At 64.5% G+C, this 56,862-nt stretch carries 54 protein-coding genes, 2 tRNA genes and 1 pseudogene (2 of these 57 running past the window's edge); 38 read left to right on the top strand and 19 right to left on the bottom strand.

The annotated features are described in order from the left end of the window. From serS to IH615_RS15390, 3 genes are all read left to right on the top strand, one after another. On the top strand, positions 1-807 hold the 3' portion of the coding sequence (gene serS, locus IH615_RS15400) for a serine--tRNA ligase (protein ID WP_291363073.1). The gene continues 525 nt to the left of window position 1, outside the view; the window shows 807 of its 1,332 coding nt (coding positions 526-1,332); its start codon lies beyond the left edge, outside the window; its stop codon occupies positions 805-807. After that, the gene (surE, locus tag IH615_RS15395) at positions 807-1,574 is read left to right on the top strand and encodes a 5'/3'-nucleotidase SurE (protein ID WP_291363071.1); all 768 of its coding nucleotides are present in this window, start codon (positions 807-809) and stop codon (positions 1,572-1,574) included. Before serS ends, surE begins: the two co-directional genes overlap by 1 nt. A 146-nt stretch (positions 1,575-1,720) precedes the next feature. After that, on the top strand, positions 1,721-2,998 hold the full coding sequence (locus tag IH615_RS15390; protein WP_291363069.1) for a M23 family metallopeptidase: 1,278 nt from the start codon (positions 1,721-1,723) through the stop codon (positions 2,996-2,998). A 54-nt stretch (positions 2,999-3,052) separates the two neighbouring features. Here IH615_RS15390 and IH615_RS15385 read toward each other — a convergent pair whose 3' ends face one another. Continuing rightward, positions 3,053-3,931, bottom strand: a complete 879-nt coding sequence (locus IH615_RS15385) for an ATP-binding protein (protein ID WP_291363067.1) — start codon at positions 3,929-3,931, stop codon at positions 3,053-3,055. 207 nt (positions 3,932-4,138) lie between these two features. On the opposite strand from IH615_RS15385, the gene yajC reads away from it, so the two are divergent. From yajC to IH615_RS15365, 4 genes are all read left to right on the top strand, one after another. Continuing rightward, positions 4,139-4,489, top strand: a complete 351-nt coding sequence (yajC, locus tag IH615_RS15380) for a preprotein translocase subunit YajC (RefSeq protein ID WP_291363065.1) — start codon at positions 4,139-4,141, stop codon at positions 4,487-4,489. A 63-nt stretch (positions 4,490-4,552) separates the two neighbouring features. Continuing rightward, positions 4,553-7,099: a protein translocase subunit SecD gene (gene secD, locus IH615_RS15375; RefSeq protein WP_291363064.1), complete on the top strand. Its 2,547-nt coding sequence runs from the start codon at positions 4,553-4,555 to the stop codon at positions 7,097-7,099. Positions 7,100-7,113: 14 nt separating this feature from the next. Next, positions 7,114-7,497 carry an MTH938/NDUFAF3 family protein gene (locus IH615_RS15370; RefSeq protein WP_291363062.1) on the top strand — a complete coding sequence of 128 codons (384 nt, stop codon included), beginning with the start codon at positions 7,114-7,116 and terminating at the stop codon, positions 7,495-7,497. Further along, positions 7,498-8,343, top strand: a complete 846-nt coding sequence (locus tag IH615_RS15365) for a phytoene/squalene synthase family protein (protein ID WP_291363060.1) — start codon at positions 7,498-7,500, stop codon at positions 8,341-8,343. Here the strand turns inward: IH615_RS15365 and IH615_RS15360 are convergent. Together IH615_RS15360 and trmFO are read right to left on the bottom strand one after the other, a co-directional pair. Further along, on the bottom strand, positions 8,340-8,792 hold the full coding sequence (locus IH615_RS15360) for a YiiD C-terminal domain-containing protein (protein WP_291363058.1): 453 nt from the start codon (positions 8,790-8,792) through the stop codon (positions 8,340-8,342). The two genes, IH615_RS15365 and IH615_RS15360, sit on opposite strands and share 4 nt — an antisense overlap. Then, positions 8,789-10,183: a methylenetetrahydrofolate--tRNA-(uracil(54)-C(5))-methyltransferase (FADH(2)-oxidizing) TrmFO gene (trmFO, locus tag IH615_RS15355; protein WP_291363095.1), complete on the bottom strand. Its 1,395-nt coding sequence runs from the start codon at positions 10,181-10,183 to the stop codon at positions 8,789-8,791. Before trmFO ends, IH615_RS15360 begins: the two co-directional genes overlap by 4 nt. Before the next feature lie 85 nt (positions 10,184-10,268). On the opposite strand from trmFO, the gene IH615_RS15350 reads away from it, so the two are divergent. Continuing rightward, positions 10,269-10,922: a glutathione S-transferase family protein gene (locus IH615_RS15350; protein ID WP_291363056.1), complete on the top strand. Its 654-nt coding sequence runs from the start codon at positions 10,269-10,271 to the stop codon at positions 10,920-10,922. Between the two features lie 88 nt (positions 10,923-11,010). Here the strand turns inward: IH615_RS15350 and IH615_RS15345 are convergent, their stop codons facing one another. The 4 genes from IH615_RS15345 to IH615_RS15330 form a co-directional block, all read right to left on the bottom strand. Then, positions 11,011-11,160, bottom strand: coding sequence for a DUF1127 domain-containing protein (locus IH615_RS15345; RefSeq protein ID WP_074797262.1), 150 nt, complete (start codon positions 11,158-11,160; stop codon positions 11,011-11,013). 198 nt (positions 11,161-11,358) lie between these two features. Beyond that, positions 11,359-11,511: a hypothetical protein gene (locus tag IH615_RS15340; RefSeq protein ID WP_291363051.1), complete on the bottom strand. Its 153-nt coding sequence runs from the start codon at positions 11,509-11,511 to the stop codon at positions 11,359-11,361. Between the two features lie 557 nt (positions 11,512-12,068). Continuing rightward, a complete protein-coding gene (uvrA, locus tag IH615_RS15335) occupies positions 12,069-14,966 on the bottom strand; it encodes an excinuclease ABC subunit UvrA (protein WP_291363049.1) in 2,898 nt (965 codons plus the stop codon). Positions 14,967-15,182: 216 nt separating this feature from the next. After that, positions 15,183-15,827 carry a LysE family translocator gene (locus IH615_RS15330; protein ID WP_291363047.1) on the bottom strand — a complete coding sequence of 215 codons (645 nt, stop codon included), beginning with the start codon at positions 15,825-15,827 and terminating at the stop codon, positions 15,183-15,185. A gap of 244 nt (positions 15,828-16,071) precedes the next feature. Between IH615_RS15330 and ssb the strand changes: the two genes are divergently transcribed. Next, complete coding sequence (ssb, locus tag IH615_RS15325) at positions 16,072-16,590, top strand: single-stranded DNA-binding protein (protein WP_291363045.1); 519 nt, start codon at positions 16,072-16,074, stop codon at positions 16,588-16,590. A 93-nt stretch (positions 16,591-16,683) separates the two neighbouring features. Here ssb and IH615_RS15320 read toward each other — a convergent pair whose 3' ends face one another. The 5 genes from IH615_RS15320 to IH615_RS15300 all read right to left on the bottom strand — a co-directional run bounded on the left by IH615_RS15320 (position 16,684) and on the right by IH615_RS15300 (position 23,350). Continuing rightward, positions 16,684-18,009: a sensor domain-containing diguanylate cyclase gene (locus IH615_RS15320; RefSeq protein ID WP_291363043.1), complete on the bottom strand. Its 1,326-nt coding sequence runs from the start codon at positions 18,007-18,009 to the stop codon at positions 16,684-16,686. Positions 18,010-18,120: 111 nt separating this feature from the next. Beyond that, positions 18,121-18,642, bottom strand: a complete 522-nt coding sequence (locus tag IH615_RS15315) for a hypothetical protein (RefSeq protein ID WP_291363041.1) — start codon at positions 18,640-18,642, stop codon at positions 18,121-18,123. A 186-nt stretch (positions 18,643-18,828) separates the two neighbouring features. Further along, on the bottom strand, positions 18,829-21,213 hold the full coding sequence (locus tag IH615_RS15310) for an efflux RND transporter permease subunit (protein WP_291363039.1): 2,385 nt from the start codon (positions 21,211-21,213) through the stop codon (positions 18,829-18,831). 110 nt (positions 21,214-21,323) lie between these two features. Continuing rightward, positions 21,324-22,370: a S66 peptidase family protein gene (locus tag IH615_RS15305; RefSeq protein ID WP_291363037.1), complete on the bottom strand. Its 1,047-nt coding sequence runs from the start codon at positions 22,368-22,370 to the stop codon at positions 21,324-21,326. Positions 22,371-22,468: 98 nt separating this feature from the next. After that, complete coding sequence (locus IH615_RS15300; protein WP_291363035.1) at positions 22,469-23,350, bottom strand: NAD(P)H-binding protein; 882 nt, start codon at positions 23,348-23,350, stop codon at positions 22,469-22,471. A 145-nt stretch (positions 23,351-23,495) separates the two neighbouring features. On the opposite strand from IH615_RS15300, the gene IH615_RS15295 reads away from it, so the two are divergent. From IH615_RS15295 to map, 15 genes are all read left to right on the top strand, one after another. Beyond that, complete coding sequence (locus IH615_RS15295) at positions 23,496-23,903, top strand: helix-turn-helix domain-containing protein (RefSeq protein WP_291363033.1); 408 nt, start codon at positions 23,496-23,498, stop codon at positions 23,901-23,903. Between the two features lie 66 nt (positions 23,904-23,969). Beyond that, positions 23,970-24,575 carry a helix-turn-helix domain-containing protein gene (locus IH615_RS15290; protein WP_291363031.1) on the top strand — a complete coding sequence of 202 codons (606 nt, stop codon included), beginning with the start codon at positions 23,970-23,972 and terminating at the stop codon, positions 24,573-24,575. Next, the gene (locus tag IH615_RS15285) at positions 24,572-25,798 is read left to right on the top strand and encodes an MFS transporter (protein ID WP_291363029.1); all 1,227 of its coding nucleotides are present in this window, start codon (positions 24,572-24,574) and stop codon (positions 25,796-25,798) included. Before IH615_RS15290 ends, IH615_RS15285 begins: the two co-directional genes overlap by 4 nt. Before the next feature lie 87 nt (positions 25,799-25,885). Further along, a complete protein-coding gene (gene gyrA / locus IH615_RS15280; protein ID WP_291363027.1) occupies positions 25,886-28,627 on the top strand; it encodes a DNA gyrase subunit A in 2,742 nt (913 codons plus the stop codon). 98 nt (positions 28,628-28,725) lie between these two features. Then, on the top strand, positions 28,726-29,346 hold the full coding sequence (locus IH615_RS15275; protein WP_291363025.1) for a LysE family translocator: 621 nt from the start codon (positions 28,726-28,728) through the stop codon (positions 29,344-29,346). A gap of 69 nt (positions 29,347-29,415) precedes the next feature. After that, positions 29,416-29,910 carry a pantetheine-phosphate adenylyltransferase gene (gene coaD / locus IH615_RS15270; protein WP_291363023.1) on the top strand — a complete coding sequence of 165 codons (495 nt, stop codon included), beginning with the start codon at positions 29,416-29,418 and terminating at the stop codon, positions 29,908-29,910. A gap of 59 nt (positions 29,911-29,969) precedes the next feature. Next, positions 29,970-30,494, top strand: coding sequence for a peptidylprolyl isomerase (locus IH615_RS15265; RefSeq protein WP_291363094.1), 525 nt, complete (start codon positions 29,970-29,972; stop codon positions 30,492-30,494). A 218-nt stretch (positions 30,495-30,712) separates the two neighbouring features. Next, positions 30,713-31,192, top strand: coding sequence for a peptidylprolyl isomerase (locus IH615_RS15260; RefSeq protein ID WP_291363021.1), 480 nt, complete (start codon positions 30,713-30,715; stop codon positions 31,190-31,192). 158 nt (positions 31,193-31,350) lie between these two features. Then, entirely contained in the window at positions 31,351-31,743 is a 393-nt protein-coding gene (locus tag IH615_RS15255; RefSeq protein ID WP_291363019.1) for a hypothetical protein, read from the top strand. 2 nt (positions 31,744-31,745) lie between these two features. Then, positions 31,746-32,153 carry a hypothetical protein gene (locus tag IH615_RS15250; RefSeq protein WP_291363017.1) on the top strand — a complete coding sequence of 136 codons (408 nt, stop codon included), beginning with the start codon at positions 31,746-31,748 and terminating at the stop codon, positions 32,151-32,153. Positions 32,154-32,263: 110 nt separating this feature from the next. Then, positions 32,264-32,713, top strand: a complete 450-nt coding sequence (locus IH615_RS15245; RefSeq protein WP_291363093.1) for a DMT family transporter — start codon at positions 32,264-32,266, stop codon at positions 32,711-32,713. Between the two features lie 171 nt (positions 32,714-32,884). Then, a complete protein-coding gene (queA, locus tag IH615_RS15240) occupies positions 32,885-33,973 on the top strand; it encodes a tRNA preQ1(34) S-adenosylmethionine ribosyltransferase-isomerase QueA (protein WP_291363015.1) in 1,089 nt (362 codons plus the stop codon). A 47-nt stretch (positions 33,974-34,020) separates the two neighbouring features. Beyond that, complete coding sequence (gene tgt, locus IH615_RS15235) at positions 34,021-35,148, top strand: tRNA guanosine(34) transglycosylase Tgt (protein WP_291363012.1); 1,128 nt, start codon at positions 34,021-34,023, stop codon at positions 35,146-35,148. A 10-nt stretch (positions 35,149-35,158) separates the two neighbouring features. Further along, positions 35,159-36,790, top strand: a complete 1,632-nt coding sequence (gene pgi, locus IH615_RS15230) for a glucose-6-phosphate isomerase (RefSeq protein WP_291363010.1) — start codon at positions 35,159-35,161, stop codon at positions 36,788-36,790. 4 nt (positions 36,791-36,794) lie between these two features. Beyond that, the gene (gene map, locus IH615_RS15225; protein WP_291363008.1) at positions 36,795-37,550 is read left to right on the top strand and encodes a type I methionyl aminopeptidase; all 756 of its coding nucleotides are present in this window, start codon (positions 36,795-36,797) and stop codon (positions 37,548-37,550) included. A 41-nt stretch (positions 37,551-37,591) separates the two neighbouring features. On the opposite strand, the gene IH615_RS15220 is transcribed toward map, so the two are convergent. The 3 genes from IH615_RS15220 to IH615_RS15210 form a co-directional block, all read right to left on the bottom strand. After that, on the bottom strand, positions 37,592-38,119 hold the full coding sequence (locus tag IH615_RS15220; RefSeq protein WP_291363006.1) for a hypothetical protein: 528 nt from the start codon (positions 38,117-38,119) through the stop codon (positions 37,592-37,594). Between the two features lie 28 nt (positions 38,120-38,147). Beyond that, a tRNA-Lys gene (locus IH615_RS15215) sits at positions 38,148-38,222 on the bottom strand. A gap of 103 nt (positions 38,223-38,325) precedes the next feature. Continuing rightward, complete coding sequence (locus IH615_RS15210; protein ID WP_291363004.1) at positions 38,326-39,114, bottom strand: hypothetical protein; 789 nt, start codon at positions 39,112-39,114, stop codon at positions 38,326-38,328. 138 nt (positions 39,115-39,252) lie between these two features. On the opposite strand from IH615_RS15210, the gene glmU reads away from it, so the two are divergent. Further along, positions 39,253-40,605: a bifunctional UDP-N-acetylglucosamine diphosphorylase/glucosamine-1-phosphate N-acetyltransferase GlmU gene (glmU, locus tag IH615_RS15205; protein ID WP_291363003.1), complete on the top strand. Its 1,353-nt coding sequence runs from the start codon at positions 39,253-39,255 to the stop codon at positions 40,603-40,605. 1 nt (position 40,606) lies between these two features. Then, positions 40,607-42,433, top strand: a complete 1,827-nt coding sequence (gene glmS, locus IH615_RS15200; protein WP_291363001.1) for a glutamine--fructose-6-phosphate transaminase (isomerizing) — start codon at positions 40,607-40,609, stop codon at positions 42,431-42,433. Positions 42,434-42,562: 129 nt separating this feature from the next. Here glmS and recG read toward each other — a convergent pair whose 3' ends face one another. After that, entirely contained in the window at positions 42,563-44,671 is a 2,109-nt protein-coding gene (gene recG, locus IH615_RS15195) for an ATP-dependent DNA helicase RecG (RefSeq protein WP_291362999.1), read from the bottom strand. A gap of 143 nt (positions 44,672-44,814) precedes the next feature. Between recG and IH615_RS15190 the strand changes: the two genes are divergently transcribed. The 3 genes from IH615_RS15190 (at position 44,815) to IH615_RS15180 (ending at position 49,442) form a co-directional block, all read left to right on the top strand. Further along, complete coding sequence (locus IH615_RS15190) at positions 44,815-45,093, top strand: succinate dehydrogenase assembly factor 2 (protein WP_291362997.1); 279 nt, start codon at positions 44,815-44,817, stop codon at positions 45,091-45,093. After that, a complete protein-coding gene (gene mfd / locus IH615_RS15185; RefSeq protein ID WP_291362995.1) occupies positions 45,090-48,575 on the top strand; it encodes a transcription-repair coupling factor in 3,486 nt (1,161 codons plus the stop codon). Before IH615_RS15190 ends, mfd begins: the two co-directional genes overlap by 4 nt. Positions 48,576-48,719: 144 nt before the next feature. Continuing rightward, the gene (locus IH615_RS15180) at positions 48,720-49,442 is read left to right on the top strand and encodes an invasion associated locus B family protein (protein ID WP_291362993.1); all 723 of its coding nucleotides are present in this window, start codon (positions 48,720-48,722) and stop codon (positions 49,440-49,442) included. Positions 49,443-49,635: 193 nt separating this feature from the next. Here the strand turns inward: IH615_RS15180 and IH615_RS15175 are convergent, their stop codons facing one another. Genes IH615_RS15175 through IH615_RS15165 form a run of 3 tightly spaced genes read right to left on the bottom strand, consistent with a single transcriptional unit; the run spans position 49,636 to position 51,694 of the window. Next, the gene (locus IH615_RS15175; RefSeq protein WP_291362990.1) at positions 49,636-50,784 is read right to left on the bottom strand and encodes an FAD-dependent monooxygenase; all 1,149 of its coding nucleotides are present in this window, start codon (positions 50,782-50,784) and stop codon (positions 49,636-49,638) included. After that, positions 50,781-51,242, bottom strand: coding sequence for a DUF6691 family protein (locus IH615_RS15170; protein ID WP_291362988.1), 462 nt, complete (start codon positions 51,240-51,242; stop codon positions 50,781-50,783). The genes IH615_RS15175 and IH615_RS15170 overlap by 4 nt, the downstream gene beginning before the upstream one ends. After that, on the bottom strand, positions 51,242-51,694 hold the full coding sequence (locus IH615_RS15165) for a YeeE/YedE family protein (RefSeq protein WP_291362986.1): 453 nt from the start codon (positions 51,692-51,694) through the stop codon (positions 51,242-51,244). The genes IH615_RS15170 and IH615_RS15165 overlap by 1 nt, the downstream gene beginning before the upstream one ends. A gap of 184 nt (positions 51,695-51,878) precedes the next feature. Here IH615_RS15165 and IH615_RS15160 point away from each other — a divergent pair. The 9 genes and pseudogenes from IH615_RS15160 to IH615_RS15120 all read left to right on the top strand — a co-directional run. Beyond that, positions 51,879-52,586: pseudogene (locus IH615_RS15160) on the top strand (TerC family protein); the annotation flags it as partial. A gap of 176 nt (positions 52,587-52,762) precedes the next feature. Further along, entirely contained in the window at positions 52,763-53,734 is a 972-nt protein-coding gene (locus IH615_RS15155) for a quinone oxidoreductase (RefSeq protein ID WP_291362984.1), read from the top strand. A gap of 159 nt (positions 53,735-53,893) precedes the next feature. Beyond that, positions 53,894-53,983, top strand: a tRNA-Ser gene (locus IH615_RS15150). 98 nt (positions 53,984-54,081) lie between these two features. Further along, the gene (locus IH615_RS15145) at positions 54,082-54,345 is read left to right on the top strand and encodes a GIY-YIG nuclease family protein (RefSeq protein WP_291362982.1); all 264 of its coding nucleotides are present in this window, start codon (positions 54,082-54,084) and stop codon (positions 54,343-54,345) included. 13 nt (positions 54,346-54,358) lie between these two features. Then, positions 54,359-54,592 (top strand): hypothetical protein, encoded by a 234-nt coding sequence (locus IH615_RS15140; protein ID WP_291362980.1) that lies wholly within the window; start codon positions 54,359-54,361, stop codon positions 54,590-54,592. 119 nt (positions 54,593-54,711) lie between these two features. Further along, complete coding sequence (locus tag IH615_RS15135; protein ID WP_291362978.1) at positions 54,712-54,888, top strand: hypothetical protein; 177 nt, start codon at positions 54,712-54,714, stop codon at positions 54,886-54,888. A 168-nt stretch (positions 54,889-55,056) separates the two neighbouring features. Continuing rightward, a complete protein-coding gene (locus tag IH615_RS15130; RefSeq protein ID WP_291362976.1) occupies positions 55,057-55,725 on the top strand; it encodes an allophanate hydrolase subunit 1 in 669 nt (222 codons plus the stop codon). Beyond that, the gene (locus tag IH615_RS15125) at positions 55,722-56,627 is read left to right on the top strand and encodes a biotin-dependent carboxyltransferase family protein (protein WP_291362974.1); all 906 of its coding nucleotides are present in this window, start codon (positions 55,722-55,724) and stop codon (positions 56,625-56,627) included. Before IH615_RS15130 ends, IH615_RS15125 begins: the two co-directional genes overlap by 4 nt. Next, positions 56,624-56,862: the 5' portion of a 5-oxoprolinase subunit PxpA gene (locus tag IH615_RS15120; protein ID WP_291362972.1), read on the top strand. Its footprint extends 526 nt past the window's final position; the window shows 239 of its 765 coding nt (coding positions 1-239); the start codon lies at positions 56,624-56,626; its stop codon lies off the right edge, out of view. Before IH615_RS15125 ends, IH615_RS15120 begins: the two co-directional genes overlap by 4 nt.

Here is a 56,862-nt window from a genome sequence, read left to right as displayed (position 1 = left end):
CGCTTCGTTGTGCTCAAAGGGCAGGTGGCCCGCCTCGAACGTGCGCTGGGCCAGTTCATGCTGGACCTGCATACGAACGAGCATGGCTATCTCGAAGTTCAGCCGCCATTGCTGGTGCGCGACGACGCACTGTTCGGCACCAATCAACTGCCCAAGTTCGAAGAAGACCTGTTCTTCACCCCACATGGTGAAAGCCGGCTGGCGCTGATCCCGACCGCCGAGGTTCCGCTGACCAACTTCGTGCGCGAGTCCATCGTGGCCGAAGAAGAACTCCCCCTGCGGCTCACCGCGCTCACCCCCTGCTTCCGCTCCGAAGCCGGCTCGGCTGGTCGTGATACGCGCGGCATGCTGCGCCAGCATCAGTTCAACAAGGTGGAGATGGTCTCCATCACCACGCCCGAGACCTCGATCGACGAGCACGAGCGCATGCTGGCCTGCGCCGAGACTGTGCTGCAGCGCCTGGGCCTCCACTATCGCGTCATGAACCTCTGCACCGGCGACATCGGCTTTGGTGCCCAGAAGACCTATGATCTTGAAGTCTGGCTGCCCGGCCAGGACACCTATCGCGAGATTTCCTCGGTCTCGGTCTGCGGTGATTTCCAGGCCCGGCGCATGGAGGCCCGCTATCGGCCACAAGGCGAAAAGCAGGCCCCGCGCTTCGTCCACACACTCAATGGCTCCGGCACGGCCGTCGGCCGCTGCCTCATCGCCGTCCTGGAAAACTACCAGCAGGAGGACGGCTCCGTCCTCGTGCCCGAAGTGCTGCGGCCCTATATGGGTGGCCTCACCTCCATCGGCGGCCGCTGATGAGCCTGCGCATCCTCATCACCAATGACGATGGTGTGGATGCGCCCGGCATCGCCATCATGGCCGACATCGCCCATACGCTGAGCGATGACGTCTGGATTGTCGCGCCCGACGGCAACCAGTCGGGGGCAGGGCATCGCTTCACCCTGGGGCGCGAACTGCACTTCGACCGCCGCGACGCGCGCACCTTCGCCGTCATCGGAGGCTCGCCCGCCGACTGCGTCGTGGCGGGCATGACGCACCTGCTGGGCGACAGGCCGGCCGACGTGGTGCTGTCGGGCGTCAATGCCGGCCAGAATCTGGGCGATATCATCAACTGCTCGGGCACCGCCGCCGGCGCCAGGGAAGGGGCCCTGCAGGGTGCCATCGGCATCGCGATGAGCCAGGGCATCAATTACGAGCACGGCCGCGAGGTGGATTGGTCCAATTCCATCCGTCACGGCGCCGCCGTGGCGGGCGCGGTGATTGCCGGGGCTCAGGGGCCCGGGACCTATTTCAACGTCAACTTCCCCTTTTGCGACCCCGACACCACCAAGGGCATCGCCGTGGTGCCGCATCAGCGCTTCTCGCGCTCGCCGTTCCGCTATTACCCCAGCGACAATGACGGCAAGTTCTTCATCGCCATTCCCGAAACCCCGATGCCGCTCGATCGCGCCGCCGATTTCGAGGTGATGCGGCGCGATGGCTATGTCACGGTCACGCCCATGCTGCTGCAGCAGACGGATGTGAGCATGGTCGAGAAGCTCAAGGGAACGATGGCTCTTTAGGGGCTGGCGTCGACCCGGCTCTTAACCTTACCCAATCCAGAATCCCGCCGTCACGAATTCGCTCAAATCGCATCGGCCTTAAACTCGTCTTTACCTTACCGGCCTAGTCTCAAACTCGTGTTGAGTACCTGCGTACGAGTAAGCTGATGAGTATCCGCGTATCCCGTCGGGCGCCCAAAGGTGCCGTGGCTATGGTTGGTCTGGTGACCGCCGCCGTCGCACTATCGGGCTGTTCCAGTCTCGGTAGCCGGACCTTCGGCGACCCCACGACGACCAGTTCCCTGCCGCAGAGTTCCCCCGCAAGCTATAGCCAGCCCATGCCGGCGAGCCTTGGTGCTCCCCAGAACATGACGGCCGATACCCGCTTCCTGCCGCCCGCCAATGTCGGTGGCGGCTGGAACAACCCGACTCCCACTGCCGTCCAGCCCGCCTGGAACCAGCCGGCCCAGCCTATGGCAACGGCCAGCGCCATGCCTTCCGTCCAGTCCCAAGACCTTCCTGTACTGAGTAATTCGTCTTCTCAGGGATCCCTCCCCACCATGCAAGCACAGCCCGCTCTCGCATCGGCCGCCCCGATGCCGTCTCCTGCCGCCCTTGGCAGCCTGCCGACCAACAATTCGGTGCCCGCGCTTGCCGCGGCTGCCCCAGCCGTGCCGACCCTGCCGGGCGGGGCGACAACCAACGCCTTCACCCACACCATTGCCAGCGGCGAGTCGCTCTACACCATCGCCCGCCGCTACGAGGTGACCACCCAGGCCATCGTCCAGGCGAACAACCTCTCCTCGCCCGACAAGATCGTGGTTGGGCAGAAGGTGATCATTCCCGGTCGTGCTGACCTGCTGGCCACCAAGGCGCCCACCACCCAGGTGGCCAGCGCCACGCCGATGGCTGCGCCAGCTGCTGCCCAGCAGACCCTGCCGCAGGCAGCGCCCAATGCCCTCCAGGCGGCAGCTCCGGCAGCAACGCCGCTTCCCACGGCCACTCCGCAGGCTGCCCCGGCCCAGGCAGCGCCTGTCCAGGTCGCCAGCGTTCCGGCAGCCGAGCCAGCCATGTCGGGCAGCGACAAGTTCCGCTGGCCCGTCAGCGGTCGCGTGATGGTCGACTTCGCCTCGTCCAAGGGCACCGGCATCAATATCGAGGTTCCCGAAGGCTCCGCCGTCAAGGCGGCCGAGAACGGCACGGTGATCTATGTGGGCTCCGGCGTCGAAGGCTACGGCAACCTGATCCTGATCCGCCATCCCAATGGCTACGTTTCGGCCTATGCCCACCTGCAGTCGATGAGCGTCGCCAAGGGCGCGGTCGTTGGCCGCGGGGACACCATCGGCGCCTCCGGCATGACCGGCTCGGTGACCAAGCCGCAACTGCATTTCGAACTCCGCAAGGGCGCCACCCCGGTCGATCCGGTGCCGCTACTGGCGGGTTGATCCCAGGCAAACTAAGCAGAAGCCCCCGCGAAAGCGGGGGTTTTTGTTTGTGCCCTAGATCGCCTTGCCCAATTCGCCCGCCAGCGTGCGCACGAGCTGGATCGCGACGCGTCCGGACCGTGCGCCCCGCGTCGCTGACCACTCGATGGCCCGCGCCCTGAGGGTCTCGTCGTCGATATCGAGGCCATAGTGGTCGGCATAGGCGCGCACCATGGCGAGGAAGGTCGGCTGGTCGCAATTGTGAAAGCCCAGCCACAGCCCGAAACGGTCTGACAGCGATACCTTCTCCTCAACCGCTTCGCCCGGATTGATCGCCGTCGAGCGCTCGTTCTCGATCATGTCCCGCGGCATCAGGTGGCGGCGGTTGGAGGTGGCATAGAACAGCACATTCTCCGGACGCCCCTCGAGGCCGCCATCAAGGATGGTCTTGAGCGACTTATAGCTAGTCTCGCCAGTGTCGAAGCTCAGGTCGTCGCAGAAGATGATGAAGCGCGCATCCTCGTTGCCGATGCGGCGCATCAGGGCAGGGAGGGTGTCGAGATCCTCTCGGGCGATCTCGATCAGCACCAGTCGCTGGAAGCCCTCGGCGCGCCGCTCGACGATGTCGCCATGGATGGCCTTGACCAGCGAACTCTTGCCCATGCCGCGCGCGCCCCAGAGCAGCGCATTGTTGGCGCCATGCCCCCGGGCAAACTGCTCGGTATTGCGCAGCAGGATGTCCTGCACGGCGTCGATGCCCTTGAGCATGCCCAGTGGCACGCGGCTGACCCTCGGCACTGCGGTCAAAACCGCGGCATCGCCATCCCAATGGTAGGCGTCGGCTTCCCCCAGCACCGGAATCGATAACTCAGCCGACGGCGCCAAGGCCTTGAGCGAGATGGCAATTTCGCCGAGGGTCGCGGCGATCTGGGCGAGGTGGTCTTTGGTCTTCAAAGCGAGCGTTTCCCGGGCTTGGCGCGGCAATTTGCGACCCCCGGAATGGCTTTGCAATCGCTGGGGTGCAAATGTATAGTCCGCGCGATTTTGACCGGGGTGCAAGTGCAACGAGCCCCATATGCGTCCAGTAGCGTCGCAACGTTGATGCTGGTCCCTGGCGCCGCCCCTCCACAAGCCAAGAAGAAACGATAGGAGCCTCGCCTCATGTTTGTAACGCCCGCCTACGCCCAGGCAGCCGGTGCCGCGCCCGCTGGTGGTATCAACGATATCCTGATCCAGCTGATGCCGATCCTGCTGCTGGTGGTGATCTTCTGGTTCCTGATCTTCCGCCCGCAGCAGAAGCGCCTCAAGGCTCAGCAGGCCATGCTCTCGGCCATCAAGCGCGGTGACACCGTGGTGACCACCGGCGGCATCGTCGGCAAGGTGACCAAGGCCGTCGACGGCGAAGACCTCGAGGTCGAGATCGCGACCGGCGTCAAGGTGAAGCTGGTGCGCGGCATGGTTGCCGACGTCCGCTCCAAGGGCGAACCGGTCAACGACAACAAGCCAGCCTAAGGGCATAGCCCGACCGACACCGGAGCCCACGGGCTCCGGTTTTCTGCTTTCAGGACGACTTTCATGCAGTCTTCGCCGATCCGTACCGCCATCATCGCCTTCGTTGCCCTGCTGGGCATTCTGTTCACGATCCCCAGCTTCCTGCCGCAGGACGTGCGCGACGCCTGGCCGGGCTTCCTGCCCAGGCAGACGGTGGTTCTGGGTCTCGACCTGCAGGGCGGCTCGCACCTGCTGCTGCAGGTCAACGAGGACGGCATTGTCGCTGAGCGGCTGCAGTCGCTGCGCCGCGACGTGCGCAACACGCTGGCCAACGACAATGGCATCGGCAACCTGATCACCACGGACGAGGCGACCAAGTCGCTGACGGTGGAGCTGACCGACCCGACGCAGCTGGAAGCCGCGCGTGCCGCCATCGCAGCCCTGCAGAACACCATCAGCAATTCGCTGATCGCGGTGGGTGGCGTCAACGAGCTGGCCTTCGGCGAGACCACCGACGGCAAGCTGACGGTGACCTTGACCCCCGAAGGCGTCGAGCAGCGCATGTCGGCGCTGGTGGCGCAGTCCATCGAAGTCATCCGCAAGCGCGTCGACGAGCTGGGCACGACCGAGCCTTCGATCCAGCGTCAGGGCACCAGTCGCGTGCTGGTGCAGGTGCCGGGCTTTGGCGACAGCCAGCGGCTGAAAGACATCATTTCGCGCACCGCGCGCCTCACCTTCCACATGGTCTATCCCGGCATGACCGCTGCCCAGGCCGAGGCCCAGGGCCTGCCGGCCGGCACCATGATCCTGCCCAGCCAGGATGGCGGCGCTGAGTTGCTCTATGAAGACGTTGCGCTTGGCGGCGAGTCGCTGGTCGATGCGCAGCCCAGCTATGACCAGCAGCGTGCCATGCCTGTGGTCAGCTTCAAGTTCGACACGCGCGGCGCCATCACCTTTGGCCAGATTACCGGCGCCAATGTGGGCCAGCGCTTTGCCATCGTGCTCGACAACACCGTTATCACCGCGCCGGTCATCCAGCAGCCGATCACCGGCGGCTCGGGCCAGATCAGCGGCAGCTTCACCACGTCGACCGCCAATGACCTGGCGGTGCTGTTGCGCGCCGGCGCGCTGCCGGCTTCGCTGGACGTCGTCGAGGAGCGCACGGTGGACGCCAGTCTTGGCGCCGACTCGATCCGCAATGGCCTCACCGCCGGCATCATCGCCGCCGTGCTGGTCGTGGCCTTCATGGTCGCGGCCTATGGCCTGTGGGGCGTGTTCGCCAATATCTCGCTGGTGCTCAACATCATCCTGATCTTCGGCGCGCTCTCCATGCTTGGCGCAACGCTGACGCTGCCCGGCATCGCCGGCATCGTCCTCACCATCGGCATGGCCGTGGACGCCAACGTGCTGATCTATGAGCGCATGCGCGAAGAGCAGCGCGCCGGCAAGTCTCCGATCCAGGCCATCCAGGCCGGCTTCGAACGCGCCTGGGGCACCATCGTCGACTCGCACCTGACCCAGCTCATCGCCGCCATCGTGCTCTATTTCCTGGGCTCCGGCCCGGTGCAGGGCTTTGCGGTGACCCTGGCGCTCGGCATCCTGACCTCGCTCTTCACCTCCTACACCGTCACCTCCTACCAGGTTCATGCCTGGTTCCGCCGCGTCCGGCCCAAGACGCTCAAGATCCAGCATTTCCGCTTCATTCCGGATGGCACCCGCATCCCGTTCATGAAGATCAGCCGCTACGTCATCGCCTTCTCGATCGTGGCCAGCCTCCTCTCCATCGGTTCGGCCTATTTCAAGGGCTTCAACCTGGGCATCGACTTCGTCGGTGGCACGGCCATCGTCATCCAGCACGAGGGCGGCCCCGCCGATGTTGGCCAGGTCCGCGAACTGCTGGACGGGCTCGAGCTGGGCGAAGTGCAGGTGCAGGGCTTCGGCACGCCCGAGGATGTGCTGGTGCGCGTCCAGGCGCAGGAGGGCGGCCAGGACGCCGACCAGGTTGCCGTCACCAAGGTCCGCGACGCGCTCGCCACCGAGAACTACACTGTCCGCAGCACCGAAGCGGTGAGCGGCACGGTCTCGGGCGAACTCGCCTGGAAGGGCACGATCGCCGTCATCGTCGCACTCGTCGCCATCCTGATCTACATCTGGTTCCGCTTCGAATGGCAGTTCGCCCTCGCGGCGATCGTCACGACCTCGCATGATATCATCATGACCATCGGCCTGTTCTCGATAACCGGGCTGGAGTTCAACCTGACCTCCATCGCAGCGGTGCTGACGTTGGTGGGCCTCAGTTTGAACGAAACGGTGGTGGTGTCGGACCGCGTGCGCGAGAACCTGCGCAAGCATCGCAAGATGCCGCTGCCCGAGCTGATCGACCTGTCGATCAACCAGACCATCGTGCGCACCTCGCTGACCCAGTTCACCGTGTTCCTGGCGCTGATTCCGCTGGTGATATTCGGTGGCGAGGTCATCCGCAGCTTCACCATTGCCATGACCTTCGGCTCCCTCGTGGGCATGTATTCCTCGATCATCATCAACGGCCCCATCCTCATCAATTTCGGCCTCAAGGCGAAGACTGACGAGGATGCGGCAGCGCCCAAGGCGGCTGACGGGGCTTCCGTCTGAGATCGGAGATGGGCTTGATCGAGACGCCGCACTATCCGGCCCAGGTCGGCATCGATGCCTATGGCAATGGCGGCTTCCGCTTTGCCGGCATCTCCCATCGGGGCTCATTGCTGTGCCTGCCCAAGGGCATGTTCGCCTGGGACGTCGCGGCAGTGGCGGATATCACGGCGGAAACGCTGGCCCAGGTCTTTGCGGCGGCCGACGATATCGACGTGCTGCTGATCGGCCTGGGGCCGGACATCGCCGCCATTCCGCGGGATCTGCGGGATGCGCTGCGTGAGCGCAAGGTCATCGTCGAAGCGGTGAATACCGGCAGCGCCATCCGCACCTACAACGTGCTGCTGGCGGAGGAGCGCGCCGTGGCCGCGGCCCTCATTGCCGTCGACAGGGTGCGCTAGATGGCCGAGGCCAGTTTCGTCCATGCCGCCGAAGCCCTGCGCAAGGGCGACCGCGACCGGTACCTGTCGACCCTGGTGCTTGATGACGAGCATCGCAACGCGGTGACCGCTCTCTATGCCTTCAACGCCGACGTCGCCTCGATCCGCGAGCGCGTGTCCGATCCGGCGCCCGGCGAAATCCGCCTGCAATGGTGGAGCGAGGCCCTGGAAGGGCAGGGGCATGGCGCCATCAGGCAGAACCCGGTGGCCGATGCGCTGCTGGACACCATGACCCGCTACAGCATTCCGGCCGGCACCCTGCTGCGCCTGATCGGTGCACGCCGCTTTGATCTCTATGACGACCCCATGCCCGATCTCGAAACCTTCGAGGGCTATGCCGGCGAGACGGTTTCGACGCTGTACCAGCTGGCGGCGATGATCCTCAACGATGGCGAGACCATCGAAACCGGCGATGCGGCGGGACACCTTGGCGTGGCCCATGCCATGATCGGGCATATGCGGTCATTCGGCTATGTCTCCTCGCAGGGGCGCATCATGCTGCCCTGGTCGATCATGGCCGCCAATGGTGTGACCGAGGATGAGATTTTTTCAGGCACCGCCAGCGAGGGCGTCGTCGAGGCCTTGGGCCAGGTCGCCGAGCTGGCCGTGGAGCACCTGAACAAGGCGGAGGCCGCGATCCGGCAGCTGCCCGCCGGGCTGAGGCCAGCCTTTGCCCAGATCGCCATGCTCGATGCCCAGCTGACGCACTACCTCCGGCGGTCGGTCGGGCCATTCAGCGTGGCGCCCGATGAGCCCGACTGGCGCAAGATTGCCCGGCTGGCCTGGTGGAACTGGCGCAACCGCTAGAGCCGGTCCTTGCCGAAGGCGACGAACTCGCCCGAGAGTCGGCCGGCAATCTTGCCCTGATAGTCCAGCTCTGCGCCAACAGTGATGCGGGCAAGCCCCCTGCGGGTCAGCATCTTGAGGAAGCCGTCCCACCCGCCATCGGCGTCTAGGGTTGCCGTGGCGGTGAAATCGCCGGCTATTGGCGCCAGATATTCCATGTTGTTGCGCTGGATCACCAGGCGGCTGGGCTGGCCTGCCGCCAGCAGGCGCAGATGCAGCAGCGACCAGGCGGACAGGATGGCGAGAGCCGAAGCGCTGCCGCCGAACACGGTGTCGCGGTGATTGATATTGGGCCCGAGCGGAGCGCCGAGCACGACCTTGTCCGCGGCGATCGAGACCACCCGCACGGCCATGGCCCGCGATAGCGGGATGTGGTCATGCAGGTAGGTTTCGAGCTCGGCTTCGGTCATGCCCAGGCCTTGAGATCCTCGAGTGCACGGGACGTAATCGCCTTGCGCTTGGCAATGGTCTTGTCATTGCCCCGCCAACGACCGGCGCCCTCGGGCTTGACGATTTCGACCTCGGGAAAGAGCCCGAAATTGACGTTCATCGGCTGGAAGCTGCGCGCGCCGCTATAGCTTTCGGCTTCGATATGGCCGCCGGTGATATGGGCGACCAGGGCACCCAGCGCCGTGGTGATGGGCGGCGTCGCCATCGTCTCGCCCCGGGCGTCGGCGGCGGCCAGCCGGCCGGTAATGAGGCCGACGGCGGCGCTTTCGACATAGCCTTCGACGCCCGTCACCTGTCCGGCAAAGCGGATGCGCGGATCGTTCTTGAGCTTGAGATCGGCTCCCAGCACCTTGGGGGAGTTGATGAAGGTGTTGCGATGCAACCCGCCCAGACGGGCAAACTGCGCATTCTCAAGCCCCGGGATCATGCGGAAGACTTCGGCCTGGATGCCGTAGCGCATCTTGGTCTGGAATCCGACCATGTTCCATAGCGTGCCCAGCGCATTGTCCTGCCGCAGTTGGACGATGGCGTACGGCTTGACCGTGGGGTTGCGCGGATTGGTCAGGCCAACCGGCTTCATCGGGCCGTGGCGCAGCGTCTCGACGCCGCGCTCGGCCATCACCTCGATAGGCAGGCAGCCGTCGAAATAGGGGACTTTTTCCCAATCCTTGAATTCATGCAGCGGCGCGGTCTTGAGGGCCTCGACGAAGGCGAAATACTGGTCCTTGTCCATCGGGCAGTTGAGATAGTCCGCGCCCGTGCCGCCGGGGCCGGCCTTGTCATAGCGCGACTGGGCCCAGACGATATCCATGTTGATACTGTCTTTGTGGACGATGGGAGCGATGGCATCGAAGAAGGCGAGGGCATCCTCGCCTGTCGTTGCCAATATGGCGTCGGCGAGGGCAGGGGAGGTCAAGGGACCACTGGCGATGATGACATTGCCCCACTCGGCGGGCGGCCAGCCGGCGATCTCCTCGCGTATGACTGTAATATTGGGGTGGTTGTGAATTGCGCGGGTCACCTCGGCGGAAAAACCGTGCCGATCGACCGCCAGGGCCCCGCCAGCCGGCAGCTGGTGCTGGTCGGCGGCGCGCATGATCAGCGAGCCGCAGCGCCGCATTTCCTCATGCAGCAGGCCGACGGCGTTCTGCTCGTGATCGTCCGAGCGGAAGCTGTTGGAGCAGACCAGCTCGGCAAAGCTGTCGGTGCTGTGGGCATCGGTGCCGCGCACGCCGCGCATTTCGTGGACAACGACCTTGGCGCCGGCCTCGGCGGCCTGCCAGGCGGCTTCGGACCCCGCGAGACCGCCGCCAATGATATGGATAGGTTCTGGATTGGACATGGGCCGCAGATAGCAAGTGGGGTGAACAGGTGCAACCAGCACTTGTGCTTGGACGGGCGAACATTAGCATGCACCGGCTCTGGGGGGATAAGCGGTGAGTCTGGAATTGACGCTGTGGGGGCGCACAAGCTCCGCCAATGTGCAGAAGGTTCTGTGGGCCTTGGCCGAACTGGGCCTGCCCTATGAACACAAGCTGGTGGGTGGCGCCCATGGCGGGCTGGACGAGCCGCACTATCGGGCGATGAACCCCAACAGGCTGGTGCCGACGCTGCAGGATGGCGATCTGGTCGTGTGGGAGAGCCACGCCATCCTTCGCTATCTGGCGGCAGCCTACGGCCCGGAGACGCTGTGGCGCGAGAATGTGCGGGAGCGGGCCATCGTCGATCAATGGACCGACTGGACCGCCACGACCTTCCAGCCGGCATGGATCGCGGTGTTCTGGCTGCTGGTGCGCACGCCTTCGGAGCAGCATGACCGCAAGGCCATTGCGGCGGCCTGCGCGAAAGCCGTGTCAGCCTTGCGCATCCTGGATGCGCACCTGGCCGATCGGGATTATCTGGCGGGCAATCGTTTAAGTTATGCCGATATAGCGGCGGGTGTGGCGCTCTACCGGTGGTTCACCATGGATATCGACCGGCCAGCCATGCCGGGCGTGGAGAACTGGTATCGGCGGCTGGAGCAGCGACCGGCGTTTCGGCAGGCCGTCATGGTGAGCTATGCCGAGCTCGTCGGCAGATTGGCGTTCTGACTGCCGGCAGGCAGACAGCAAAACAGCCGCATCTCAGAGAGAAGCGGCTGTTCGATTTGCTGAGGCTGAAAGTTCAGTCGGGCAAATACTAGAGGCCGGCAGCATGATCGCGAGCAATCCGATTGATGTCGGTGCGCGAAATGCCCAGATCGTTGAGCTGGCGATTGTCGAGAGCGGCGAGCTCACGAACGGTCTGCTGGTAGGCGGCCCACTTCTTGAAAGTCTTGCGGATGTCCATTTGAAGTCTCCTTTTCGTTTACGAGACTGTATTTAGGGCAGTGCCCGGCAAATGAGCAGTGGGTCATTGATCAAATGAGCTATGCGGTTTCTGCGGGGCTTTGGCCGGTGTGGTTCATTTTGGGTTAAGGTTGCCGCAAATGCGATGGCCGCCGGGTGGCCATCCGGCGGCCATGCAAAGCTCGCGCTCGTACAACGCTCAGCGATCGAACAGCGACCGCGTCATCTTCGAGAAGTCGGGGCCGGAAAGGCCCAGCAGATCGGCATCACGCGTCGAGGGAACGTCCATTTCCCGCAACGTCTGCTTAATGTCGACCAGGCGCTTGATGCGCCAGACGGCACGGACAAACATCGGCATGGTCCCTTCGAAAGGTTAATCGACAAACGCAAGATGGGGTGATTTGAGCCCATGCGCCATGTCGTAAACGTCAACGGCTTCATGCGCAGGACGCATGGCATTTTCATTGATCTGTCGCATTTGGCGTGCCGAAGCGCCGCCTGAATGCGGTTTTCGCTCGTGGGTTGCCGCAGTGAGCAGCGGTGGCGAGGCGCTTGCCTCGAAGTGGTAGATGAAGGAAGTGAGGCCTTTGCCTCGCCACCACGCCAGGATTTTCGCGGGTCCGGGCCAGGTACGCTGTGTCGCAAGCGCAGCTGCCGAGTTCCCCCCGCCCAATGGAAGCGACCTCCCATTCCTGGCCGCCTTCACGGTCATCACTCGTCATGACCGGCTCTGCCGTGAAGATGGGTGAAGGATATGGGAGGTTTGGGGTGCGGGGATAAGTCTGTTGAATCGCGCGTATGGCACCACTCCCTCCTACCTCCCCTAAATGGGGGAGGCTGGGAAGGGGTGGGCAACACGCACTGAGTTCTGACCAGTGCCAACGGATCAGTGTAGCGACGAGGAGTCTGCTACTCCGCCGCCCGCGTCGCGAAATGGGGCCGCCGCGCCATCACTTCCTTGAGGAACTGCCCGGTATAGGACCGCTTGTTCTGGGCCACCTCTTCCGGCGTCCCTACGGCGACGATCTCGCCGCCGCCATCGCCGCCCTCGGGACCGAGGTCTATGACCCAGTCGGCGGTCTTGATGACTTCCAGATTGTGCTCGATGACGATGACGGTATTGCCGCCCTCGACCAGTTCGTGCAGCACGTCGAGCAGCTTGGCCACGTCATGGAAGTGGAGGCCCGTCGTCGGCTCATCGAGCATGTAGAGCGTGCGGCCGGTGGCGCGCTTGCTCAGCTCCTTGGAGAGCTTGACGCGCTGTGCCTCGCCGCCTGACAGCGTATTGGCCGGCTGGCCGACCTTCACATAGCCCAGGCCCACCCGCTGCAAGGTGGCGAACTTGTCGCGGATAACAGGCACGGCCGAGAAGAAGTCCACGCCTTCGTCGATCGTCATGTCGAGCACGTCGGAGATCGACTTGCCCTTGAACTGCACTTCCAGCGTCTCGCGGTTGTAGCGCTTGCCCTTGCAGACGTCACAGGTGACGTAGACGTCGGGTAGGAAGTGCATCTCGATCTTGAGGACGCCATCGCCTTCGCACTTCTCGCAACGGCCGCCCTTGACGTTGAAGCTGAACCGACCGGGGCCATAGCCGCGCGTCTTGGCTTCGGGCAGCCCGGCAAACCATTCGCGCAGCGGTGTGAAGGCACCGGTATAGGTGGCCGGGTTGGACCGCGGCGTGCGGCCGATCGGCGACTGGTCGATATCGATGACCTTGTCGAGGAATTCGAGGCCGGTGAGGCTTTCATGCGGGGCAGGGACCACGCGCGCGCCATTCAGCCGGCGGGCGATGGCCTGGTACATGGTGTCGATCATCAGCGTCGACTTGCCGCCGCCCGAGACGCCGGTAATGGCCACAAACAGGCCCAGTGGCACGTCGACCGAGACATTCTTGAGATTGTTGCCGGTGGCGCCTTTGACGGACAGCACCTTGCCCTTCTTGCCCTCACGGCGCTCGGCGGGCATGGCAATGCCCATGCGCCCCGAGAGATACTTGCCCGTCAGCGAGTCCGGGTGGTTGAGGATGTCCTGCGGCGAGCCCTCGGCGACGATATGGCCACCATGCACGCCCGCACCGGGGCCGATATCGACGACATAGTCCGCCGTCATGATGGCGTCCTCGTCGTGCTCGACGACGATGACCGTATTGCCGATGTCGCGCAGCCGCTGCAGCGTTTCGAGCAGTCGGGCATTGTCGCGCTGATGCAGGCCGATCGACGGTTCGTCCAGCACATAGAGCACGCCCGTCAGCCCTGAGCCGATCTGGCTGGCGAGGCGGATGCGCTGGCTCTCGCCGCCCGAAAGCGTGCCCGAATTGCGCGCCATGGTGAGGTAGTCGAGACCCACATCGATGAGGAAGTTCAGGCGCTCGCGGATTTCCTTGAGGATGCGCTCGCCGATCAGCTTCTGGTTGGGCGTGAACTTCTCCGGCAGCACTTCAAACCACTCGGCCGCCGTACGGATCGACTTCTCGGTGACCTGGCCGATATGCAGGCCATCGATCTTGACCGCCAGCGTCTCCGGCTTCAGCCGATAGCCGCCGCAGGCAATGCACGGCTTGGCCGACATGTATTTCTCGATCTCCTCGCGCATGCCGGCGCTTTCGGTTTCCTTGTAGCGACGCTCAAGGTTGCCGATGACGCCCTCGAAGGGCTTGGTGGTCTTGTACTGGCGCAGGCCATCGTCATAGACGAAGTTGATCGGCGTCTTGCCGGTGCCATAGAGCACGGCATTCTGCACCTCCTCCGGGAGGTCGAACCAGGCGGTCCCGGTCGAGGCGCCGTAGTGCTTGAGCACCGCCTGCAGGGTCTGCAGGTAATAGGGTGCCGAGGTCTTGGACCAGGGCAGGATGGCGCCGTCGCGGATCGACAGGCTGGTATCCGGCACGATCTGGTCGGGGTCGATCTTCTGCTCTGTGCCCAGGCCATCGCAGACCGGGCAGGCGCCGAAGGGATTGTTGAACGAGAACAGGCGTGGCTCGATTTCGGCAATGGTGAAGCCGGAGACCGGGCAGGCGAACTTCTCCGAGAAGGTGGTCTGGCGCGGCGTGCCATCCTCGTTCTTCTCGTCGGCGAACTCGACCAGGGCGATGCCGTCGGCCAGCTTCAGCGCCGTCTCAAAGCTCTCCGCCAGGCGGCCGGAAATGTCGGGCCCGACCACGACGCGGTCGACCACCACTTCGATATCGTGCTTGAACTTCTTGTCGAGGGCCGGGGCATCCTCGATCTCGTAATACTCGCCATCGATCTTGACGCGCTGGAAGCCCTTGCGCATCAGGTCGGCCAGCTCCTTCTTGTACTCGCCCTTGCGGCCGCGGGCGATCGGCGCCAGCAGGAAGAGCCGCGTGCCCTCCGGCATTTCCAGCACCTTGTCGACCATCTGGCTGACGGTCTGGCTCTCGATCGGCAGGCCGGTGGCAGGCGAATAGGGCACGCCGACGCGAGCGAACAGCAGGCGGAGGTAGTCGTAGATCTCCGTCACCGTGCCAACGGTAGAGCGCGGGTTACGCGACGTCGTCTTCTGCTCGATGGAGATGGCGGGGCTGAGGCCCTCGATGTGCTCCACATCGGGCTTCTGCATCATTTCCAGGAACTGGCGGGCATAGGCCGAGAGCGACTCCACATAGCGGCGCTGGCCCTCGGCATAGATGGTGTCGAAGGCGAGCGAGGACTTGCCCGAGCCGGACAGGCCGGTCATGACGATGAGACTGTCGCGCGGCAGCTTGAGGTCGATGCCCTTGAGATTGTGCTCGCGGGCGCCGCGCACGATGATCTCACGGTTCTGGCTGGGCTTTGGCGTCATCATATCAGTCCATGGCTCGGTGCGCCGGAGGCAGCGCGGCGGCAAAGTCGGTATGGGGGCATCGGGGCAGGAGAGCCACTCAGATAGGCCTGGCTTGCCCCTCTCGCAAGCGGTCTGCGCGCATGGCGGCCCGTCTCTTTTGTCACCTTAGCGTGTCCCGACCACTTGCCAAAGCACCATTCAATCACAGGGAACATAAGCGGAACAATCCGGATTCGGTCAAGGTCCAACATGCTGGGTCAGGCCATGCCACGCCGTGAACAAGGCGACCGCGATGAACAATGCGCCAGCCCCGCGTCCGATCCAGATCGTCACCTGGGGATGGCCGACCAGCGCATCGCGGCCCTTGCCCGCGGCCAGCGCCAGCGCGCCATAGATCACGAACTGCATGATGACAGTCATCAGGCCCATGACCAGCGCCTGCGACCAGATCGGCCCATATTCGGGCCGCATGAATTGCGGGAACACGGCGAGCACGAAGAGATAGGCCTTGGGATTGAGCAGGCAGGTCACGAGTCCCTGCCGGAAGGCGACCCAGTCGGAGCGGGTCGAAGCACCGCCGATGCTGTCCACCGTGATGGAACTGCGCAGCAGCGTATAGCCGATCCACGCCATATAGACGGCTCCGACCAGGATCATCGCCTGGAAGATCATGCCCGGAAGCTGCGTGAGCAGCCCGACGGCCAATGCGCCGAACAGGGTGTGGACCGCGCCACCCACCATGATGCCGGAGACGGCGCTGAGCCCGGCCCGGCGGCCGCGCGTCAGGGCATTGGTCAGCACGAAGAACATATCCATGCCGGGCACCACGATGATGCCGAACAGCAGGATGAGATAGATCCAGAGCGCCTGGGTATAGTCCATGGTGATTTCCGCGTGAGTGACCGCCTTTGGGCCAGGCCTGCTGACAAGGCGTGTCAGCAGCCGCAAGCTGTCTTGACCTGCGCCGAAAGATAGAACATAACAAGAACAGATGCGGCGACAGTTCTGTTCACAACTGCGCCAACGTGCAGGCGGCAGGGCGCGGGTGGGAGTAAGGTGCCGCCGCTATGTAAGTGAGCGTCCCTGCGGACACGGACCCGGGACTGAATCAGAGAAGGAATGAGCGATGGCAGGCAGTGTCAACAAGGTGATCCTGGTCGGCAATCTTGGTGCAGATCCGGAAGTGCGGAACCTGCCAAGCGGCGGCAAGGTGGTCAATCTTTCGGTCGCCACCTCCGAGAACTGGAAAGACAAGAACACGGGCGAGCGCCGCGAAAAGACCGAGTGGCATCGCGTGGTGATCTTCTCGGAAGGTCTGGCGCGCGTGGCTGAAAGCTACCTGCGCAAGGGCAGCAAGGTCTATCTCGAAGGCCAGCTGCAGACCCGTAAGTGGCAGGACCAGTCGGGCGCCGACAAGTATTCCACCGAAGTGGTGCTGCAGGGCTTCAACTCGAACCTGACGCTGCTGGACGGCCGCGGTGATGGTGACAGCGCCGGCGAAGGCGGCGGCGGTTTCCGTGGCGTCGACAATGGCGGCGGTTTCCGCGGTGCGCGCGACAACAATGCCGGCGGCGGCGGACAGCGTCCCCGCGCCAATGCGCCGGCCTTCGAGCCCGGCGGCATGGACGACGACATTCCGTTCTAGTGACCGATACGACCGAGACGGGGAGGCCGCAGTCGGCCTCTTCGATCGGGCTTGGAGAGCCTGTCGGATACAGGGCCGCGACTGCTGTCAGGCCTATGCTGGCTTGAACGTGCTGCTGGTGTTGCGGCCGGCAGCCTTGGCGGCATAGAGGGCGATGTCGGCCTGACGAAACAGGTCCTCCGACGATCCGCCGCGATAGGGCGCCATGCCGACCGATGCGCTGAGGCGGAGTGTCTGCCCGGTCACGAATACCGGGCCACGCATGCTGCCGACAATTCCTGCGGCCGAGGCTTCCATATCAGCCAGCGTTGCGCCGGGCCCCAGCAGCACCGCGAATTCGTCGCCGCCGATGCGAGCCACCAGGTCCGCGCTACCGCAGCCGTCGACCAGCCGGCGGGCGGCTTCCTTCAGGCACACATCGCCGATGGCATGGCCATAGGTGTCGTTGACCTGCTTGAAGCCGTCGAGGTCCATCAGCAATAGCGCGCCGACCTCGCGGTCGCCGCTATCGCGCTGGGCCAGCCGCGCCTGGAACTGGGTGCGGTTGGCCAGGCCTGTCATCACGTCGAATTCGGCCAGGTAACGGGTGCGATCGGCCATGAGCTTTTCTTCGGTAATGTCCTGTTTCATTCCGAAGATGCGATGCGCTACGCCATCGCGGCTTTCCACCGCGCCGGTGAGCCGCATCCAGCGACGCTTGCCTGATGTGGTGACAATTTCGCAGTCGAGCGAGAAATCACTGCAGCGGGCGATCGCCTCGGCCCGGGCCGCCTCCATTTGGCGCCGCGACTCGTCTGTGTAGCAGGCAAGGGTCAGCTCGCGGGTCACCGCCGTGTCGCGGGGAATTTCGAACAGGTCGTAGACGCCGTTGGTCCAGATCAGGCTGTTATCGCTCAGATTGCATTGCCAGATGCCGATGCGAGCCGTCGCCGAGGCGCGATCGAACAGCGTTCGCCGCTGCACCTCGAGCGCGGCATAGTCATTGATGATCCGCACCTGCGCCTCGAGCTGGCGGCGCTGACGCTCGATGGCCGCCTGGGCGAGAACCTCTCCGGCCAGCGCCGCGATCGTGGTCGCCATCATGGCGCTGCGCGGCCGCGGATCGAACAGGCTCAGCAGTTGTTTGGGGTGATCGGCTTCTCCGGGAAGCACGATTCCGACATAGAAACGCACCGGCCCCTGCGCCGTATCGGCAATCACCAGCGGCTGCGCTGCCGCGACGGCGCTGGCCTCAAGTGCCGCCATGGGCGTCTGCGCACCGGCCGCAGCTGTGACGAAGAGACCATCGGTCGCGATGCTGCTCAGCCGCGCACCGGCAATGCCGAGCAGGTCACACAGCCGCTGCAAACGTGCGCCAGGACCCTGCCGCATGTCGGCGATCGGTATCGAGGGGGCAATGGCTGCGGTAACACTGCGCAAGGGGCGCTCCTGGATCGTCGAGGAACGGTAGCGCGCGCTGGTTAAGACTTCTTCAGTCCTAATCCGCTGACATCGAAAACAAATCCGACGTTTGCCCGAGGGCTTTCAGGTCTAGCGGGAGAACGGAACTTCGGCGCGCAGGCTGTCGCCGCTGTCAACATAGACCACGTCGAAGACCACCTCGATGGCATCGGCTTGCAGGGTGATCTGGGCGGTGATGTTGAGGTCTTTGCCTTCCTCGTCCTTGTCGCGCTCACGCAGGTTGAAGACGAGGCCGCCACCGCGCTTCTGGCCGACGGCGACACCGGTAAAGGTGGCGTTGGAGCTCATCGCCGCCTCAAAGCGCCTGCTGGCCTCGACATAGGCCATGGTGCCGGCCACCGAAAGCTGGGTGCCGGCCAGCGTGCAGCGCCCGCTATAGTTGACCTTGTCCTGGTTGCCCTGGGTCAGCGACATGCGGCACACCACCGTCTCGGTATTGGCGCCGATCAGCACGCCCCGGCCGCGCCAGTCGCCGATATAGGACTGCAGCAGGGCCACGTCGGCGGGTGCCGCGAGAGCCGGAGCAGCGCCGCTCGCAGCCAGCAGGCCGGCCAGAGCCGCGGCGCGTGACAGGGGTCCGAACTTGGTCATTTGTATTAAGCCTCCACGGAAATCATGCCCCCCGGCAGATTTCACCCCAACCCATATCAAATCGGCGCGACTGCCGGGCAACTTCTCGACAATTTGACCGCCCGAGCCACGAACCGAACGGGCGGCGGCAGAATCAGCGCCGCACCATGTAATCGGCGGCCGCTTTGGCTCGCAAGCGCCTGCCGATCAGCTTGTATGGCCCTCGGTGCCGCCCTCGCCGGTAATGGTGTCGCCGGTCGGATCGTCGGGTGTCGCCTCATGGTCGGCCGTGCGCACCCTGATCCGGCCCAGCGGCTGGAAGAACTTGCCACCCGCAGCCAGCAGCGCCGGCAGGATGAAGAGGTCGCCAATCACGGCAAAGGCCAGCGTCGAGACGAACAGCGTGCCGAACAGCGCCACCTGTGGCAGTTCCGAGAAGGTGACGATCACCACGCCCGAACACAGGATGATGGTGGTGGCGACGATCGCGCCGCCAATGCGATCCAGCGTGTGCTTGACCGCCTCCATATGCGGCCGCTTTTCCTCACGGCGCGAATGCAGGTAATGCGACAGGAAATGCACCGTATCGTCCACCGCAATGCCGAAGGCGATGGTCAGGGCGATGACCGTGGTCAGTTGCAGGCCCTGTCCGGTGAAATAGAGCCACGCCTCGGTGCCCAGCACCGGGAACAGGTTGGGGATGGCCGAGGCCAGCGCCACCCGGAATGACTGGAAGGCAAAGCCGATCAACCCGAGATTGACCAGCACCGAGATGGTCAGGTCGAGCTGCAGGCCGGTGACGATCTGGTCGGTGGCAAAGGTGGTCAGGATGCGGAAACCGCCAATTTCGGCCCCCTCGATCCCCGCCGCCTGCATCTGGGCGTCGACCTCCTCGACAAGTTGCTTCAGCGCGTCGGAATCGATGATGGTCGGCATGAAGCCGGTGACCAGCGCCTGCGAGCCGTCATCGGTAACGAAACGCTTGCGCATGAACGGACCGACGGCGTCGAACACCTCTTCGCGGGTAAAGCCGGTCTCGGTGTAGTTGGTCATGCTGGCGGCGGAGATGACCTTGTTCTGCCCGAGATGGGCTTCGAGAATGTCGTGCACCGCCTTGATGGTCTCGAAGTCGCGTGGGGTGACGTTGGGATCGTCATCCAGCAGCGGCACGCGGATATAGAGCGGCGCCACGCCGCCCACGCCCTCGTCGATATTCTCAGCGGCGCTGAGGGCCGACGAGTCCTTGGCGACGAAGTCCTCGAAGGAGAAATGAGGCTTGATCAGCGCATAGGGGATCAGCAGCAGGACCGTCACCGCGATGGCCAGGATCGACAGCTGGCGACCGAACCGGCTGGCGATGAACCAGCTGAGCGGCAGCGGCGCCGTCAGCACCAGGCTGCTGCGCTTGGGCGCCTTGAAGCCGAGGCGGATCGCCGCCTTGAGCATCAGCGGCAGGAAGGTCATGAGGCAAACAAAGAGCAGGAAGGTGCCGATGGCGCCGGCAATGGAGAATTCCCGCACACCCTGGCCGGGCGTCAGCGCCAGCGAGGCGAAGCTGACAAAGGTGGTCAGCATGGTGAGCGCCGCTGCCGGGCCGACCAGCTTCACCGTGGCGTCGACGGCCTTGTTGGGCTCCATGCCGTCCCGCCAATAGGCCAGCCAGTTGAAGACGAAGAACATCGACTCGGCAAAGCTGATCACCAGCACCAGCGTGGTGACGATGATGGTGAGGAACGAGAAGGACCCAAAGAACAGCAGGATGAGGCCCATCGACCACATGACAGCCAGGAACGGCGTTGCCGCCACCAGCAGCGCTGCGGGCAGGGAGCGCAGGGCCAGCAGGGCAATGACGGCGCCGAGCCCAAAACCCCAGACGGTGAACTTGACCTGGTCATCCACCGCGGCGTTGAGCATTTCCGAGGTCCAGATCGGGGGCCCCGTCAGTTCGACCGAGATGTTCTCGTCCTGATAGGGCGCGATGGTCTCGCGCAGTGAAGCGATCATCTGCTTGGTGCCGTCGCCCCTGGTCATCTCCTGGTTGGGAAACACGATGAGCACGACGCCGCTGAGGTCCGGCGTGATCAGATTGCGCATCATGGGGTCGTTCTGCTGCAGGTCGGCAAGCGCCACGGCGACTTCGCCGAAATCGTCCATCCCCTCGGGGACGGCCGGCACGGAGCCACCGAAGCCATCGGGCTTGCGCAGGGTAAATGGCGACATGGTGCCGACCGCGAACTCGTTGAGTTCGAGGTCGAACGCCAGCTCGCGCACGCGCTCCAGCGTTTCCGGCTCGGTCAGGCGCGGGGAGTTGACCAGCACATAGACATCGTTCTCGAACGTGCCGAAAGTGTCGGACAGGTGCTCATAGGCGTCATAATACTGCCCGGAATGGGCATAGACGCGCAGCAGGTCGCCATCGACATTCGCCCTGGGGATCTGGGTGAAACACAGAATTGAGAAGGCCAGCACGGCGATGGCAACAGCGCGTGGATAGCGCAGCGTGGTGAGGCCGATATATTCGAGGCCGAAGCCGATGGATCGATCATAGGCGAAGCGCGCCCAGAGGCGGCTGAAGAAAGAACCAACTGACACCGGGACCCGACTCCGCGAATACGGCAGTGAATTGGCGCGATTCCTACGGGTTTGTCACGGAGGCGTCCAGAACACAGCCGTGTTCGGGCTGGAATCCGGCAACAATGCTGTTAGCTCACGCCGGATTCCAGAATGGTCAGCCGTCCAGTCGCACAGTCGATGCGGGCCTCTACGCCATAGGGCAGGGTGAGCATTGGCTGGGTGTGGCCGAAATCGAGCCCGGCCAGCACGGGGAGATCGCCGCGCCCGGCTTCCGCCAGGACCTGCAGTATGGCGGCCTCCATGGCCTGCTGATAACCGCTGTCGCCCTTAGGATCGGCACGCGCGATGAGCAGTCCGGCCAGGCCACCAATAATGCCCGATGCAGCGTAGTTGCGCAGCCAATAGCGGATGAAATGGGGGGAGGGCGCATCCTCGGAGGTCTCGAAGAACAGGATCGCGCCCTGCCAGGCGGCCTTGTCCGGCCACCAGGCGGTGCCCTTGGTCATCTCCAGCACTTCGGCGCAGCCACCCAGCAGATGGCCGGTCGCCGTGCCGGATCCCTGGAGGATACGGGGCGCATCGGCGGGCTGGAGATGACGTGGCTGCGCCTGAAGGACCGAACTTGCCCAATCCGTGGGGCCAGCCGTCCAGCCCTCGGTATTGATCGGTACGGCACCGATCGGCGCGGCGGCGAACATGGCTTGGTGGACACCATCAGCGGTATAGGCGTGCATGCCGCCATTTTCGGCAAAGCCGGCCATGATGCTGGGGCCGTAGAATGAGGTCAGACCGGCCGCATAGCAGGCCAGATGCAAGGCCGTGGTGTCGGAAAAGCCGAGAAAGACCTTGGGATTGGACCGGATGACATCGAGATCGAGGTAAGGCAGCAGCCTGATGCAATCGTCCCCGCCGATGGTGGCGAATATCCCGGAAATAGTCGGGTCGGTGAAGGCATCCATCAGGTCCGCCGCGCGCGCCTGCGGGTTCTGCGCGATCCACTCGGCGGGTGCCAGCGTATGCGCCATCTCCACGACCTTGAGCCCACATCGCTGTTCGATCTGGGCCTTTCCAGCGGCATAGCGCTGCGGAAAGGTGCCGGGTCCTCCCCAGGAGGGCGTAACGGCCGCGATCGTATCGCCGGCAACGAGGCGTCTGGGCTTGACGAGTTGAGGCATGTCTAGGGACCGGTGAGGACGATCCGGAACCCCTAGCATGCGCCGCCACTCCTGCCCATGTCGGCGCCCGGTCCCTCGGAAGGGACCGGGCTGTCCTGTCAGGCGCCCAGGGCAGGGCGGTTCTGGGCGAGGAAGTCGGCAAAGGCCTGCGGCCTGCGGCCAGAGAAGTGTTCGACCACGTCGGTGACCGCGCCGTGGTAGCCGATCACGGCATCGACCTGGAACGCCACCAGGGCCTGGGCAAACCCCTCGGGCAGGCCAGCCGCGACCATGCCGGCAGTCAGTTCCGGCGGGGTGATGGCGACGCAGGTCACGGTCCTGCCGGTCGCCTTCGTGTAGAGTTCGGCGCGCTCAGCATTGGTGACGGGGGCGGGGCCGGTGACGTCGAGGACGGACTTGCCCTCAGCCGTCAGCAACGCGCCGGCGGCGGTGCGAGCTGCGTCGGCACGCGTGACATAGGCCGTGCCGCGGTCACCGATGAGGCCGAACAGCTGCCCCGAGGCGATTTCGTGGGCGGCGCTCATCAGGGTGTTTTCGGCATACATGTGATCGCGCAGGATGGTGAAATCGAGCCCGCTTTGGGCAATGGCGACCTCAGTCCAGAAATGCTCGGCGGCAAGACCTGCATCGGCATTGGGCCGCGCGGCCGGAGCCGAGGTGTAGACGACGTGCTTGACGCCAGCGGCCCTGGCAGCGGCAACGGCTGCCGACTGCTGGGCAGCACGCTTGCCGATGCTATCGGTGCTGATGATCAGGACGCGGTCGACGCCAGCAAAGCCGGAAACCAGGCTCGCGGCATCGTCGAAATCGACCTTGCGCACCGTAACGCCCCGGGCGGCGAGATCGGCCAGCTTGGCCGGATCGCGCGTGCCGGCAATGACCTTGGTGGCGCCGCGCGCCAGCAGTTCCTCGACAGCGATGCGGCCAAACTGGCCCGCTGCGCCGGTGACCAGCAGGGTCTGATCCTTGAATGTCGTCATCTTCGCTCTCCTTGTTGCAACAAACTCGTCCTTGCGGCGGATGCCTATGGAGAGTAAGTATCAAATGGAGAGTGCTATCTAGTGGGCTTTGATCGCCTGCGAAAGGAGGCACTTTCGCCGCACAAAGGCACCCCGGAGTAACCGCATGCGCAACCTGTCCGAAGAAGCAGAACTCTATGTCGAGCGCTGGAACAGCAGCGTGGGTGGCCCCTCCAGCGATTGCCCGGTGCGCGGCGTGCTCGACAAGATCAGCGATAAATGGAGCATGCTGCTGGTGATGACGCTCGCCAGTGGCCCCAAGCGCTTCAACCAGCTCCGGCGGGAAGTCCCCGACATCTCCCAGAAAATGCTGACCCAGACGCTGCGCGACCTGCAGCGTGACGGCATGGTGGCGCGTCGTGTCTTCGATACCAAGCCGCCTTCGGTGGAATATCGCCTGACCCCGCTGGGAAACTCGATCATCGTGCCGTTTGGCCATCTGATTTCTTGGGCCAGCGAGAACCACCGGCATATTGCCCAGGCGCGCGTGGAGTTTGCTGGGGCGGAAGTCTGACCGCAAACAGATGTTTGCAAAGAAATGTTTGCGATCGTAGGCTGGACCCATTATTGAGGTCCTGCCATGACCAGAACACATCTACGCGAAATCCGTCAGGTCACGCCCGATCCAACAGCGCTCAAGGCGCTGGCGCATCCGGTGCGGCTGCAAATTCTGGGCTTGCTGCGGCTTGATGGGCCGGCAACGGCGTCGGGCCTGGCAGCTCGGCTGGGGCTCAATTCGGGTGCGACGAGCTACCATCTCCGGCAATTGGCGCATCACGGCTTCATCGTTGAGGATGTAGAGCGCGGCAATGCGCGTGACCGCTGGTGGCGAGCGGTACACGAATCGACCAGCTTTGGAACAGATGCGGGCGATGGCGAGGCGCTGGAGGCCGGGATGGCCTTCGGGCAGGCCGCGCTCAACTGGCAGATCATGCAGATGCAGAGCGCGCTGCGGAACCACGTCAACCTCACCCCGGAATGGCGCAAGGCCTCGACCGTCAGCGACTACTATATTCCGCTCACCGCGGCGAAGGCAGAGGCGCTGGTGAAAAAGCTCCAGGATGTGCTGTGGGAAGCCATGCAATCGGCGCCGCCCATGGGCGGGCCTTATCCAGATGGGGTGGAGCCTTTCGCCATCATCCTGCACGGCTTTCCTCGTCCGCCCGAGGAGAAGGGGACGTCATGAGCGGGCACGGACCTCTCATCTCGCTGGCTGTTGCCAGTGTCGCCTCGATCGGTGGCACAAGGGTGTCCACCATCGCCATTCCGTGGCTGGTGCTGACGACGACGGGCAGCCCGGTGCTCACGGGCCTGGTGGGCTTTGCCGAAATGCTGCCCTATGTGCTGACCAAGGCATTGGGCGGTCCGCTGATCGATCGCCTTGGTGCGCGCCGTGTCGCCATCTGGTCCGACGGGCTTTCGACGCTCGCCGTGATGCTGGTGCCATTGCTGTTCTGGCTGGGCCTGCTGTCCATCTGGGTTCTTCTGCCGGCAGTGGCGCTGATCGGCGTGCTGCGTGCGCCCTCCGACGCAGCAAAGCACGCGCTGGTGCCGACAATTGCTGCGCTGGGAAAGGTGCCGCTGGAGCGGGTCACCGGCGTCATGGGCGCCAGCGATCGCCTGGCCGGAACCTTGGGCGCCGCCAGCGCCGGCGCATTGATCGCCCTGCTGGGTCCCGCGCCGGCGCTGCTCGCCAATGCCGCGGCATTCTGCCTGTCGGCGCTGGTCGTGGCGCTGGGTGTCCCCGGCCACGTTGCCAAGGCCCCCAGGCGGGACCGCTCCAGCAGCTATCGCTCCGAATTCGCGGCCGGGTGGAGCGTATTGAGCCGCAACCCGGTGCTGCGCAGCCTCGTCGTCATGATTGCCATCACCAATCTCTTCGACCAGGCCTATGCCATGGTGCTGCTGCCGGTCTGGGTACGGGCGGAGGGGCTGGATGTGACCTGGATTGGCATCTTTCTGGCCACCTTTTCCGGCGCATCCATTTTCGGGGCCGCCATCGCCGCCGCCGTGGGCCATAGGTTGCCGCGACTGCCTATCTATGTGGTCGGGTTCCTGCTCGCCGGTCCATTGCCCATGACGGCATTCGCCATCGACGCGCCGGTACCGGTGATCCTCTCCATCCTGTTGGTCAGCGGTTTTGGCGCCGGATTTCTCAATCCCATCATCGGGGCTATCATGTTCGAACAGATTCCGACGCCAATGGTCGGTCGGGTGATCGCGCTGTTCGGGGCTTTGGCCTGGGGCCTGATGCCATTTGGCGGGCTATTTGGCGGGCTGCTGATCGACAACTGGGGCATTGCGACCGCCTTGGGCGTAACCGCACTGCTCTACCTGCTGGCAACCCTGTCGCCCATTGCCATGCCCAGCTTCCGGCGGATGAGGGGGCAGCCTGTGCCCGCGTCGTGATCTCCACAGGCAGTTCCGGGCAAAATTAGCAATTTTCCCCGGAATCGCATAGATAAAGAGCAGTTCGAACAACCAAGAATCACCCCAGTGACCGATACGCCTGACACCGGAACCGGCGGGCTGCCGCCATCCGACATTTCGCTGATCTCCATCACCGATGAGATGCGCAAGTCGTACCTCGATTATGCGATGAGCGTGATCGTGAGCCGCGCGCTGCCCGACGTGCGCGATGGCCTCAAGCCGGTGCACCGGCGCATCCTGTTCTCGATGAGCGAGAACGGCTACGAGTACAACAAGCCATATCGCAAATCGGCCCGCGTTGTTGGCGACGTCATCGGTAAGTACCACCCCCATAGCGACGTGGCCGTCTATATGGCCTTGGTGCGCATGGCGCAGGACTTCTCCATGGGAGAGCTCCTGGTGGAAGGGCAGGGTAATTTCGGCTCGGTCGACGGCGATATGCCGGCTGCCATGCGCTATACCGAAGTGCGCATGCAGAAGATCACCAATTCCATGCTCGACGACCTCGACAAGGACACGGTGAACTTCCGCGACAACTATGATGGCTCCGAGAAGGAGCCCTCGGTGCTGCCAGCGCGCTTCCCCAACATGCTGGTCAACGGCGGCAGCGGCATCGCGGTCGGCATGGCGACCAATGTGCCCACGCACAATCTCGGCGAGACCATCGATGCGGCGCTGCTGATGCTCGACAACGAGCAGGTGACGACCGAGGAACTGCTGCAGGTGCTGCCGGGTCCGGACTTCCCGACCGCGGGCATCATTCTGGGCCGGGCCGGCATTCGCGCGGCTTATGAGACAGGGCGTGGCTCGATCCTGGTGCGCGGCCGCGTCGCTGTCGAGGAGATCCGCAAGGAACGCGAAGCTCTCGTCATCACCGAGCTGCCCTATCAGGTGAACAAGGCGACGCTGGTCGAAAAGATCGCCGAGCTGGTCCGCGAGAAGCGTGTCGAAGGCATTTCTGACATGCGGGACGAGTCCTCCCGCGAAGGCATGCGCGTCGTCATAGAGATCAAGCGCGATGCCCTGGCTGATGTGGTGTTGAACCAGCTCTATCGTTACACCGCGCTGCAGTCCTCGTTCGGTTGCAATTTCGTGGCGTTGAACGGCGGCAAGCCGCAATTGATGAACCTGCGCGAGATGTTGCAGGCGTTTATTGATTTCCGCCATGAAGTGGTGACGCGCCGTGCGCGCTTCCTGCTCAACAAGGCCCGTGACCGCGCCCACATCCTGGTCGGCCTGGCTGTGGCCGTCGCCAATATCGACGAAGTCATTGCCCTGATCCGCACCGCGCCCGATCCGGCGACGGCGCGCGAGCAGTTGATGACCCGCCGCTGGCCGGCACAGGATGTCGAGCCGCTGATCGCGCTGATCGACGATCCGCGCCACCGCATCAATGAGGACGGCACCTTCAACCTCTCCGAGGAACAGGCCCGCGCCATTCTCGAACTGCGCCTGGCGCGCCTGACCGCTCTTGGCCGCGATGAAATCGGCGAAGAGCTCAACGGCCTGGGCGTCGAGATTGCCGATTACCTCGAAATCCTGCGCTCTCGGGAGCGGGTGGTCGAGATCATCCGCAACGAGCTGACCGAGATCAAGGAGCAGTTCGCCACGCCGCGCCGCACCGAAATCTCCGACGTGGTTGGCGATTTCGACGACGAGGACCTGATCGCCCGCGAGGACATGGTGGTGACCGTGTCGCATGAGGGCTACATCAAGCGCGTGCCGCTCTCGACCTATCGGGCGCAGAACCGTGGCGGCAAGGGCCGCTCCGGCATGGCGACGCGCGAGGAAGATTTCGTCAGCCGCCTGTTCGTGGCCAATACGCATACGCCGGTGCTGTTCTTCACCGACCGTGGCATCGCCTACAAGCTCAAGGTCTGGCGCCTGCCGCTGGCCCAGGCCAATGCGCGCGGCAAGGCGCTGATCAACATCCTGCCGCTCGAGCAGGGCGAACGGCTGACCACCATCATGCCGCTGCCCGAGGACGAGACGACCTGGGCAAATCTCGACATCATGTTCGCCACCACGCGCGGCACCGTCCGCCGCAACTCGCTGGCCGACTTCGTCGAGGTGCGCCAGAACGGCAAGATCGCCATGAAGCTCGACGAGGGCGACCAGATCGTCGGCGTCGAGACCGCGACAGCCAATGACGACGTGCTGCTGACCACCGCGCAGGGCCAGGCCATCCGCTTCCCGGTGGACGACGTCCGCGTGTTCAAGGGCCGCGATTCCATGGGCGTGCGCGGCATCCAGCTGGGCGAGGGTGACAAGGTCATCTCCATGGCCGTGATCAACCACTCCGACGCGACGGCCGAGCAGCGCGCTGCCTATCTCAAGCGCAGCCGTGCGATGCGCGGCGAGACCGAGGCCGAGGATGCCGCAGCCGATGAAGCCGGCGTCGAGGCAGGCGAGCTCGACCAGGAACTCTACGCCAAGATGGGTGCGCAGGAGCAGTTCATCCTCACCATCTCCGAAAACGGCTATGGCAAGCGCACCTCGAGCCACGAATACCGGATCACCGGACGTGGCGGCAAAGGCATCGTCGCCATGGCGGTCAACAAGCGCAACGGCAACCTGGTCTCGAGCTTCCCGGTGGAAGATACCGACCAGATCATGCTGATCAGCGACGGCGGCCAGACCATCCGCCTGCCCGTCGGCGGCGACAAGCCGATCCGCATCGTCAGCCGTGGCAGCCAGGGCGTCATCGTCTTTGATACGGCCGAGGGCGAGAAGGTGATGTCGGTGGAGCACATCAGCGAGCCGGAAGGCGACGAGGATCTGCCACCCGAGGCGCCGGTTGCCGAATAAGCATCAGGGGCGCCGTTTGGCGCCCCTTTCGTTTCCGGGCCTCGCCTCTTGCCAATCGCGCAGCCCGGTGGCTTGCTCCTGTCCAAGGAGTCCCTGCCATGTTCGACCTCACCACGCTCATTCCCTATCTCGGCGCCTGCTTCCTGCTGGCTATCGTGCCCGGCCCCACGGTGACGGTCATCGTCGCCAATGCGCTGGCGCGCGGCACCGGTGCGGGCCTGGCCATCGTGGCCGGCACGCAGGCAGGCTTCCTTGTGATGACGCTGGTCGTCGCCCTGGGCATGCAGGCGCTGGTGGCCTTCATGGGCTGGGCCTTCGACTGGATCAAACTGATCGGCGCCGCCTATCTGGTCTGGCTGGGCTGGAAGATGTGGCGGTCGAACGGCGAACTCGGCGAGGCCCGGGCCGAAAGGACCAAGTCGCGGCTGGCCATGGCCGTCGAGGGGTTCCTCGTCATCCTGTCCAACCCCAAGGCACTGATTTTCCTCGGTGCCTTCCTGCCGCAGTTCGTTGACGTGACGCAGCCGACTTTCCCGCAGGTAATGATCCTGGGGCTGTTCTTCATGCTCGTCGCCGGCTCGACTGACGCGATCTATGCCATCGTGGCGGGCCGCGCCCGTGGCCTGCTGAGTGCAGCGCGGGTCCGCGTCATTTCGCGCGTTTCCGGGCTGATCCTGATGACCGGCGGCGTCTGGCTGGCATTGCAGAAGCGGGCTTAGGCCGTCCGCGCCTTGCCATGAATCCCGGCCCATGACAAAACCCTTGCAACAACAACGGGGGAGGGCGCCATGAGCAAGCTGGTTGGGTTCTATCCGGGCTCATTCGATCCGCTGACCAACGGGCATCTCGACGTGATCGAGCGGGCCTGCAAGCTGGTGGATACTCTGGTCGTTGCCGTCGGCATCAGCGCCACCAAGAAAAGTCCGCTCTTTGCCCATGAAGACCGTATCGCCATCCTCGAACAGGCGCTGGCGCCGGTTGGCAAGCGGACCGATACCGAGTTTCGCATCGTCGATTTCAGCGGGCTCATGGTCAACGCCGCCCGCGAGCATGGCGCCAAACTGATCATCCGCGGCCTGCGCGACACTACCGACTACAATTATGAAATGCAGATGGTGGGCATGAACGCGCAGATGGCGCCCGACCTGCAGACGGTGTTTCTGCCCTCGAGCCCGCCCGTGCGGCATATCTCGGCCACATTGGTGCGCCAGATCGCTGAAATGGGCGGCGATATTTCCGCCTTCGTTCCGCAAATCGTTCTGAAAGCCCTGAAAAGCAAATGATTGCCCTTACCCGTCGCCTCTTCGGCGCCCTCGTCATCGGCGCCGTGGCGCTGTCCGCCATGCCTGCCATCGCCCAGACCGGTACCCCGCACCTGATCCTCACTATCAAGGGTGGCGATGTTGACATCGAGCTGCTTCCTGCCCTGGCGCCCAAGCATGTCGAGCGCGTGGTCGCGCTGACGAAGGAGGGGGCCTATGACGGCGTGGTGTTCCACCGCGTCATCGACGGCTTCATGGCCCAGACGGGCGACGTGAAGTTCGGCAAGACCGGCGGCGAGGAATTTGACCTCACCATGGCCGGCATGGGCGGTTCCGACCTGCCCGACGTCCAAGCCGAATTCAACGCCGAGAGCTTCCAGCGCGGCGTGCTCGGCGCGGCGCGCTCGCAGGATCCGAACTCCTTCAACTCGCAGTTCTTCATCACCACCGCCGATGCCAGCTTCCTTGACGGCCAGTACACCGTGTTCGGCAAGGTCGTCAGCGGCATGGAACTGGTGGATGGCCTCGCAAAGGGCCCGGCCGAGCAGAACGGCGCCGTGGCCAACCCGGACCAGATCATCAAGGCGAAGATCGAATATAAGTGAGGGCTTGGGGAGCGGCTCACCGTTCCCAAACCCACCGCGCGTCACCCTCGGGCCTGACCCGAGGGCACTTCACTTTCTTAGGCGCCCGGTAAGTGCAGAGCCCCCGGGGTCAAGACCGAGGGTGGCGACCGGGGATGCCCCGACGCTCGCGCAACCTTGCACCATCAGCCCAATGGCCTTACATGCGGGCCACAATCCCCAACCAGAAAGTCAGATCCATGGCCGAATACGCCGATCCCGAAAACACCCTCGTCATCGAAACTACCAAGGGCAATGTCGTTATCGAGATGCGTCCCGACCTGGCGCCAAACCATGTCGCCCACATCAAGAAGCTGGCGCGCGAAGGTTTCTATGACGGCATCGTGTTTCACCGCGTGATCGACGGCTTCATGGCCCAGACCGGCTGCCCGCAGGGCCGCGGCACCGGTGGTTCGAAGTACCCGGACCTGAAGCAGGAATTCAATGCCGAGCCGCATGTTCGCGGCACTGCCTCCATGGCCCGCGCCCAGAACCCGGATTCGGCCAATTCGCAGTTCTTCATCTGCTTCGGCGATGCGCCCTTCCTCAACAAGCAGTACACCGTCTGGGGCAAGGTGATCGAGGGCATGGACAATGTCGACCAGATCAAGCGCGGCGAGCCGGTGATCAACCCGGACAAGATGCTTTCGGTCAAGGTCGCGGCCGATATCGCCGCCTAACCATCGCTATCCTGGGCGGCCAACATGGCCGCCCAAACGACTATCCCGGGGCGGCCCACTGTCAGGTGTGCCGCCACTTTTTCTTCTGTTCACCGGTCATTCATGTAGGCTCTGCTTGAAGGCCCGCCGAATACGAAGCAATGGGTCGGGAGATTGAGATGAAGGGGATATCGCGCAGACTGGCGGCAATCGCGGGCATGCTTGTGCTGGCAACGGGCGCGCAGGCCAGCGAGGGCCTGATGTGCAGCGGCGAGGGCGCGACGGTGGACGTGGCACTTGGCCGGCTTGTGGTGGTTGGCGTATTGGGCGCCTTCGTCGATATGGATGGCACCACCTATTCCACCGGTCCGGAACGCGGCGAGGGTATCCCGATCGCGACCGGCCAGGCCTTTGGCGACGACGACGGCATCAAGACCGACTTCGTCGATCCCAACTACGAGGAAATCCTCGTCAAGGTTCGCCTGACCTATACCGGCAACGAGGACGAGCCGCTGGCCGGCACGGTAACCATCGGCGACAAGACCGCCGACATCGCCTGCATGGCGGGCTGACCATGAGAAACCCTGTATTGCGCGGCCTGGCGGTCGGATTGGTTGTGTTGGGGTCAGTGGCGGCGTCGCACGCGACCGAGTGGATGTATTGCGGAGACACCGAGGCGGTGGTCGAGGTGGGCTTCCTGCTCGGATCGGTCGACGCCTTCATGCCGGCGGCGATCACCATGCGCCACAAGACCATGCACTGGACCTCGGGCGAGGCCTATGGCGAGGGCGCCCCGATCACCATGGGGCAGGGGTTTGCGGATGCGCGGACGCTGCAGGTCGACCTGTTCGACGAAAACCTGAGTGAGCGCGTCGCCGAATTGCGCCTCAGCCGCGCCGAGGAAGGCGACATGGTCGTGCTTGCCGGAACGCTCCGCATACCGGGGCAGGGTGTCTGGGCCGTGGCCTGCGACGCAACCTGAGGCGCCCGCTGCGAGCCGTTTGCGCCTGGAGCGGAATCGGTTTCTAGATTGACGCCTCTCCGTCTGGACCTGCTCCACAGTGTCCGATCAGATCAGGCTGTTTGATGAAAATGGATACAGTGCTCTGGGCGCTGATGGGCGTCGTTGCTGGTGCGTGCATTGCCACCCAGGCGCCGATCAACGCCCAGCTAGGCCGCAACCTGGGTGTGCCAGTCGCAGCGGCAGGCGTGTCGTTTGTCGCCGGGGCGATCCTGCTGTGGGTTCTCGCCTTCGGCCAGAGCGTGGTGACATCGACACCCATTGCGTTCGGCGCACCGGCACCCTGGACCTTTGTCGCTGGTGGCGTGCTCGGTGCATTCTACGTGTTCTCCAACATCACCCTGACGCCGATGATCGGGGCGGCTGCCGTCATGGCGCTTTCAGTGGCGGGCCAACTGATTGGCGGCATGCTGCTGGACAAGGTGGGCTTCATGGGCATGGCGGTGCGTGAAATTTCAGTGGGCCGGCTGGCCGGAGCGGCGTTGATCGTTGCTGGCGCCCTGATGGTTCGGACACTCTAGCTGCTGGCAAGGGACGCCGCTGACCATCGAGCGGCCTGACCATCCAGACGGTGAACAGTACGCTGGGCGACTAGCGCATTCCTGCAACACTGCGGCTTTCCTGCGCCGCTCCGGCAACCCGGTGCAGCGTGGTGGATTTCGCTGGCAGACCGTCAGTGCTAACCAGCCCTCATGCGCGTTTCAGATTTCGACTTCGACCTGCCCGAGAAGCTCATTGCCCTGCACCCGGCCGAGCCGCGCGATTCTGCGCGCCTGCTAGTGGTGGACCCTGCAGTCGGCCTGTCGGACCGGCATGTGCCTGACCTCCTGTGGCTGCTGAAGGCCGGCGACGTGCTTGTGGTCAATGACACACGCGTGCTGCCGGCCGAACTGCGCGGCACCCGGCTGCGTGGCGAGAACCGCGCCAACGTGTCGTTCAACCTGCACAAGCGCGTCGACGCCCACACCTGGCGCGCCTTTGCCCGGCCCGCCAAGAAGCTGGCATTGCTGGATCGGCTGGAATTGGGCAATGGCGAGGCCGACGCGCTGGTGGCGCGGGTTGCCGGCAAGGGCGATACCGGCGAAGTGACGCTGGAATTCGAACTGGGTGGCGCCCAGCTCGACGAGGCCATCAAGTCGCATGGCGCCATGCCGCTGCCGCCCTATATCGGCGCCAAGCGCGACGTGGAGGAGCGTGACCTGGTCGACTACCAGACCGTCTATGCGGCCGAGGACGGCGCCGTGGCCGCGCCTACGGCGGGCCTCCATTTCACCGAAAGCCTGCTGCAGCAACTGACCGAAAAGGGCGTCACCATCGAGCGCGTGACGCTGCATGTGGGGGCAGGGACCTTCCTGCCCATGAAGGTGGACGATACCGACGACCATGTCATGCATGCCGAATGGGGCGAGATCGATGCGGCGACGGTCGAACGCATCCGCGTCAAGAAGGCGTTGGGCGGCCGGGTGGTCGCCGTCGGCACCACCAGCCTGCGCCTGCTCGAAACGGCGTCGCGGGCATCTGGCACGCTGCAGCCCTTCATGGGCGATACCGATATCTTCATCACCCCCGGCTTCCGCTTCCGGACGGTCGATGTGCTGATGACCAATTTCCACCTACCCAAATCGACCCTGTTCATGCTGGTCAGCGCCTTTTCGGGCATGGATGTCATGAAGCGGGCCTATGCCCATGCGATCGCGGAGCGGTATCGGTTCTATTCCTACGGCGATTCGTCGCTGCTTCTGCGCGCGGAGCAGGATGCGCCTGAGGATGACGGCTTGTAGCCGCGGGGGCCTTCCTTCGGCGGGATCAACCCGCTAGAACGCGCCGCATGAAACAAGTCACCTTCACCCTTTCGGCCACCGATGGCATGGCGCGGCGCGGGCGGATCGATACGCCGCGCGGCGATATCCAGACACCGGCCTTCATGCCCGTGGGGACCGCCGGCACCGTCAAGGCCATGTATCCCGAACAGGTGCGCGAGACCGGCGCCGATATCCTGCTCGGCAATACCTATCACCTGATGCTGCGCCCCGGCGCCGAGCGCGTCGCCTCGCAGGGTGGCCTGCACGACTTCATGGATTGGCAGCGGCCGATCCTCACCGATAGCGGCGGCTTCCAGGTGATGTCGCTGGCGCAACTGCGCAAGCTGACCGAGAAGGGCGTGACCTTCCGCAGCCATATTGACGGCTCATCCCATGAACTGACGCCCGAGCGCTCCATCGAGATTCAGACGCTGCTCGACAGCGACATCATCATGCAGCTCGACGAGTGCCTGAAGCTGCCGGCCGAGCGCAAGGAGATGGAGCGCGCCATGCAGCTGTCGCTCCGCTGGGCCGACCGCTCCAAGGCCGCCTTCAACAATCAGCTCAACCGGGCGCTGTTCGGCATCGTGCAGGGCGGGGACGATCCGGAACTGCGCGCACGATCGGCGCAGGGGCTCAAATCCATCGGCTTTGACGGCTATGCCGTTGGTGGCCTCGCCGTGGGCGAGCCGCAGGACGTCATGTTCCGCGTGATCGAGGAGATCACGCCCGAACTTCCCACGGACCGCCCACGCTACCTGATGGGCGTCGGCAAGCCCGATGATATCCTGGGCGCCATTGGCCGCGGCATCGACATGTTCGACTGCGTGCACCCGACCCGCGCCGGCCGGCACGGCCATGTCTATACCCGCTTCGGCGTCATCAATCTGAAAAACGCCCGGCATAGGGATGATCACCGTCCCATTGACGAGGCCTCGCCCAATCCCAATTGCCGGCGATGGAGCCGGGCCTATCTCCACCATCTCGTTAAGACAGAAGAGATTTTAGGCGCGATGATCCTTTCCCAGATCAACCTGGCCTATTATCAAGAGCTGGTGCAGGGCTGCCGGGGTGCAATCGAGGGCGGCCGTTTCAACGATTTTGCGGCAGAGACGCGCGCGGCATGGGCCGCGGGTGACCTGCCTGTGCTGTAAGGAAAAGCTGATGGCTAAAGGCTCCGCTCTCAACGCGTTGATGAAACATCGCAAGCGTCTGGACGATGTGACGATGCGCGAGCAGTTCGCCATCGACCCCAACCGCTTCCAGCGCTATTCCGCATCAGGCGCCGGCATCCTGCTCGACTATTCCAAGAACCGCATCGACGGCGATGTCATGGCCGCCCTGTTCGACCTGGCTCGAGCAGCCGGCGTCGAGGAACGCCGCGACCAGATGTGCGAAGGCGAGCATATCAACATCACCGAAGACCGCGCCGTGATGCACATGGCCCTGCGCTACCAGGGCGACAAGCCGGTGCCGGTCGATGGCAAGGACGTGATGCCCGACGTGCGCGGGGTGCTGGCCGCGATCAAAACCTATACGGACGCTGTCCGCTCAGGGGAAATCCGCGGTCACGGCGGCGAGCAGTTCACCGACATCGTCAATATCGGCATCGGCGGTTCGGACCTCGGACCGGCCATGGTGACCCTGGCGCTCGAGCCCTATACCAGGGCAGACCTCCGCGCCCACTACGTCTCCAACGTCGACGGCGCCCACATCCACGATGTGCTCAAGCGCCTGAACCCCAGGACGACGCTGTTCATCGTCGCGTCCAAGACCTTCACCACCGACGAGACCATGACCAATGCCGGCTCGGCGCGCGACTGGATCGCCGATACGCTGGGCGAAGAGGCCGTGCCCAACCATTTCGCGGCCGTCTCGACCAATATTCCTGCCTGCGCCAAGTTCGGCATTCGCGAAGACCGCATTTTCGGCTTCTGGGACTGGGTCGGCGGGCGCTATTCGGTGTGGTCGGCCATCGGCCTGCCGATTGCGCTGGCCGTCGGTTACGACAATTTCCTCGGCTTCCTCAAGGGCGCCGACGCCATGGACCGGCATTTCCTGTCGGCGCCGCTCGAAGACAATTTGCCTGTGATCATGGCCGTACTCGGCGTGTGGTATCGAAATGCATGGGGCTTCTCGACCCATGCCGTGCTGCCCTATGACCAGCGCCTCAGCCGTTTTGCTGCCTACCTGCAGCAGCAGGATATGGAGAGCAACGGCAAGTCGGTCACGCTGTCGGGCAAGCCCGTCGGCTGGTCCACCGGCCCCATCGTCTGGGGCGAACCGGGCACCAATGGACAGCACGCCTTCTACCAGCTCATCCATCAGGGTACCGACGTCATTCCCTGCGATTTCCTGATCGCCGCCAGGCCCCATGAAAGCCTGCCGCCGCATCACGACAAGCTCGTAGCGAACGTTCTGGCGCAGTCCGAGGCGCTGATGCTTGGCAAGACCAAGGCCGAGGTCGTGGCCGAGCTCAAGGCGCAGGGCCTCGACAAGGCCAAGATCAAGGAACTGACCCCGCACAAGATGTTCCCGGGCAACCGCCCCTCCAACACGCTGTTTTACGAGCAGCTGACGCCGGAGACCCTGGGCTCCCTGGTCGCGCTCTACGAGCACAAAGTGTTCACCCAGGGCGTGATCTGGAACGTCAATTCCTATGACCAGTGGGGCGTGGAGCTGGGCAAGCAACTGGCCAAGGCGCTGCTGCCCAAGGTCGAGGGCAAGCAGAGCGGGGAGGGGCATGACAGCTCCACCCAGGGCCTGCTGGCCTATTATCTGGCGAACAAGGGCTGATCGCTTGACCATCACGACCGAGGAACAGCTCGAAAAGCTCAAGGCCATCGGCCGCATCTGCGCCATCACCCGTGACGCCATGGCCTCGGCCATGCGTCCCGGCATGACCACGGCCGAGCTCGACGAGATCGGCGCCAAGCTCCTGGCCGAGCACGGTGCGCTGTCCGCGCCCGTGGTGACCTACAACTTCCCCGGCGCCACCTGCATCTCGGTCAACGAGGAGATTGCCCACGGTATTCCGGGCGAGCGGGTGCTGCGCGAGGGGGACCTGGTCAATATCGACGTCTCCGCGGAAAAAGACGGCGTCTTCGCCGACTGCGGATCGTCCTATCTGCTGGGGGAGGGCGATCGACGACTGGTTGCACTCTGCCGCGACGGCAAGAAGGCCATGTGGGCCGGCATCAATGCCGTCAAGGCTGGCGCTCCGCTGGCGGATATCGGCGAAGCCATCGGCAAGTTCGCCAAGAAGGGCGGTTACACGCTGATCCGGAACCTGGCCAGCCACGGCGTCGGCGATAGTCTGCATGACGAGCCGGGCGAAATTGCCACCTGGCCCGACAAGTCCGAGCGCCGTCGCATGACCAATGGCCTGGTCTTCACCATCGAGCCCTTCCTGTCGCTCGGCGGCAAGATGGCGGACCAGAAGTCCGATGACGATGAATGGACGCTGGTCGCCCGGCCGAGCGCACCCTGCGTGCAATATGAGCACACCGTGGTGGCAACGCCCCGCGGTGCCGTCGTGGTGACGCTGGCGGCTTGAAGCCTTCCACCTCTCCCCCAGGGGGAGAGGTGAGGAACGCCCTACAGCCAAACCAGCAGCATCGGGCCCATCACCACCATCCCCGCCGCCACCGCAAAGCGGAGGTTGCCCAGCTGGCGCAGGCTCTGCACGCTGAGCACTGACGACAGCACCAGGAACACTCCCAGCGCTATGAAAACAGGGGTCAGAGGCGCCAGGGCAAAGGCGGTGTCCTCGGTGAGCTGCAGGTAGATCATGTGCCCGCCGACAAAGCCGAGCAGGGCGGCAATCACCACAGTGACCGCCTTGGAAGCGATCAGCAGCGCCATGTCGATGGTGTTGCTGGCGATCAGCAGCGCCAGCCCGGCAGCCGTGACATGGGCTGCAGCCAGCGTCGTGAACAGGCGGTTATCGGCCAGCATGGGTACCATTTCGGGCGGCGCGCTGAGCGGCAGCGAGCCGACCATGGGCAGGTTGGCCCCATATTGCGCCAAGAGGTAGATGACGTAGAGCATGGCCAGCGTGCCGACGGCGAAAACCAGCGCCGCCGTTGCCAGCACCTTGAGCAGATCAGTGAAATCCTGGGACAAAGCAGCGGACCCGATCAGAAGTTGGGAATGGTATGCCGGGAGGGGGTCGAACCCTCGACCATTCGATTAAAAGTCGAATGCTCTACCACTGAGCTACCGGCACGCACCAAGTCTGACGCTGCTGGCGTCGCGGCGGAACATAGCCACGTGGCCTCTGCTGTCAACCGCAATTGCTGCATGGCCCAGGACTGTTCAGGTCAGCCCCGCTAATGGGCCAGCGGCGTTCCGGTAAATGGCATTGGCAGGCACGATACCGACAGGCGTTCGAGCCTGGCGCAGAGGGCAGTCGCCTCCGAGAGCTGGTTGATGGGACCAACGACGATGCGCTGGTTGTCGCTATTGGCCTCTTCGACCAGCAGTGGTGCCAGGCCGAACAGCAGCGGCCCGATCTTCATGGTCAGGTCGCGCCAGGCTTCCGGCGCCTGTTCAAACGCCACGGGTAAACCGAGCGCCACGCCGAAAGCGGTCTCATCAGGCACCGGGATCGCGGCGAGCTGTTCCACGGGCGCGGGCAGCGGCTGATCGCTGGCGGGCACCGGCAGCGCCTCTGCCATGGGCTGCTGGCGCACCACCACCGAGCCCCCATCGGCCTCATAGACCAGCGCCGGATCCGTGCCGATCGCCGCGGTAAGATTGCTGCGGTCGATATTGGAGTCGTCGGGCAGGGATTCGAGCAGCACCGGCAGGCTGACTTCGAGGGCACCGACGCGGCGCGTGATCTCGTTGCCCCTCTGCTCATCAAGGGCAAAGCGCGCCGTGAGGACGCCGTTTTCGCGCTTGAGCCGGATCTGCTCCTCGCGGAGTTCCCTCACCTGCACCCGCAACTGCTCGAGCGATGCGCCCTCGATCCTGGTCTTGTGCAGGCCTGCCAGCACCCCCTGGGGCATGACAGCGGAAACATTGGCCCCCATCACGGCAATGCCCGACAGTACCAGGGCAACGATGCCCCAGGTCGTCACGTCCGATTGCCGGAATTGTTCCGATGCTCTAGCCAATGCAAATATCCTGGGGGCGCAGTCGAATCAGACGATGCACCTGATTCAACCATGGCGCTGCCATTATGGGTTCGCCAACTCTTGGCTGCCATAATCCTGTGAAAATGCGTTGCAAAAGAACGCCTCGGAGAAACCTTCATGACTGAGCTGCTGTCGATCATTCTTGCTGCGGGCGAGGGCACGCGCATGCGATCGGCGACACCCAAGGTTCTTCATCCCGTGGGCGGGCTGCCCGTGGTCAGTCACGTCGTCCGCACCGTGCAGGCCTTTGGCGCCCAGATCGCCGTTGTCGTCGGCCCGAACCACGAGGCCGTGGAAGCCGCGGTGACCGAAATTGCGCCTGGCGCCGCCATTTCCCGGCAGGAGCAGCGCCTGGGCACCGGCCATGCCGTGCTGCAGGCCAAGCCATCCTATGATGCCGCGCCGGGCCATATCCTGGTGCTCTATGCCGATACGCCCCTGGTGACCGCGGCGACCATCACCGAGATTGCCACCCGCCTCGACGCAGGCGCCGATATGGTCGTGGTCGGCTTCCGGCCCGGCGATCCCACTGGCTATGGGCGACTCCTGACCGAGAATGGCCGCGTGGTCGCCATCCGCGAGCACAAGGATGCCACCGAGGCCGAGCGGACCATCGGCCTCTGCAATTCCGGCATTATCGGCTTCCGCGGCGACACCCTGCGTGCCGTTATCGACCGGATCGACAACAAGAACGCCAAGGGCGAATACTACCTCACCGACGCCGTCGAACTGGCATCGGCCGATGGGCGCCGGATCGACTATATCGAGGCTGACGCCAATGAGCTGATCGGCGTCGATGACCGCACCAAGCTGGCCCAGGCCGAGGCGACGTTCCAGGAACTGCGCCGCTCCGATTTCATGAAGGCCGGCGTGACGCTCAAGGACCCCAAAAGCGTCTGGTTCTCCTATGACACCCAGATTGCGCGTGATGTGACCATCGAGCCCAATGTCGTGTTCGGGCCGGGCGTGGTGATCGAGGAGGGCGCGGTGATCCATGCCTTCAGCCATATCGAGGGCGCCCATGTGGGCCGCAATGCCTCGGTGGGCCCGTTTGCGCGGCTGCGGCCGGAGGCGAACCTGGGCGAGGGCGCCAAGATCGGCAATTTCGTCGAGATCAAGAAGGCCGAGATCGGCAAGGGCGCCAAGGTGAGCCACCTGACCTATATCGGCGATGCCAGTATCGGCGCCGACGTGAATATCGGTGCCGGCGTCATCACCGTGAACTATGATGGTTACAACAAGCACCGCACCGTGGTCGGTGACGGCGCCTTCATCGGCTCTAACGCCGCGCTGGTCGCCCCGGTTACCGTGGGCGCCGGAGCGCTGGTCGCCAGCGGCAGTGTCATTACCGAGGATGTCGAGGCCGACGCGCTGGCGCTGGGCCGGGCCCGCCAGGTAAACAAGCCCGGTCGGGCCAAGGAAATTTTTGCGGCCGCCAAGGCCAAGAAGCAAGCGAAGAAGGGCAACTGACATGTGCGGCATCGTCGGCATTGTAGGCAGCGAACCCGTTGCTGTTCGTCTCGTGGACGCCCTCAAGCGCCTCGAATATCGCGGTTATGACAGCGCCGGGGTGGCGACGTTGGAGGGCGGCGACATTTCCCGTCGCCGCGCCGAAGGCAAGCTGGGCAACCTGGCGCAAAAGCTGAATTTCGAGCCGCTGGGTGGACGCATCGGCATCGGCCACACCCGCTGGGCCACGCATGGCGCTCCGACCGAGCAGAATGCCCATCCCCATGCCACCGATCGTGTGGCCGTGGTCCATAACGGCATCATCGAGAACTACCGCGACATGCTGGCCGATCTCGCCAGGGACGGCTACCTGCCCAAGACGCAGACCGATACGGAATCGGTGGCGCTGTGGGTCACCCGTGAACTGGCCAACGGGGCGGACCCCGAACTGGCCGTGGCGCGGACGCTCAAGCACCTCAAGGGCGCGTTCGCGCTGGCCTTCCTCTTCAAAGGCGAAGAGGGGCTGCTGATTGCCGCCCGCCACGGGGCGCCGCTAGCCATCGGCTATGGCACCACCGAGATGTATCTCGGCTCAGACGCCATGGCGCTGGCGCCGTTCACCTCGCGCCTGACCTATCTCGAGGACGGCGACTGGGCCGTCATCACCCCGGCCGGCGTCACCATCCGCGACGGCAAGGACGCCATCGTGCAGCGCGAGCAGCAGATCTCGCAGGCTTCGGCGCTGATGGTGGACAAGGGCAACCACCGCCATTTCATGGCCAAGGAAATCTACGAGCAGCCCGAGACCATCTCCCATACGCTCAGCCACTATGTGGACATGGGCGCCGAACGGGTGGCCATACGCGAGGTGCTGCCCTTCGACTGGGCCGATCTCAGCCGGCTGACCATCAGCGCCTGCGGCACGGCCTACCTGGCTGGTGCAGTGGCCAAATACTGGTTCGAGCGCTATGCCCGGCTGCCGGTCGATATCGACGTCGCCTCCGAGTTCCGCTATCGCGAGCCGCCGCTGGAAAAGGGCGGGCTGTCGCTCTTCATCTCGCAGTCGGGCGAGACTGCTGACACGCTGGCGGCTTTGCGCTACTGCGCGGGGCAAGGGCAGCACGTGGCCTCGTTGGTCAACACGCTGGAATCCACCATTGCCCGCGAATCGTCCGTCGTGTTCCCCATCCTCTGCGGTCCCGAAATCGGCGTCGCCTCGACCAAGGCGCTGACTGCGCAGTTGACGGCCCTTGCCAGCCTGGCCATCGCGGCGGGCCGAGCACGCGGCGTGCTGGATGCCAGCAAAGAGCAAGAATTCGTGCGGCAACTTGTAGGCTTGCCTGCAGCAGTTTCGGAGGCTTTGGCCACCGAAACGCAAATCATGGAGATCGCCAAGCGCCTGTCCAAGGCCAAGGACGTGCTCTATCTCGGCCGCGGCCCGATGTTCCCCATAGCCATGGAAGGGGCGCTGAAGCTCAAGGAAATCAGCTACATACATGCCGAAGGTTATGCAGCAGGTGAACTAAAGCATGGCCCCATCGCGCTGGTGGACGAAGATATGCCCGTCATCGTCGTAGCGCCATCGGACGAACTGGTCGACAAGACCCTTTCCAACATGCAGGAAGTCGCCGCCCGCGGTGGCAAGATCATCCTGATCACCGACGCCGAAGGCGCCGCCACGGTGGGGCAAGGTGTGGCAGACGTCATTGTTATTCCACACGTTTCGAGCTTCGTCGCGCCGATCCTGGCGACCATCCCGGTGCAGCTGCTGGCCTATCACACCGCCGTATTCATGGGCACGGATGTGGACCAGCCGAGGAATTTGGCGAAGTCGGTGACGGTAGAATAGTACTCCTCCTCGCACACCGGACGTCACCCTCAGGCTTGACCCGAGGGCACTGCACTACTGGATGTTCGGCAAGTACAGGACCCTCGGGTCAAGCCCGAGGGTGACGATCCAGGTTGGGGCGGAATGGTGCTATCCCGCCCTTATTAGCGGGATCGCCAGGTCTTTCCGGAACAAATACAACAGCGTACGGGCGGCCTCGCCCTCCGCGCCGCTAAGGCCCGGATTGCGGGCCAGCAGGGCCTTGGCTTCGTCATGGGCATAGTCGAGCAGGTGCCGGTGCACATCAGGCACGGCGAGCCGATAACCGGGCATACCGGACTGCCTTGTGCCCAGCACGTCGCCCTGGCCACGGAGCTCCAGGTCCTTCTCGGCGATCTCGAAGCCGTCTTCGGTGGATTTTATCGTTTCCAGGCGGGCCTTTGCGGTCTCGCTCAGCGGATCCTTGTAGAGCAGCAGGCAGGCCGAGCGCTGCGAGCCGCGGCCGACGCGCCCGCGTAGCTGGTGGAGCTGGGCAAGGCCGAAACGCTCGGCATGCTCGATGATCATGATCGAGGCATTGGGAACGTCGACGCCGACTTCGATGACGGTTGTGGCGACCAACAGCTTGAGTTCATTGGCTGAAAAGCGCCGCATAACCTCCTGCTTGGCGGCAGCGCTCATGCGCCCATGCACCAGGGCAACCTGGTCGCCGAACACTTTTTGCAGCTCGGCGAAGCGATCTTCGGCGGCGACGACCTCGAGATGCTCGCTTTCCTCGACCAGTGGGCAGACCCAGAAGGCTTGGGCGCCCTCTGCGAGACGGGCCTGCAATCGCGAGATGACCCGGTCATAGTCGCCGATGGAAAGCACCGCCGTATCAATGGGTTGGCGGCCGCGCGGCTTTTCGCGCAGCACGCTGACAGCCATGTCGCCAAAGTGGGTGAGCACCAGCGTACGCGGGATCGGCGTGGCGGTCATGACGAGGAGATCGGTATGCTTGCCCTTGTCGGACAGGGCCAGGCGCTGGTGCACGCCGAAGCGGTGCTGCTCGTCGACGACGGTGAGGCCCAGATTGTGGAATTCCACCCCGGACTGGAACAGCGCATGGGTGCCGACCACTATCGTGGTTTCGCCGCTGGCTATGCCGGCCAACTTGGCGCGGCGCTCGGCGGCCGGCATCTTGCCGGTCAGCAGTTCGCAGCCGAGGCCGGCGGAGTCGCACAGTGGTTTCAAGGTCTTGAAGTGCTGCGCGGCGAGGATTTCGGTCGGCGCCATGAGGGCCGACTGGGCGCCGCTCTCGGCCATGGCAGCCATGGCCATCAGCGCCACGACCGTCTTTCCGGCGCCGACATCGCCCTGCAGCAGGCGCGACATGCGGTCGGGTGAGGCGAGGTCAGCCCTTATCTCATCGAGTGCCCGCAACTGCCCCTCGGTGAGGGTATAGGGTAGCAGACTGCTAACCTTTGCCGTCACCTCACCGGTGAAAGTGCGGCTGATGCCGCGGGCCGCAACCATGGTCGAGCGGATCAGCTGCAGGGTCAGCTGGCCGGCCAGATATTCATCATAGGCAAGGCGTTGGCGGGCAGGGGACCATAGCTGGGCCTGGTCGGGATCATCAGGCAGATGCACGGCACGCATCGCCTCGGCAAAGCTCGGCCAGCGGCGTTGCGCCATTGTAGCATCGTCGATCCATTCGGGGATATCGGGCAGGCCATCCACGACCTGCCGCACCAGCTTGGCGAGCGCCTTGGAACTGAGACCCTGGGTCAGCGGATAGACCGGCTCGACCAGCGGCAGGGTGTCGAACTTGTCGGCCTCGACGATGTAGTCGGGGTGGGTGATCTGCTTGTCGCCGTTGAAGAAACCTATCTGGCCGGAGACGAAGCGCTCTTCGCCAACGGGCAGGGCCTTTTCCACCCAGCCGCCCTGGGCCCGGAAGAACACCAGTTGCACGTCACCCGTGTCATCATGGGCGAAAACCCGGTGCGGGATATGCTCGCGGCCGCGCGGCGGCGGCTGGTGACGGTCGATGTGCAGTTTCAGTGTGACGATCTGGTTGAGATAGGCCTCGGCGATGCCCACCTGCCGGCGGCGGTCGACTACGCCTGATGGCATGTGCATCAGGATATCGAGGGCGATTGCCTCCTGGCCCTCGGGCGCACCAAAATAGCGCGTCAGCAGCGCAGCCAGCTTGTCGCCGACACCCTTGATCGAGTGCAGCGAGCGAAACAGCGGCGATAGGGATTCCGGGCGGCTCACGATTCTCTCTGGCTCCTTGGACGGCAAGCTAGCCGGTGATGGGAACCCCGTCACCCCTCGGGAATTGGTGGCTGACAATCTGGATTAATCCGCGTAAGAGGTGTGTCCAAATCGGGAACAAACTCAGGATCATGGCGCGTCAAATGACTGCCGGTGAAGATATTGCCGTGCGCCGCAAGAAGCTGCGCTACCGGGCCTGGCACCGGGGGACCAAGGAGATGGATCTGATCCTGGGACCCTATGCCGACGCCCATACCGAGGGCATGGACGAACGGAATCTGGACAGGCTGGAAGCCCTCATGAACGAGGAAGACCCGCCGCTGCTCAAGTGGGTCATGGGGCAGGAAGAGCCCCCCGCCAATGTCGACCGCGACTTCCTTGCTGAGGTGATCGCCGACCATCAGGCGCGGCTGGCCAAATGAACGAAGTCGTCCCGCAGCGCCCGACGCGCACCATCGCCAATGTGCCTGATGGCATGCAGCCCATGGTGTTGGCGCGCCTGGTGCAACAGCGCATCGAGGCGGCGCCCGATGATGCGGCGAGCATTGTGTTCGTGGCGCGTGATGGGCGCCGGCTGCAGCGCATGGCCGATATCCTCACTGCCATGCTGCCCGGCCATGCGGTGCTGACGCTGCCGGCCTGGGACTGTCTGCCCTATGACCGCGTTTCGCCCAACAATGTCACCATCGCGGCGCGGATGAACACGCTGGCCGCGCTGACATCAGGCGCCAGGGGCGCCGTGGTGCTGACTGCGGTCAATGCGCTGATCCAGAAAGTGCCGCCGCGCGACGTGGTCGAGACCATGTCCTTCTCGGCGGCGACGGGACGGATCGTCGACAGCGACAAGCTGATCGCCTGGGCAGCCAATAATGGCTATCTGCGCGTGCCGACGGTGCGCGAAAGCGGCGAATATGCGGTGCGTGGCGGGCTGATCGACCTGTTCCCGGCCAGCGCCGAGGCGCCGTTGCGCTTCGACTTCTTCGGTAGCCAGCTGGAGTCGATTCGTACGTTTGATCCTGACAGCCAGCGCACGACCGGCCAGCTCAAGCGCGTCGACCTGACGCCGATGAGCGAGGTGGTGCTGACGGACGAGACCATCCGGCGGTTTCGGCAGAACTATACCGCGACCTTCGGTGGCAACACGGTCGACGATACGCTTTATGCGTCGGTCAGCGGCGGCTCGCGCTATTCGGGCACCGAGCACTGGCTCCCCTTCTTCTACGAGCATCTCGATACGCTGGCCGACTATGTCGGCGATGCGCCGTTCGTCTTCGACGAGCAGGCCGCCGAGGCCTATGCCGACCGCGTTACGCAGGTGCGCGACTATTACGAGGCGCGCGAGGCGGCGCGCCTGGCCCCGGTAGTCGCCGGGTCCGGCGCGCCCTACAAGCCGGTCAAGCCGGAGCTGCTCTATGCCGTCGACGCGCATCCCTATGCGCTATCAGGCGCATCGGTTATCCAGCTCAGCCAGTTTATGGCGCCGGGCACCAAGGCCGTGGACGATGCCGGGGGCCATATCGCCCCCAGCTTTGCCGCGGAGCGGCAGGCGACCGATACCAACCTATTCCAGTCTGTGGTCGACCGGCTGCTGGCCGAGCGCCGCAACGGGCGGCGCGCCGTCATTGCCTGCTGGAGCACGGGCACCCGCGACCGCATGGTGCAGGTGCTCAAGGACCATGGTCTGACCAATCCGCGCCTTGCCGAGAACTGGCGCGATGCCGAGACGACCAGCGCCGCCACCACTTCGCTGGTGGTGCTGCCGCTCGAAACGGGCTTCGAGACCAAGGACCTGCTGGTTCTGTCCGAGCAGGATATCCTGGGCGAACGCATCCTGCGGCCCCAGCGCAAGAAGAAGGCCTCCGATGCTCTGACCGAAGCGGCAAGCCTCAATGCCGGGGACCTGGTGGTCCATGTCGATCACGGTATCGGCCGCTTCATCGGGCTCAAGGTGATCGAGGCCGGCGGCGCGCCGCATGAATGCGTCGAACTCGAATATGGCGGCGATACCAAGCTCTACCTGCCGGTCGAAAATATCGAGCTGCTGACGCGCTATGGCAGCGACGACGGCCATGTGACGCTCGACAAGCTGGGCGGCGTCGCCTGGCAGGCCAAGAAGGGCAAGCTCAAGAAGCGCATCCGCGAGATGGCGGAGCAGCTCATCAAGATCGCGGCAGCGCGCCTGCTCACCCGGGCGGACGTGGTCGAGATCAATGCCGGCGCTTATGACGAATTCGCCGCGCGCTTCCCCTATGAGGAAACCGAGGACCAGATGGCGGCCATCGAGGCGGTGTTCGATGACGTGACCTCCGGCCGCGTCATGGATCGGCTGGTCTGCGGCGACGTGGGCTTCGGCAAGACCGAGGTGGCCCTGCGCGCGGCCTTTGCGGTGGCGCTATCGGGCAAGCAGGTCGCGGTCGTCGTGCCGACGACGCTGCTGGCTCGCCAGCATTTCAAGACCTTCTCGGAACGCTTCAAGGGCCTGCCGGTCCGGGTACGCCATGCCTCGCGCATGGTGAGCGCCGCGGAATTGAAGGCGACCAAGGAAGGTCTGGCGGACGGGCAGGTCGATATCGTGGTCGGCACCCATGCGCTGCTGAGCAAGACGATTCGGTTCAAGGATTTGGGGCTGCTGATCATCGACGAAGAGCAGCACTTCGGCGTGGGCCACAAGGAGCGGCTTAAGGAACTCAAGGCCAATGTGCACGTGCTGACGCTGACGGCGACGCCGATTCCGCGCACGCTGCAACTGGCGCTGACCGGCGTTCGTGACCTCAGCCTCCTGGCGACGCCGCCGGTGGATCGCCTCGCCATCCGCACCTTCATCTCGCCCTTCGACGCGCTATCGGTGCGCGAGGCGCTGCTGCGCGAGAAGTATCGCGGCGGGCAGAGCTTCTACGTGGTGCCGCGCATCGCCGACCAGCACGAGATTGCCGAGTTCCTCAAGGCGCAGGTGCCCGAGGTGTCGTTTGTCGTTGCCAACGGCCAGATGGCGCCGGGCGAGCTCGATGACATCATGAATGCCTTCTACGACAACAAGTTCGACGTGCTGGTGGCGACGACCATCGTCGAATCGGGGCTCGACATCCCCAATGCCAATACACTGATCGTTCATCGCGCCGATCACTTTGGCCTCGCCCAGCTCTACCAGATACGCGGCCGCATCGGCCGGGCCAAGCAGCGCGCCTATGCGCTGTTCACCGTGCCGCCCGATCGCAAGCTGACCGACACCGCCGAACGCCGGCTGGGCGTGCTGCAATCGCTGGAAAGCCTGGGGGCTGGCTTCCAGCTCGCCAGCCACGACCTCGATATTCGCGGGGCAGGGAACCTGCTGGGCGATGAGCAGTCGGGCCATATCCGCGAGGTGGGCTACGAACTCTACCAGGCCATGCTGGAAGAGGCGGTGGCCAACCTCAAGAGCGGCGATGAGGAATACGAGGATCGCAACGAGTGGAGCCCGCAGATCTCGCTGGGCATGCCGGTGATGATCCCCGAGCACTATATCCCCGACCTGCAGCTGCGCATGCAGCTGTATCGGCGCCTGGGCGACCTGACCGATATCCGCGACATCGACGCTGCCGGCGCCGAGCTGATCGACCGTTTCGGTCCTCTGCCCGAAGAGGTCGAGGCGCTGCTCAAGGTTATCCTGGTCAAGGCGCTGTGCCGCCAGGCCAATGTCGAAAAGGTGGATGCCGGCCCCAAGGGTGCGGTCATCAGCCTGCGAAACAACGAGTTCCCCAATCCGACGGCCCTGGTGCGGCTCGTGAGCGACCCCGCCAACCAGGTTCGCATCAAGCCCGATCAGAAACTCGTGTTCGCCCGCAATTGGCCCACGCCCAATGACCGGCTCAAGGGCGCGGCGGCAATCCTGTCGCGCCTTGCAAAACTGGCCGAAAATGCGTCCTGAGCGGGGCGTATCAACCCTGTCCTGCCATAATGCTTTGGCAAGCTGTATCGGTCATGTTATTGCCCGAATTCAGCACTTGAAGGGCAGTTCAATTCTCAAGGTGCCAGAAGTCACCGGGACCGCCAAAGAAGCCAAGGAAATTCTATGAACCTCAGGAAACCTCTCGTCGCCGGTTTTGCGGTGGCCGCGCTCATGCTGTCCCCCTTGTCGGCCTACGCACAGGAGGCCACTCCCGCCGAGGCCCCAGCTGCCGAAGCGCCTGCCGCTGACGCCGCTGCTGCGACGCCGGCCGATGCCGCCGCTGGCAGCACCAACTGGCTCAAGGTCTGCGATCCGCTGCCCGACGGCCAGAAGGCCTGCATCATGCGCCAGGTGGTGCTGGCCAACGGCCAGTTCCTCGGTTCGTTCCTGCTGCGTGACGATCCGGGCCAGGAAAGCCGCCTGCTGGCGGTTGCCGCCGTGCCGCTCGGCGTGCTGCTGCCGTTCGGCCTGACCTGGCAGATCGACGGCGCCAAGCCGATCCGTGTGCCCTATATGCTGTGCGACCCCACGTCCTGCGCCACCCAGCTGGTGATCAACGAGCAGTATGTGAACTCGCTCAAGAAGGGCGGCGTGCTCAAGCTCACCGCAAAGAACCGCCAGAACCAGGACCTGACCATCGAGATCACCCTGGCCGGCTTCACCGCCGCCTATGATGGCGATGCCGCGTTGACCTTCGAGGAATTCCGCCAGGAAACCTCGGGCGAGAACGCCCTTGAGCAGGTGCTGCAGGATCGCGCCGAAGAACTGCGCCGCCAGCTCGACGGCGGCACCGCTCCCGCCGAGGGCACGCCCCCGGCCGAAGGCGAGACCCCGCCGGCCCAGTAAGGGTCGAGGCATTTGGAATGTGGAGGGGCGCGGGAAACCGCGCCTCTTTTTTTGTTTGAGCGGATACCCCCACCTAACCTGCCCCTGATAGGGGGAGGAATCCGGCTGGTGGCTGTCAGTGATAATGCCCCAAACGCGATCTGTTCCTCCCCCTATCAGGGGGAGGGCAGGAGGGGGTACTGCGATGTTCGAGCTAGGCCCGCGTCCCCATGCCCACGGCAAAAGCCTGCTTGCGCAGGGCTGGCGCCAGCTTGAGGGCCCAGAGGCCGCCGGCGCGCAGCGCCTGGGCCGGCAGCATGTCGGCCAGCAGCGAGCGGAACAGGGTATCCACCATGCCACCGGTGCGGCCGAGGTCGCCGACACGCCTGATCGCATAGTCGCGGCTGACCGCGATGGCCCAATCGGGCGCGCTTCGGTTGGCGGCGGCCAGCGACGCCGCCAGGTCGGCAACATCGCGCAGGCCCAGATTGAGCCCCTGCGCGCCGATGGGCGGGAAGGCATGCGCGGCTTCCCCCACCAGCACGACCCCATCGGCCCCGGCGCGGTCGACGCTGAGCGTGCTGAGCGGAAAGACGAAGGCCGGGCTCGCCAGCGTGATGGCGCCGAACAGGCGCTGGGACTTGTCCATGAACGTAGCGAGCAGCGCCGCTTCGCCCCCACCCTTGGCGGCCTCGAGCACGGCGCGGTCGTCGATCCACACCAGATTGGCCCTGTTACCGCCGGCCGGCACCAGCGTGAACGGTCCCTTCGGATAATGAAACTCGATGGAGGTGCCGCCAATGGGGCGACCGAGATCGAGGTCGCAGACCAGCGCGGCCTGCGCGAAAGCTGTCTCGCGGGCATGCAGGCCTGCCGCGGCGCGAACCAGGGATTTCTTGCCATCGGCGCCGACAATCAGCGGTGCAGAGAGGCGGGTGCCGTCAGCCAGGGTGACGGTGTTTCCGCTGAGTTCGGTAACGCCGACATTGCGGGTTTCGAGATTGCCCAGCGTCGCCGCCGCGGCGTGGAAACGCTCCATCAGCCGGACATTGGCAAAGTTCCAGCCGAAGGCTTCCATGCCGGCTTCGCTGGCGTCGAACAGGGTTTCGGGCGCGCGGATCAGCCGACCGGTGGCATCGATGATGCGGATCTGCGTCAGGGCGTGGCCAAGGGCGGCGGGGTCGTCGATCAGCCCGGCGCCGCGGAGATAGTCGACGCTGGGCATCATCAGCGCCGAAGTGCGGCGATCAGGAGGGCCAGACGGCGCCAGGTGGATGGTCTTGAGCCCCGCCTTGGCCACGGCAATGGCCGCGGCGACGCCCGCCAGGCCACCACCCACGACAATGGCGTCAGCGTCGCTCATTGCGCGTCCGCCAGTCGGCGGGCATGGCCGCTCGGTATGACGACGCTGCCGGCGAGCGAGCCGGCGAACATGGCGACGAGGAAGATCCACAAATTGTCCGGCAGGAAGGCGATCAGCGAGATCGCCGGACCCGGGCAGATGCCGGCCATGCCCCAGCCGATGCCGAACAGGGCCGCGCCACCGACGAGGCGACGGTCGACCTTGCGATATTCCGGTTCGTGGAACGCCACGTCGAACAGCGGCGCGCTGCGGCGCTTGCCGAGCTGGACGGCGATGAACATGACGATGAGGGCGGCACCCATGACGAAAGCCAGGCTCGGGTCCCAGCCGCCGGCAGGGATGGCGAGGAAGCGCAGCACCTTGAGCGGATCGACCATCTGCGAGACGTAGAGCCCGGCGCCGAACAGCGCGCCGCTGAGGGCTGCAGTGGCAAGATAGGGCAGCTTGAGATTGGCCATCATACCACTCCCGTCACGGCGACGGTGATAACCGCCACCCCTAAGAACACCAGCGTGGCGACCAGCGAGCGCAGCGACAGGCGCGCCAGCCCGCAAACCCCGTGGCCGGAGGTGCAGCCATTGCCGATCTTGGTGCCGAGCCCGGTCAACAGGCCCGCAACCGCCAGCCAGACCGGGGTCGGTACGCCCCATGCAGCGGGCGCCTCGACCAGCCGGGCAGGGCTGTCGCCGCCCGCCCCGAGGCCGGGAAACAGCCGCGCGGCGGCAAAGGTCGCCGCGACCAGCGCCACCAGGAACACCAGGCGCCAGACCACGGTCTGGGCCGGCGGCAGCAACTGGCCGAAAATACCGGAAATGCCGGCAATGCGGCCATTGCCCAACCACAGCACCGCCGTGGCAAGACCGATAAGGGCGCCGCCGAGCGTGGCGGTGAGCGGCGTGAAAGATTCCATTGATGTCACTCGCAAAAACAGGTTGGTGCCAAGGCTATCATCCGTGGCCGCGCCGAAGCCAGCGCCGGAGCAGCGACTTTGTGCCGCCAGCACGCCAACGCGAGGAAAACTCTGCCAATCCTGCTTTCCTACACGCCAAGCAGCGCTTAGGTTGCGCATGAACTGACTCGAAATGGAGCCGACAATGCTTGAGCTTTTGGCCGATCCCAATGCCTGGATCGCCTTTGGTACCCTCACGATCATGGAAATCGTGCTGGGTATCGACAACATCGTCTTCATTTCGGTGCTGGTGTCGCGCCTGCCCAAGGAGCAGGCCGACCGCGCCCGCCAGATCGGGCTGGCGCTGGCACTGATCTTCCGCATCCTGCTGCTTCTGGTCATTTCCTGGATCATCAGCCTCACCCAGCCGGCCATCTCGGCCTTTGGGCTCGACCTGTCGTGGAAGGACCTGATCCTGATCGCGGGTGGTGCCTTCCTCGTCTACAAGGCGACGCACGAAATGCATGCGGCGATCGAAGAGCCGCACGAGAACGATATGGCGCAGAAGGCCAGCGCGGTCTTCGCCGCCATTATCGGCCAGATCATCATCATCGACATGGTGTTTTCGATCGACTCGATCGTCACGGCAGTTGGCATGGCCGACAATGTCGAGGTGATGATCGCCGCCGTCATCGTGGCCGTTGGCGTGATGTTCGTGGCCTCCGGTCCGGTCGCCAAGTTCGTCGCCGACCATCCGACCACCAAGATGCTGGCGCTGGCCTTCCTGCTGCTGATCGGCGTGTCGCTGGTGGCCGATGGCCTGGGCTTCCACATTCCCAAGGGCTACATCTATGCCGCCATGGGCTTCTCGGTGCTGGTCGAGGCGATCAACATCATCGCCAAGCAGCGCAAGCTGGGCGGCAAGGCTGCCAAACCCGGTTTCACCCCGTTCACCGGTGACACCGGCTCGGTCTCGTCGGCCGACGGCATCGCGGCCGTCACCGGCAAGCGCCCCAGCCCCAAGAGCACCCCGACGGCACGGGCCCAGGCCCGGCCGAAGTCGGCCCCCCGCAAGCCCAGGACGCCGAAGTGACCAAGGCCGTCATCGTCCGCCAACAGGGCGGCCCTGAGGTCCTGAGCTACGAGGACTGGCCGCTGGCCAGCCCCGGACCGGGGGAGGTGGCTTTGCGGCAGACGGCCATCGGGCTCAATTTTGTCGACACCTACCAGCGCTCGGGCCTCTATCCGGTACAACTGCCCTTCGTCGCGGGCAATGAAGGCGCCGGGATCATCACCGCGCTGGGCGAGGGGGTGACCGGACTCAAGGTCGGTGACCGCGTCGCCTATCAGGGGCATGTGGGTGCCTATGCGACCGATCGGATCGCCTCGGCCGACCGCATGGTGCCCGTCCCCGATGGCATCGACGACCGCGTCGCGGCGGCCATCATGCTCAAGGGGCTGACGGCCTATTACCTGCTGTTCAAGACCTGGGCGCTCGCCAAAGGCGAGACCATCCTCTGGCACGCGGCAGCGGGCGGCACCGGGCTGATCGCCACGCAATGGGCCAGGGCCCTCGGCGCCACCGTCATCGGCACCGCCGGCAGCGACGAAAAGGTGGCGCTGGCCAAGGCGCATGGCTGCCACCACGTGATCAACTACAACAGCGAGGATTTCGCCGTCCGCGTGCGCGAACTGACCGGGGGCAGGGGCGTCGACGTGGTCTATGACGGGGTCGGCAAGACGACATTCGAGAAATCGCTCGATTGCCTCAGGCCGCGCGGGCTGATGGTCAGCTTCGGCAATGCCTCGGGCGTGGTGTCCATCCCCGACATTACCCTGCTGTCGCGAAAAGGCTCGCTCTACGTGACGCGACCCACCGGCACGCATTACCTGGGCAAGCGCGAAGACCTGCTCGAGGGCGCCGGCAAGCTGTTCGAAGCGGTCCTTGATGGAGCCATCAAGGTCGAGATCGGCCGGACCTTTCCGCTGAGCGAGGCGGCGGACGCGCATCGGGCGCTCGAAGGGCGCGAGACGACGGGCTCGGTGGTGCTCATTCCGTAACCCCAATCGGGCCACTGGGTCATTCCCGCGCAGGCGGGAATCTCCGTTGCCGGACCCCGAATGAAACAGGGATTCCCGCCTGCGCGGGAATGACCCGGTGGGAGGGCGTAATCGCCGCTCTGGACAGCCCGCTACTCTCCGGCTAAACGCAGACCCAACGGGTAGATGGCAGAGCGGTTGATTGCTCCGGTCTTGAAAACCGGCGAACGTGAAAGCGTTCCGGGGGTTCGAATCCCTCTCTACCCGCCACCCTGCGCCCTTTGGGCTTCGGGTGGCTGGCCACCCGGAGACTAAAGGCGCAGGGTGATCGCCCGAAGCGGCATGCCGCGCAGGGGGACAGTCCGACTATGTGGTACGTCTACTTCCTTGAGTTGGCCAATAGCGACATCTACGTCGGTTCCACCAACGACCTGAAGCGACGCTTCGCTTCGCACAGGGACGGCCAAGTGACGTCGACGAAGGCCCACCAACCGGCCATTCTAAGGTCTTACGTCGCAGTTGAGACTGAGGATCATGCCCGGGAGCTTGAAGGCTACTTCAAGTCGGGCTCCGGAAAAGCAGTTGCCATCAAACGCCTGATCCGTAGAAGTGCGACTTCTGCCGGGAACTAAGAGAAGGGCACCTATGAGCCGTAAGGAATTTGACGTATCGCGGATGCGGCGGCTCAAGCGTTATGCGGCGCGGTATGGGCTGACCATTCTGACCGACGACAAGATGAAAGTGCTCGGCACGTCGGGCGGCCATGCGATCCGCGACGAGAGCTTCAAGATACTCTACGGCAATGTGCCCAAGCCGTTCTCGGCGAGCCTGGACGAGATCGAAGCCTGGCTCGAGGCGAACACGGCGCCGGAAGAGTAAGGGCTGCTGCCCTTTGTGGCAATCGCCCGATATCCGGGCCACGGTCGATTTCCATTATTTATTCCGTAACAGGAATCGCCGCACACTGCCTCCATTGGCTAACTTGGAGGCGCGTTATTGTGTTCACTCTGATCAACGCCGACGCCGAAGACGACGACGCCGAAATCACCGATCCCCAGGAAATCGCAGAACTGTTTGCTGCCATAGCCGCAGTCGCCATCGAGGCGATCGGCGTATCGCAGGCCAAGCAGCTATTCGATGCCGTGATCGAACAGGACGGCAGAGACCCGAACTGACCGGACGTAACCGTCCCGGCAGGTCAAATCCGGCCGCTGCCCCAGGGCACCGGCACTATCGAACGGTCTTCCGAGCGAGGCAAGGTTCCTGCGCTTATGGACCGGGTTGACTGATCCGGGCGGGTCCAGTTGGACTGCCACATGTTCCAGCCGAGGAGGCTGCGCCACATGGCTGGCTCGTCCGCCCCCCAAACATTGCCCACGCCGACGATCCTTCCGCTCGGCGACAGCGGCCTTCTGGTGCGCTTCGACACTGACCTGAGCGACGCCGCGAACCGCGCTGCCATCGCGCTGACCCTGGCGCTCGACCGGACGCCCATTGCTGGCGTCACCGAAGTGGTGCCGAACCTGGTTTCGGTGTTGCTGCGCTATGAGCCCGGAGTCGGGTCTCCGGCGGCGATTGCCGGCGAGCTGCGCCTGCTGCTGTACGCCCTGGGCGATGAAGCGCCCCAGACCACGCACTGGACCATCCCCATCGCCTTCGATGGCCCCGACTTCGAAGCGGTCAGCGCCGCACTGGACATGACACCCAGCCAGTTCGTGGCGGCCCACAATGCCGGCTCCCTGCGTGTGCTTGCGACCGGCTTTGCCCCGGGCTTCGTCTATTGCGGCCTGCATCCGGACGAACTGCTGCTGCCGCGCCGGACAGAGGTGCGGCCCTCGGTGCCGCCGGGCAGCGTGCTGTTCGCGGCGGGACAGACAGCGATCACCGCGACAGAAATGCCCACCGGCTGGCATGTCATCGGGCATACCGACTTTGCCAACTTCGATCCGACGGCCGAGCCGCCCACGCGGCTGCGCGCCGGTGATACCGTGACCTTCGAGGCCACGCCATGAGCGCCGTGCTGGCCATTCTGCGGGCAGCGCCGCTGACCAGCGTCCAGGACGAGGGCCGGGCCGGCATGCTGCGCCACGGCATCAGTGCCTCCGGTCCGATGGACAGAGAGGCGTTTGCGCTGGCCGGCCAGCTTGGCGGGGCTGGTAACGGCGGCATCGAATTCACGACGGCGGGCATCGAAATCAGGCTTTCGAGCGGCCAGTGCCGCGTCGGCTTTGCCGGCGGCAACTTTGTGGTCCGGGTCAACGGCGTCGTATGCCCCTGGCCCGGCAGCGTCGAGCTGGCGGAAGGCGACAGGCTGGCGATCACGCCGGGGGGGGCGGGCAATTACGGCTATATCCGCTTCGACTCCGATATCGCGGTGGCGCCAGTGCTCGGCAGCATGGCGACCAACAGCCGGGCGCGGCTGGGCGGCGTGGACGGTCGCAGCCTGCGGGTGGGCGATGTCATTGAGCTGAAGGGCAGGGGCAATGCGGCACCTGTCGCTCCGGCCCGCCCGGCCGAGCCCGAGAGCGGTCCGATCCACGTCACCTGGGGCCTCCATGCCGACCTGTTCCCCCATGGGGTGCGGCAGCGTTTCGTGGAGACCAGTTTCGTCATCTCGTCCCGCCTCGACCGCCTGGGCGTGCGGCTGGATGACCCGGAGGGCGTATTCGCCGAAACGGCAATCCTGTCGCTGGCTTCGGACGCCATTGTGCCGGGCGACATCCAGATCCTGGGGGATGGCACACCCATCGTGCTGATGCGCGACCATCAGCCGACCGGGGGCTATCCGCGCATTGCCACCATCATCTCGGCCGATTTCGACCGTTTCGCGCAATTGCGGCCCGGCACCTCGGTTGCCTTCGAGCCGGTCACGGTGGAACATGCCCACGCGCTGTCGCGGAGCCGCCAAACATGACGTCGATCGATCTGAATGCCGATCTGGGTGAAGGCATGGGAACCGACGAGGACCTGCTCGGCATCGTCTCGAGCGCCTCCATCGCCTGTGGCGGCCATGCTGGCGATGCGCCGACGATCCGGCAGATTCTGCGGATCTGCAAGGCGAAGGGCGTGCGGGCAGGGGCCCATCCCGGCTACGCCGATCCCAAGCGTTTCGGCCGCTTCCGGGTGGTCATGCCGCTCGACCAACTGCT

It is taken from the genome of Devosia sp. (assembly GCF_014860165.1).
Lineage (GTDB): Bacteria > Pseudomonadota > Alphaproteobacteria > Rhizobiales > Devosiaceae > Devosia.
Note: the sequence above shows the minus strand (reverse complement) of the source record. Positions and strands in the feature narration are given on the sequence as shown.

Bases quoted from the DNA above. Each gene is read 5' to 3' on its own strand.
- IH615_RS15125 (WP_291362974.1), top strand. From the start codon at position 55,722: ATGAGCGCCGTGCTGGCCATTCTGCGGGCAGCGCCGCTGACCAGCGTC.
- secD (WP_291363064.1), top strand. From the start codon at position 4,553: ATGCAGTCTTCGCCGATCCGTACCGCCATCATCGCCTTCGTTGCCCTG.
- glmS (WP_291363001.1), top strand. From the start codon at position 40,607: ATGTGCGGCATCGTCGGCATTGTAGGCAGCGAACCCGTTGCTGTTCGT.
- IH615_RS15260 (WP_291363021.1), top strand. From the start codon at position 30,713: ATGGCCGAATACGCCGATCCCGAAAACACCCTCGTCATCGAAACTACC.
- IH615_RS15170 (WP_291362988.1), bottom strand. From the start codon at position 51,242: ATGGCCAATCTCAAGCTGCCCTATCTTGCCACTGCAGCCCTCAGCGGC.
- IH615_RS15305 (WP_291363037.1), bottom strand. From the start codon at position 22,370: ATGCCTCAACTCGTCAAGCCCAGACGCCTCGTTGCCGGCGATACGATC.
- ssb (WP_291363045.1), top strand. From the start codon at position 16,072: ATGGCAGGCAGTGTCAACAAGGTGATCCTGGTCGGCAATCTTGGTGCA.
- IH615_RS15365 (WP_291363060.1), top strand. From the start codon at position 7,498: ATGGCCGAGGCCAGTTTCGTCCATGCCGCCGAAGCCCTGCGCAAGGGC.
- IH615_RS15130 (WP_291362976.1), top strand. From the start codon at position 55,057: ATGGCTGGCTCGTCCGCCCCCCAAACATTGCCCACGCCGACGATCCTT.
- coaD (WP_291363023.1), top strand. From the start codon at position 29,416: ATGAGCAAGCTGGTTGGGTTCTATCCGGGCTCATTCGATCCGCTGACC.
- yajC (WP_291363065.1), top strand. From the start codon at position 4,139: ATGTTTGTAACGCCCGCCTACGCCCAGGCAGCCGGTGCCGCGCCCGCT.
- IH615_RS15345 (WP_074797262.1), bottom strand. From the start codon at position 11,160: ATGGACATCCGCAAGACTTTCAAGAAGTGGGCCGCCTACCAGCAGACC.
- IH615_RS15175 (WP_291362990.1), bottom strand. From the start codon at position 50,784: ATGAGCGACGCTGACGCCATTGTCGTGGGTGGTGGCCTGGCGGGCGTC.
- IH615_RS15190 (WP_291362997.1), top strand. From the start codon at position 44,815: ATGACTGCCGGTGAAGATATTGCCGTGCGCCGCAAGAAGCTGCGCTAC.
- IH615_RS15250 (WP_291363017.1), top strand. From the start codon at position 31,746: ATGAGAAACCCTGTATTGCGCGGCCTGGCGGTCGGATTGGTTGTGTTG.
- IH615_RS15140 (WP_291362980.1), top strand. From the start codon at position 54,359: ATGAGCCGTAAGGAATTTGACGTATCGCGGATGCGGCGGCTCAAGCGT.
- IH615_RS15265 (WP_291363094.1), top strand. From the start codon at position 29,970: ATGCCTGCCATCGCCCAGACCGGTACCCCGCACCTGATCCTCACTATC.
- IH615_RS15165 (WP_291362986.1), bottom strand. From the start codon at position 51,694: ATGGAATCTTTCACGCCGCTCACCGCCACGCTCGGCGGCGCCCTTATC.
- IH615_RS15390 (WP_291363069.1), top strand. From the start codon at position 1,721: ATGAGTATCCGCGTATCCCGTCGGGCGCCCAAAGGTGCCGTGGCTATG.
- IH615_RS15340 (WP_291363051.1), bottom strand. From the start codon at position 11,511: ATGTTTGTCCGTGCCGTCTGGCGCATCAAGCGCCTGGTCGACATTAAG.
- IH615_RS15285 (WP_291363029.1), top strand. From the start codon at position 24,572: ATGAGCGGGCACGGACCTCTCATCTCGCTGGCTGTTGCCAGTGTCGCC.
- IH615_RS15315 (WP_291363041.1), bottom strand. From the start codon at position 18,642: ATGACCAAGTTCGGACCCCTGTCACGCGCCGCGGCTCTGGCCGGCCTG.
- mfd (WP_291362995.1), top strand. From the start codon at position 45,090: ATGAACGAAGTCGTCCCGCAGCGCCCGACGCGCACCATCGCCAATGTG.
- uvrA (WP_291363049.1), bottom strand. From the start codon at position 14,966: ATGATGACGCCAAAGCCCAGCCAGAACCGTGAGATCATCGTGCGCGGC.
- surE (WP_291363071.1), top strand. From the start codon at position 807: ATGAGCCTGCGCATCCTCATCACCAATGACGATGGTGTGGATGCGCCC.
- IH615_RS15245 (WP_291363093.1), top strand. From the start codon at position 32,264: ATGGATACAGTGCTCTGGGCGCTGATGGGCGTCGTTGCTGGTGCGTGC.
- IH615_RS15255 (WP_291363019.1), top strand. From the start codon at position 31,351: ATGAAGGGGATATCGCGCAGACTGGCGGCAATCGCGGGCATGCTTGTG.
- queA (WP_291363015.1), top strand. From the start codon at position 32,885: ATGCGCGTTTCAGATTTCGACTTCGACCTGCCCGAGAAGCTCATTGCC.
- IH615_RS15275 (WP_291363025.1), top strand. From the start codon at position 28,726: ATGTTCGACCTCACCACGCTCATTCCCTATCTCGGCGCCTGCTTCCTG.
- IH615_RS15330 (WP_291363047.1), bottom strand. From the start codon at position 15,827: ATGGACTATACCCAGGCGCTCTGGATCTATCTCATCCTGCTGTTCGGC.
- IH615_RS15290 (WP_291363031.1), top strand. From the start codon at position 23,970: ATGACCAGAACACATCTACGCGAAATCCGTCAGGTCACGCCCGATCCA.
- tgt (WP_291363012.1), top strand. From the start codon at position 34,021: ATGAAACAAGTCACCTTCACCCTTTCGGCCACCGATGGCATGGCGCGG.
- glmU (WP_291363003.1), top strand. From the start codon at position 39,253: ATGACTGAGCTGCTGTCGATCATTCTTGCTGCGGGCGAGGGCACGCGC.
- pgi (WP_291363010.1), top strand. From the start codon at position 35,159: ATGGCTAAAGGCTCCGCTCTCAACGCGTTGATGAAACATCGCAAGCGT.
- IH615_RS15360 (WP_291363058.1), bottom strand. From the start codon at position 8,792: ATGACCGAAGCCGAGCTCGAAACCTACCTGCATGACCACATCCCGCTA.
- IH615_RS15300 (WP_291363035.1), bottom strand. From the start codon at position 23,350: ATGACGACATTCAAGGATCAGACCCTGCTGGTCACCGGCGCAGCGGGC.
- IH615_RS15180 (WP_291362993.1), top strand. From the start codon at position 48,720: ATGAACCTCAGGAAACCTCTCGTCGCCGGTTTTGCGGTGGCCGCGCTC.
- IH615_RS15295 (WP_291363033.1), top strand. From the start codon at position 23,496: ATGCGCAACCTGTCCGAAGAAGCAGAACTCTATGTCGAGCGCTGGAAC.
- IH615_RS15145 (WP_291362982.1), top strand. From the start codon at position 54,082: ATGTGGTACGTCTACTTCCTTGAGTTGGCCAATAGCGACATCTACGTC.